Source organism: Paenibacillus silvestris (genome assembly GCF_009882985.1).
GTDB classification, from domain to species: Bacteria; Bacillota; Bacilli; order Paenibacillales; family NBRC-103111; genus Paenibacillus_E; species Paenibacillus_E silvestris.
This window is the reverse complement of sequence record NZ_WTUZ01000020.1, coordinates 574,683-632,353: the sequence shown is the minus strand read 5'-3', so window position 1 is coordinate 632,353 and position 57,671 is coordinate 574,683. Positions and strand designations below refer to the sequence as shown.

Annotated in this window: 53 protein-coding genes and 2 riboswitches (1 of these 55 only partly in view); of the genes, 31 read left to right on the top strand and 22 right to left on the bottom strand. The window is 48.0% G+C overall.

What is annotated here, in order from left to right; genetic code table 11:
* Positions 1-141 precede the first annotated feature (141 nt).
* Positions 142-879, top strand: coding sequence for a ThuA domain-containing protein (locus tag GQF01_RS18075; protein ID WP_161408109.1), 738 nt, complete (start codon positions 142-144; stop codon positions 877-879).
* Positions 880-1,038: 159 nt separating this feature from the next.
* Here the strand turns inward: GQF01_RS18075 and GQF01_RS18070 are convergent, their stop codons facing one another.
* From GQF01_RS18070 to GQF01_RS18025, 10 genes are all read right to left on the bottom strand, one after another.
* Complete coding sequence (locus GQF01_RS18070; RefSeq protein ID WP_161408108.1) at positions 1,039-2,253, bottom strand: ABC transporter permease; 1,215 nt, start codon at positions 2,251-2,253, stop codon at positions 1,039-1,041.
* A complete protein-coding gene (locus GQF01_RS18065) occupies positions 2,250-2,933 on the bottom strand; it encodes an ABC transporter ATP-binding protein (protein WP_161408107.1) in 684 nt (227 codons plus the stop codon). Before GQF01_RS18065 ends, GQF01_RS18070 begins: the two co-directional genes overlap by 4 nt.
* Positions 2,917-4,080, bottom strand: a complete 1,164-nt coding sequence (locus GQF01_RS18060) for an efflux RND transporter periplasmic adaptor subunit (protein WP_161408106.1) — start codon at positions 4,078-4,080, stop codon at positions 2,917-2,919. Before GQF01_RS18060 ends, GQF01_RS18065 begins: the two co-directional genes overlap by 17 nt.
* 19 nt (positions 4,081-4,099) lie before the next feature.
* Complete coding sequence (locus tag GQF01_RS18055; RefSeq protein ID WP_161408105.1) at positions 4,100-4,327, bottom strand: hypothetical protein; 228 nt, start codon at positions 4,325-4,327, stop codon at positions 4,100-4,102.
* 23 nt (positions 4,328-4,350) lie between these two features.
* Positions 4,351-5,043, bottom strand: coding sequence for an ABC transporter ATP-binding protein (locus GQF01_RS18050; protein ID WP_161408104.1), 693 nt, complete (start codon positions 5,041-5,043; stop codon positions 4,351-4,353).
* Between the two features lie 19 nt (positions 5,044-5,062).
* The gene (locus GQF01_RS18045; RefSeq protein WP_161408103.1) at positions 5,063-6,688 is read right to left on the bottom strand and encodes a hypothetical protein; all 1,626 of its coding nucleotides are present in this window, start codon (positions 6,686-6,688) and stop codon (positions 5,063-5,065) included.
* A gap of 131 nt (positions 6,689-6,819) precedes the next feature.
* On the bottom strand, positions 6,820-7,494 hold the full coding sequence (locus GQF01_RS18040; protein WP_161408102.1) for a YIP1 family protein: 675 nt from the start codon (positions 7,492-7,494) through the stop codon (positions 6,820-6,822).
* A gap of 26 nt (positions 7,495-7,520) precedes the next feature.
* Positions 7,521-8,000 (bottom strand): stage II sporulation protein M, encoded by a 480-nt coding sequence (locus GQF01_RS18035; protein WP_268894369.1) that lies wholly within the window; start codon positions 7,998-8,000, stop codon positions 7,521-7,523.
* Between the two features lie 126 nt (positions 8,001-8,126).
* Positions 8,127-8,438 (bottom strand): putative cyclic bacteriocin, encoded by a 312-nt coding sequence (locus tag GQF01_RS18030; RefSeq protein ID WP_161408100.1) that lies wholly within the window; start codon positions 8,436-8,438, stop codon positions 8,127-8,129.
* Positions 8,439-8,678: 240 nt separating this feature from the next.
* Positions 8,679-10,115 carry an aminotransferase-like domain-containing protein gene (locus tag GQF01_RS18025; protein ID WP_161408099.1) on the bottom strand — a complete coding sequence of 479 codons (1,437 nt, stop codon included), beginning with the start codon at positions 10,113-10,115 and terminating at the stop codon, positions 8,679-8,681.
* A 116-nt stretch (positions 10,116-10,231) separates the two neighbouring features.
* Here GQF01_RS18025 and GQF01_RS18020 point away from each other — a divergent pair, with 116 nt between their 5' ends.
* Together GQF01_RS18020 and GQF01_RS18015 are read left to right on the top strand one after the other, a co-directional pair.
* Positions 10,232-11,137, top strand: coding sequence for a DMT family transporter (locus GQF01_RS18020; protein ID WP_161408098.1), 906 nt, complete (start codon positions 10,232-10,234; stop codon positions 11,135-11,137).
* Between the two features lie 139 nt (positions 11,138-11,276).
* Positions 11,277-11,807 carry a CBO0543 family protein gene (locus GQF01_RS18015; protein ID WP_235959885.1) on the top strand — a complete coding sequence of 177 codons (531 nt, stop codon included), beginning with the start codon at positions 11,277-11,279 and terminating at the stop codon, positions 11,805-11,807.
* Between the two features lie 60 nt (positions 11,808-11,867).
* Here GQF01_RS18015 and GQF01_RS18010 read toward each other — a convergent pair whose 3' ends face one another.
* Positions 11,868-12,044 carry a YjfB family protein gene (locus GQF01_RS18010; protein ID WP_161408096.1) on the bottom strand — a complete coding sequence of 59 codons (177 nt, stop codon included), beginning with the start codon at positions 12,042-12,044 and terminating at the stop codon, positions 11,868-11,870.
* Positions 12,045-12,235: 191 nt separating this feature from the next.
* Positions 12,236-12,389: riboswitch (FMN riboswitch) on the top strand.
* Positions 12,390-12,550: 161 nt separating this feature from the next.
* On the opposite strand from GQF01_RS18010, the gene GQF01_RS18005 reads away from it, so the two are divergent.
* Positions 12,551-13,519, top strand: a complete 969-nt coding sequence (locus GQF01_RS18005; RefSeq protein WP_161408095.1) for a DMT family transporter — start codon at positions 12,551-12,553, stop codon at positions 13,517-13,519.
* A 71-nt stretch (positions 13,520-13,590) separates the two neighbouring features.
* Here GQF01_RS18005 and GQF01_RS18000 read toward each other — a convergent pair whose 3' ends face one another.
* The 3 genes from GQF01_RS18000 to GQF01_RS17990 all read right to left on the bottom strand — a co-directional run bounded on the left by GQF01_RS18000 (position 13,591) and on the right by GQF01_RS17990 (position 16,808).
* A complete protein-coding gene (locus GQF01_RS18000; RefSeq protein ID WP_161408094.1) occupies positions 13,591-15,210 on the bottom strand; it encodes a HAMP domain-containing sensor histidine kinase in 1,620 nt (539 codons plus the stop codon).
* Positions 15,207-15,902, bottom strand: a complete 696-nt coding sequence (locus tag GQF01_RS17995) for a response regulator transcription factor (protein WP_161408093.1) — start codon at positions 15,900-15,902, stop codon at positions 15,207-15,209. Before GQF01_RS17995 ends, GQF01_RS18000 begins: the two co-directional genes overlap by 4 nt.
* A gap of 117 nt (positions 15,903-16,019) precedes the next feature.
* The gene (locus tag GQF01_RS17990) at positions 16,020-16,808 is read right to left on the bottom strand and encodes a hypothetical protein (protein ID WP_161408092.1); all 789 of its coding nucleotides are present in this window, start codon (positions 16,806-16,808) and stop codon (positions 16,020-16,022) included.
* A gap of 372 nt (positions 16,809-17,180) precedes the next feature.
* On the opposite strand from GQF01_RS17990, the gene GQF01_RS17985 reads away from it, so the two are divergent.
* On the top strand, positions 17,181-17,477 hold the full coding sequence (locus GQF01_RS17985; protein ID WP_161408091.1) for a Rieske (2Fe-2S) protein: 297 nt from the start codon (positions 17,181-17,183) through the stop codon (positions 17,475-17,477).
* Between the two features lie 63 nt (positions 17,478-17,540).
* Here the strand turns inward: GQF01_RS17985 and GQF01_RS17980 are convergent, their stop codons facing one another.
* Entirely contained in the window at positions 17,541-18,386 is an 846-nt protein-coding gene (locus GQF01_RS17980) for an SDR family oxidoreductase (protein ID WP_161408090.1), read from the bottom strand.
* A gap of 118 nt (positions 18,387-18,504) precedes the next feature.
* Positions 18,505-18,915 carry a MarR family winged helix-turn-helix transcriptional regulator gene (locus GQF01_RS17975; protein WP_161408089.1) on the bottom strand — a complete coding sequence of 137 codons (411 nt, stop codon included), beginning with the start codon at positions 18,913-18,915 and terminating at the stop codon, positions 18,505-18,507.
* A gap of 264 nt (positions 18,916-19,179) precedes the next feature.
* On the opposite strand from GQF01_RS17975, the gene GQF01_RS17970 reads away from it, so the two are divergent.
* A complete protein-coding gene (locus GQF01_RS17970; protein ID WP_161408088.1) occupies positions 19,180-21,414 on the top strand; it encodes a sensor histidine kinase in 2,235 nt (744 codons plus the stop codon).
* The gene (locus tag GQF01_RS17965) at positions 21,383-22,084 is read left to right on the top strand and encodes a response regulator transcription factor (RefSeq protein ID WP_161408087.1); all 702 of its coding nucleotides are present in this window, start codon (positions 21,383-21,385) and stop codon (positions 22,082-22,084) included. The genes GQF01_RS17970 and GQF01_RS17965 overlap by 32 nt, the downstream gene beginning before the upstream one ends.
* A gap of 437 nt (positions 22,085-22,521) precedes the next feature.
* On the opposite strand, the gene GQF01_RS17960 is transcribed toward GQF01_RS17965, so the two are convergent.
* The 3 genes from GQF01_RS17960 to GQF01_RS17950 all read right to left on the bottom strand — a co-directional run bounded on the left by GQF01_RS17960 (position 22,522) and on the right by GQF01_RS17950 (position 26,105).
* A complete protein-coding gene (locus tag GQF01_RS17960; protein ID WP_161408086.1) occupies positions 22,522-23,661 on the bottom strand; it encodes a YncE family protein in 1,140 nt (379 codons plus the stop codon).
* A 75-nt stretch (positions 23,662-23,736) separates the two neighbouring features.
* On the bottom strand, positions 23,737-25,218 hold the full coding sequence (locus GQF01_RS17955) for an S-layer homology domain-containing protein (protein ID WP_161408085.1): 1,482 nt from the start codon (positions 25,216-25,218) through the stop codon (positions 23,737-23,739).
* Positions 25,219-25,502: 284 nt separating this feature from the next.
* On the bottom strand, positions 25,503-26,105 hold the full coding sequence (locus tag GQF01_RS17950) for a biotin transporter BioY (protein ID WP_161408084.1): 603 nt from the start codon (positions 26,103-26,105) through the stop codon (positions 25,503-25,505).
* A gap of 124 nt (positions 26,106-26,229) precedes the next feature.
* On the opposite strand from GQF01_RS17950, the gene GQF01_RS17945 reads away from it, so the two are divergent.
* The 7 genes from GQF01_RS17945 to GQF01_RS17915 all read left to right on the top strand — a co-directional run bounded on the left by GQF01_RS17945 (position 26,230) and on the right by GQF01_RS17915 (position 34,934).
* Positions 26,230-27,066 carry an ATP-binding cassette domain-containing protein gene (locus GQF01_RS17945; RefSeq protein ID WP_161408083.1) on the top strand — a complete coding sequence of 279 codons (837 nt, stop codon included), beginning with the start codon at positions 26,230-26,232 and terminating at the stop codon, positions 27,064-27,066.
* Entirely contained in the window at positions 27,057-28,724 is a 1,668-nt protein-coding gene (locus GQF01_RS17940) for an ATP-binding cassette domain-containing protein (RefSeq protein ID WP_161408082.1), read from the top strand. Before GQF01_RS17945 ends, GQF01_RS17940 begins: the two co-directional genes overlap by 10 nt.
* Positions 28,725-28,859: 135 nt before the next feature.
* Positions 28,860-29,645 carry an EcsC family protein gene (locus GQF01_RS17935; protein WP_161408081.1) on the top strand — a complete coding sequence of 262 codons (786 nt, stop codon included), beginning with the start codon at positions 28,860-28,862 and terminating at the stop codon, positions 29,643-29,645.
* Between the two features lie 454 nt (positions 29,646-30,099).
* Positions 30,100-31,329: an NAD(P)/FAD-dependent oxidoreductase gene (locus tag GQF01_RS17930; protein ID WP_161408080.1), complete on the top strand. Its 1,230-nt coding sequence runs from the start codon at positions 30,100-30,102 to the stop codon at positions 31,327-31,329.
* A 185-nt stretch (positions 31,330-31,514) separates the two neighbouring features.
* A riboswitch (cyclic di-AMP (ydaO/yuaA leader) is annotated at positions 31,515-31,676 on the top strand.
* Positions 31,677-31,773: 97 nt separating this feature from the next.
* A complete protein-coding gene (locus tag GQF01_RS17925; protein WP_161408079.1) occupies positions 31,774-33,609 on the top strand; it encodes an APC family permease in 1,836 nt (611 codons plus the stop codon).
* 57 nt (positions 33,610-33,666) lie between these two features.
* Positions 33,667-33,927, top strand: a complete 261-nt coding sequence (locus GQF01_RS17920) for a YqkE family protein (RefSeq protein WP_161408078.1) — start codon at positions 33,667-33,669, stop codon at positions 33,925-33,927.
* Between the two features lie 38 nt (positions 33,928-33,965).
* Positions 33,966-34,934 carry a polysaccharide deacetylase family protein gene (locus tag GQF01_RS17915; protein ID WP_328803481.1) on the top strand — a complete coding sequence of 323 codons (969 nt, stop codon included), beginning with the start codon at positions 33,966-33,968 and terminating at the stop codon, positions 34,932-34,934.
* Positions 34,935-35,234: 300 nt separating this feature from the next.
* Here GQF01_RS17915 and GQF01_RS17910 read toward each other — a convergent pair whose 3' ends face one another.
* Entirely contained in the window at positions 35,235-35,450 is a 216-nt protein-coding gene (locus GQF01_RS17910; RefSeq protein WP_161408076.1) for a hypothetical protein, read from the bottom strand.
* Positions 35,451-35,636: 186 nt separating this feature from the next.
* Here GQF01_RS17910 and GQF01_RS17905 point away from each other — a divergent pair, with 186 nt between their 5' ends.
* The 3 genes from GQF01_RS17905 to GQF01_RS17895 all read left to right on the top strand — a co-directional run bounded on the left by GQF01_RS17905 (position 35,637) and on the right by GQF01_RS17895 (position 38,283).
* The gene (locus GQF01_RS17905) at positions 35,637-37,049 is read left to right on the top strand and encodes a hypothetical protein (protein ID WP_161408249.1); all 1,413 of its coding nucleotides are present in this window, start codon (positions 35,637-35,639) and stop codon (positions 37,047-37,049) included.
* Positions 37,050-37,261: 212 nt separating this feature from the next.
* Positions 37,262-37,855 carry an NUDIX hydrolase gene (locus GQF01_RS17900; RefSeq protein ID WP_328803478.1) on the top strand — a complete coding sequence of 198 codons (594 nt, stop codon included), beginning with the start codon at positions 37,262-37,264 and terminating at the stop codon, positions 37,853-37,855.
* Entirely contained in the window at positions 37,852-38,283 is a 432-nt protein-coding gene (locus GQF01_RS17895) for a DUF1284 domain-containing protein (protein ID WP_161408074.1), read from the top strand. Before GQF01_RS17900 ends, GQF01_RS17895 begins: the two co-directional genes overlap by 4 nt.
* Positions 38,284-38,604: 321 nt before the next feature.
* On the opposite strand, the gene GQF01_RS17890 is transcribed toward GQF01_RS17895, so the two are convergent.
* Entirely contained in the window at positions 38,605-39,252 is a 648-nt protein-coding gene (locus GQF01_RS17890; protein ID WP_161408073.1) for an SOS response-associated peptidase, read from the bottom strand.
* A 90-nt stretch (positions 39,253-39,342) separates the two neighbouring features.
* Entirely contained in the window at positions 39,343-40,449 is a 1,107-nt protein-coding gene (locus tag GQF01_RS17885; RefSeq protein WP_161408072.1) for a GGDEF domain-containing protein, read from the bottom strand.
* 132 nt (positions 40,450-40,581) lie between these two features.
* Here GQF01_RS17885 and GQF01_RS17880 point away from each other — a divergent pair, with 132 nt between their 5' ends.
* From GQF01_RS17880 to GQF01_RS17815, 14 genes are all read left to right on the top strand, one after another.
* Positions 40,582-42,783 (top strand): ATP-binding protein, encoded by a 2,202-nt coding sequence (locus tag GQF01_RS17880; RefSeq protein ID WP_161408071.1) that lies wholly within the window; start codon positions 40,582-40,584, stop codon positions 42,781-42,783.
* A gap of 128 nt (positions 42,784-42,911) precedes the next feature.
* Entirely contained in the window at positions 42,912-43,490 is a 579-nt protein-coding gene (locus tag GQF01_RS17875; protein ID WP_328803477.1) for a DUF4255 domain-containing protein, read from the top strand.
* A 35-nt stretch (positions 43,491-43,525) separates the two neighbouring features.
* Complete coding sequence (locus tag GQF01_RS17870; protein ID WP_161408070.1) at positions 43,526-44,302, top strand: carboxypeptidase-like regulatory domain-containing protein; 777 nt, start codon at positions 43,526-43,528, stop codon at positions 44,300-44,302.
* A gap of 125 nt (positions 44,303-44,427) precedes the next feature.
* Complete coding sequence (locus GQF01_RS17865) at positions 44,428-46,161, top strand: phage tail sheath family protein (RefSeq protein WP_161408069.1); 1,734 nt, start codon at positions 44,428-44,430, stop codon at positions 46,159-46,161.
* A 42-nt stretch (positions 46,162-46,203) separates the two neighbouring features.
* Positions 46,204-46,638, top strand: a complete 435-nt coding sequence (locus GQF01_RS17860; protein WP_145658801.1) for a phage tail protein — start codon at positions 46,204-46,206, stop codon at positions 46,636-46,638.
* Between the two features lie 85 nt (positions 46,639-46,723).
* On the top strand, positions 46,724-47,101 hold the full coding sequence (locus tag GQF01_RS17855) for a phage tail assembly protein (RefSeq protein WP_145658799.1): 378 nt from the start codon (positions 46,724-46,726) through the stop codon (positions 47,099-47,101).
* Positions 47,098-47,301 carry a DUF6760 family protein gene (locus GQF01_RS36875; RefSeq protein ID WP_127458506.1) on the top strand — a complete coding sequence of 68 codons (204 nt, stop codon included), beginning with the start codon at positions 47,098-47,100 and terminating at the stop codon, positions 47,299-47,301. The genes GQF01_RS17855 and GQF01_RS36875 overlap by 4 nt, the downstream gene beginning before the upstream one ends.
* A 7-nt stretch (positions 47,302-47,308) precedes the next feature.
* Positions 47,309-47,752, top strand: a complete 444-nt coding sequence (locus GQF01_RS17845; protein WP_161408068.1) for a phage tail protein — start codon at positions 47,309-47,311, stop codon at positions 47,750-47,752.
* A 42-nt stretch (positions 47,753-47,794) separates the two neighbouring features.
* Positions 47,795-52,840 (top strand): coiled-coil domain-containing protein, encoded by a 5,046-nt coding sequence (locus tag GQF01_RS17840; RefSeq protein ID WP_161408067.1) that lies wholly within the window; start codon positions 47,795-47,797, stop codon positions 52,838-52,840.
* 36 nt (positions 52,841-52,876) lie between these two features.
* Entirely contained in the window at positions 52,877-53,503 is a 627-nt protein-coding gene (locus GQF01_RS17835; RefSeq protein WP_186456340.1) for a CIS tube protein, read from the top strand.
* Positions 53,504-53,507: 4 nt separating this feature from the next.
* The gene (locus tag GQF01_RS17830; protein ID WP_161408065.1) at positions 53,508-54,599 is read left to right on the top strand and encodes a phage late control D family protein; all 1,092 of its coding nucleotides are present in this window, start codon (positions 53,508-53,510) and stop codon (positions 54,597-54,599) included.
* Positions 54,599-55,324 (top strand): phage baseplate assembly protein V, encoded by a 726-nt coding sequence (locus GQF01_RS17825; protein WP_161408064.1) that lies wholly within the window; start codon positions 54,599-54,601, stop codon positions 55,322-55,324. The genes GQF01_RS17830 and GQF01_RS17825 overlap by 1 nt, the downstream gene beginning before the upstream one ends.
* Before the next feature lie 17 nt (positions 55,325-55,341).
* Complete coding sequence (locus GQF01_RS17820; RefSeq protein WP_328803476.1) at positions 55,342-55,743, top strand: GPW/gp25 family protein; 402 nt, start codon at positions 55,342-55,344, stop codon at positions 55,741-55,743.
* A gap of 55 nt (positions 55,744-55,798) precedes the next feature.
* Positions 55,799-57,671, top strand: partial view of a baseplate J/gp47 family protein gene (locus GQF01_RS17815; protein ID WP_161408063.1) — the 5' portion only. The gene runs 1,199 nt beyond the window's last position; the window shows 1,873 of its 3,072 coding nt (coding positions 1-1,873); the start codon lies at positions 55,799-55,801; its stop codon lies off the right edge, out of view.

Below are 57,671 nucleotides of genomic sequence, written 5' to 3'. Positions count from 1 at the left end.
TATCAAGAGAAAGTATAACATTGTTTACTTACTGAGGACACTATTGAATAATAAATAGGCACAATCTTGCCTTTCATTCTGGGAATGGACGGACTATACTCACATTATGAATGAATACGCTATCTTGGAGGGAATAAGAAGATGAGTCAGAAGCTTAAAGTAACGGTTTGGAATGAGTACCGTCATGAAAAAGAAAATGAAAAAGTACGTGCTGCATATCCAGATGGGATTCATACAGCGATTGGCGAAGGCATTAGCGGGAATGTAGATGTCACTTATGCAACTCTTGACGATGCTGAGCACGGTTTGACTGAAGAGGTTTTGAATAACACCGATGTTCTTATCTGGTGGGGACATAAAGCGCATGACGAAGTGCAAGATGCAATCGTAGAGCGCGTTCAAAAGCGTGTGTGGCAAGGCATGGGGCTAATCGTGCTGCACTCCGGACATTTCTCCAAAGTGTTCAAAACGTTGATGGGTACATCTTGTGACCTCAAATGGCGTGAAGCGGACGAAAAAGAGCGCATTTGGGTTGTTGCACCAGGCCATCCAATCGTGGAAGGCATTGGGGAGTACATCGATCTTGAAGCTGAGGAAATGTACGGGGAGCACTTCGATATCCCGCAGCCAGATGAGTTGATCATGGTTTCCTGGTTCGAAGGTGGAGAAGTATTCCGCAGTGGTTGTACGTTCAATCGCGGAAACGGGAAAATTTTCTACTTCCGTCCAGGTCACGAGACTTACCGTACTTACTACAATGATCAAATTCGCCGCGTTATCTCCAATGCGGTTCAGTGGGCTGCTCCATCAACACGTGAGTATCCGAAATACGGCAACCATAAGCCGCTTGAAGAAATTAAAGCAAAAGTGAAAGCTTAATAAGAATAAGGGGTGCCCCGATGGTCTTTTTTGCAGACCTGCGGGACACCCCTTTTTTATAGATGAGAAAAAATCTTGACCAACGCGTATGTTCTAAAAGAACGACGAAGTCTTTTATCCTTGATTGCTAGTTCCACCACAGACAGAAGAAACATAATTTTACTCATATCGGAGCGATTCGATAGGATCCCATTTTGAAGCTTTGTTTGCGGGGATCATGCCAAATAAAATGCCTATGAACATGGAAAATAATACGCCGCCAACGATAACCTGCCACGAAACGAGCGGAGGCCACTTGCTAAAAAAGGATACGGAATAAGCTCCGGCTACTCCTATTACTATTCCAATACTTCCTCCAAGAGTGGTAAGTGCTATGGATTCAATGAGAAATTGGGTTAGAATATTTTTTCTTGTAGCACCAAGGGCTTTGCGGATACCAATTTCTCTTGTTCTTTCCGTCACAGATACAAGCATGATATTCATAACCCCAATGCCCCCAACGATTAAAGAGATGGATGCAATGCCGGCAATAATCCCAGTCATGATATTGGTGATTGTCGATATAGATTGTTGGATCTGTTCAAGATTCAATATATAATATTCGCCATCGGTTTTATTAAGCTGATTATGTTTCATATTTAATAAATTCACAGCAAGTTCTCCAGTTTGTCTCAGACTATTTACATCAGTTGATTGAATAGTTAATGATTGAATATCGTCAGTGCCATAAAGCGAAGGCCAAACCGTCAGTGGGACCATTACTTTTTTTAACCCAAAGTCGAACAAGCCTTTCTTCGCATCCTTATAGACACCGATAACTTTAAAAGATGCTCCTTCCATTTCAATGATCTCTCCGACAGCATGCCCTCTTTTTTTTAGCTTTTCATCCAAATCTTGGCTGATCAGTACGACCTTCCGACCTTGTTCAATCTCCTTGCTTGTTATGGCCCTGCCGTCGATGATTTCTATAGGATTCACCTCATAGTAACCATCACTTATCCCAATCAGTTGTGAGTTTACTTTTTGGTTGTAATAGTAAATAGGTGCATTTGATGAATTGTAGGTTATGACCTTACTGATATTTGGTATTTTTCGGAGGTCGGAGATATCGCTGGTAAAGAAAAAAGATTGATTCTCCAGGCTTAATTGTTCCAATCCGTCCTCCATATTTTTCTTGCGATAAAGGATTTCTAGCGTATTGTTTCCTGATCCGGAGAACTTGGATTTCAGAACGGCCTCTCCACCTTTTCCAATGGCAACAATAGCGATAATAGAAGCGACACCGATGACAATACCTAGCATTGTAAGAAGTGATCTTAACTTATGCGCATACAGCGAAGTTAACGCCATCTTAGTGCATTCAACTAGGTTCATAATGAATTTTTCCTCCGGTCTTCGACTACTTCACCATCTCGTACATGGATTTGTCGGAACGCGAAGTTGGCAATCTCCTTTTCATGGGTTATAAGTATAATCGTTTTTCCTTCTTTATTAAGTAAAGTTAATAGCTCCATGATTTGTTCACCCGTTTTTGAATCAAGAGAACCGGTCGGTTCATCTGCAAGAATTACCTCTGGTTGATGAACAATTGCGCGGGCGATAGCAACGCGCTGTTTTTGTCCGCCGGACAGTTGATTGGGATAATGGGTTTTTCGCTCGGCTAGCCCCACTTTTTCTAAAGCTGCGTGTGCCTTTTCTAAACGAACTCTTTTTTTCTCGCCTGCATAAATGAGAGGAAGCTCGACATTAGCAAGTGCACTTAATCTTGGCAGAAGCTGAAATTGTTGAAATACAAATCCGATGTAACGGTTTCGAAACCAGGCAAGCTCGTAATCAGTAGAGAATGATACATCTTGATTGTTCAATTTATATATACCGGAATTTATTCTATCGAGCAGCCCTATTATATTCATAAGTGTCGATTTGCCCGAACCTGACGGACCCATAATAGATACAAATTCTCCCTTTTCAATTGTAAGAGAAATATCCTTCAAAACAGGTACTTCAGTTGAATGGAGTGGGTAACCTTTATATATATTAAGAAGCTGTATCATCCGTCAGCACTTCCATTCCGTCCTTCCACCCAGGAAGGGGATTGTGAACAACCATATCGCCTTCATGAATTCCAGTCGTTACTTCTTTAATCAAATCATTCGTAAGGCCTGTTTCTATCGTTTTCTTATATAATTTTCCATTTTCAACGATGTAGACAAATTCTTTTTGATCTTGAATCAGAACAGCATCATTCGGTATGGTGAGGACGTTTTCTTTGTCCTTGATATGAATTTCTAATGCAACATGATAACCATCTTGAAGCCCTTCTTGAGTATCTGATAATTCAACAATAAAGGGATAAGAGGTAACAACGGGATTACTCTTGTTTAACGTACTTATCGAGCTGTCTGTTATCGGGGTTAAATCGATATGTTTTACAATGCCTTTCCAGGCCTGATTAGATAACACTTTTGGTTTCACCACGACCTGTTGACCCTCCTTGACGTAAACAGAGTCAAATTCAGATATAGTTCCTTGAACCTGAAATGGATTACTCGAGACTATATAGATACTTAGTTGTTGATTTAACCCAGATTGTTCTGTTCTTGGCTGAGTGATTTTTTTAACTATTCCTGAAATTGTGCTTTTTACCACTAACTGCTCTAACTTTTTGTTTAATACATCCTTTTCCATTTCGTTTTGCTGTATTTCTAGTTCTGATAGCTTTAATTCTCTCTCTAAACTTTCTTGTTGTTCTAGTGACTTATTAATAGTCTTATTCAAATCAGTAGAATCTTTTACACTCTCTTTAAATTGAGCGTTTAATTGTTTTATTTGGCTCCGGGTTTGTTCTATTTGAAGAGCTAAACGTGATCCAGTAATTTCAAGTCGCTGTTTTTGTTTTTTTAAATCCTCGCCGTCGTATTGAAATAATGCTGTACCTTTTTGTACTTGTTGTCCTTCTTGAACATACCAATGTGTGATATTTCCTTTTGATTCATCATAATTAATTTTTTCTTCTTCTTTCTGAATAATGATACCAGAAGCTATCAATGTATCTGAAATTCGCTCTTTTTTTACTTGTGTTATCTTCACCGAAGGAGAATTTGATAAAGATGACTTCTTTTTATTTGATACAACTAGATTAGTTGTAATTATAGCTGCGATTGTTAGTATTCCTACAATAAGAAATGTATTTTTTTTCATTCCGTTATCCTCAAGGCTATCATTTTTGTTTGCGGGATTTTTTATACTTTATCCAAGCTGTCAGCGTATAAAAAAGCATAAGTACAATAATGTAGATGCTAACTATTGTTCCCTTAGATAAACCTGCAGGAGAGGTATTAAAAGTGATGAAAGTGGTAAGAAAAACAATTACCAACAATATCAATTTTTTTGGGTCAAGCATATCCTGAATTAATTTTTTTTTAAAGAATGCAAAAAAAAGTTTCATGAACTGGCCTCCATAGGATTACATTAGTCTTCTATTTGATATATAAACCAATCCTTGAATTGTTCGAACTGTGTGAATTGATGTTTAAAGGTAGCCTCGGGGCAGATTTGACCGTCTCGTAGCACATAAATACGCTCAGCAAGTGCATAAATCGTTTCCGGAATATGGCTTGTAAATAAACAAGCACTCTCAGAGTTGAGTAGAATTTTGTAAAATAATGAATGTGAGGCTACATCTAACGCGTTGAATGGCTCATCCATGATGATTAGTTTCGGTCGATGGATCATTGCAGCTGTGAGCGATAATTTCTTTTTCATACCGCTTGAAAGATCGGCAACATTTTTATCTAAAAAAGAATCAATTTGGGTAATTTGCGAGATTTCAAAGATTCGATTTTTTACCGAGTTTACGCCAAATAAAACAGCAATTAGTTCCAAGTTTTCTTCTACTGTAAGATTTTCATAAAAAAAACTTTCGGCCGGGACGTACCCGATATTTTTTCGATAGATTGCCTGTTCGTACAAATTAATGCTATCCAGAAGAATAGAGCCTGTATCTTGCTTGGCGAGACCGGTAATCATCTTGAATAATGTTGTTTTGCCTGCACCATTTCTACCAATGATGGCAACCTTTTCTCTTGGAGCAATTGATAAATTTATATGCTGTAGAATAAGTTTATTATTAAATGATTTGTTTACATCACGAATGACAAGCATGTCTCACCTCTGATTTTTATTACATAGGGAATTCGTTGCTTTTTATTTTTTGTCTTTCGAGCAGGACATGGAAAACCAATAAACCACATATCAAGCAGAGCGTATAGATGAGAGAGCCAATCCAGTAAACAAGACTTGTATCTACATGTAGAATTAATAAAGCGACTAAAGACAATAGCCCGATAAGAAAAAATATTTGTTGCGTTTTCTTCTCAATATTTTCTTGCCAAAGCGTTGCTTCCAAGTAATCTTCATTCTCAGTGTAATGCTGGCGTGTAAGGCGTGGAAACATGAGACTGGGTATTGTTTTAAGATGAGGAATGCAGAAAAAGTTCATTGCGCATAGACTAATAATAAATGGCCATTCAACTAAACTGGGTTTTAATATATAGACAAGCACGGAAAACATGATCAAAAAATCCAGGGACCCAAGCCAACGCTGAACGCGAATCTTTGCTTTATATACATGAATTAAATTTTCGCCTGAAATACGATAAAGCTGCAAGGCTCTTCCATCGCTATCAAATTTCATCATTCCCGGAAACCAAATCACACCACCGCCAAAGGAATCCCGAGCAACAATATTGAAAAGCATAAATAAGGAAATAAGTCTGATTAGGGGGTGTTCGGTGAAATCAATTTGGTATAGTCCGGCAGCAATTCCAATCCACAGATAATTAAAATAGTTAAAGAAAAAAAACGCATAATCTGATGCGATTTGCAGGCGATTTCTTAACAATTGTTTGATTTGAATTCGTGTATGAATATCACGGGCTAAAAGTAGAAAGATCCTTTCAAGCAACCATAACCAATCTTTGTGTTGGGAAACTTCGATGCGCCACGATGTCCGATACCAGAAGCCTGCACGATAATAAAACAATATAGCAAACATAAGTGCAACAAAACCTATATACAAAATTAAGTACAATAATAAAGATATATCTAGAGAATAAATGGATGCTTTAGCTGCTACAAGATCAGGTGTTAACAGACTTTGTTTGAATTGAAGGATAACCCGAACCGTTTGAAAAAAGTGTTTTAAAAAGAGCGGCATAGAAAAAACATCCTTAATATTCGGTGTCGAAGTTAACCAACTGAAAGTCGTTTTTGAGATAAAAAAACTAATGAAAAACATGAGCATTCCACAAAACATAACGTATAAGAATGTACCCCATCTATACCCTTTTCGATAACGATTAACTTGAAGGAGGCACAGCGATATCATTAGACAGAATGATATAACTTGTGCTGTCACGTAGAGAAGTATCGAAAATATCCAAAAACTCCATGACAGGACATCCACGTTATACCATACAACAAACGTCAGTATAATCATGAAGGGAATCTCCGGTAGCTTTTTAGTTACAAAAGATACCGTATAATTAAATAAAAATATTTGTCTATTACTTAAAGGACTGGTACTTAGCAAGATTTCATCAACAGGGGCGAGCACTCTTTTTACCAATCCTAGATTTCCTATTACAGGTGATAAAAACAGTAAAAGATAAGTAGTGCACACAAGCTCCCAGTTACTGAGATATACTTTGCCTTTATGGATGAAAATAAATAATCCGACACCAATTAATCCATATTTCAAAAGGGTCAGCAGGATCATGGAGGCGATGGTCGCATTTCTTGTTAACATAATTCCAAACCATTGATGCATCAATGTGGTAAGGAAATGAAATCTATGGGAAGTATAATATAATAACCGAATTTTTATGTAGGAGGTCAGAATTGGTATCATCAGTTGCATTCATCTCCTGCAGGTGATTCCTATAGTTTAATTAGTGAAATTGTATTTGCAGCAATAGAAAATAGAAAAACAATGGAAATTACGATCACAATTTGTACTTTAGTCGATCCTGCAAGGTAATGTAGTCCTATTGCCAATAAGACGTTTACCCAAATCACAAAAGGATCTAATGCCATAAATAATACATGCCATATTGAATTATTAATAAATAGTCTGCCTAGATTGGTATAGGATAAATATTGCCCACTCCATGTAATTCCATTGATAAGCAGATTTATTGTGCTTGCCAGAAGAGTAACTGCACTCATATGGATATTAAGTGAAAAAATCGTTTTAAATGATAACTCTTTATGAGTAAATACAAGAAATAATTTCAGTAGAATGGCCATAATCAACAAAGAAAAAAATAATGGAATTATGGAAAAAAGTCCCGCTATGATGCTAGTTGTCAGCTTTAATCTTGGCAGTGAGGAATGGATTGCATTTGAAGCTTCAATCAGTGACTGATCGGGGACACTTAAGTATGAAATGACACCAGTATAGACCATACTGACTATGCAAACGATAATAAACGGTTTAAAAATTGGAGCCTTATGTTTTAAACGCTTAATGTGTTCAACAGGGCTATGTAGAAACCCTATTAGATTTGGAGATTGAAGTGGACTTGTTTCTTGGTTGACTAACTCAGTCTGCATATTAATGAATTCACCTTCTAATCAATTTAGGTTGTACTATAAAGCTGTACAAATACTTCCATCATGGCCGCAATGCAGGTTAATAAAATGATAAGAACGCATTTCTTTGCAAATTTGAAGAAATCCCAAGAGGTGTTATTTTTACTAAATATTAGGGTGTAAATAAAGCCGAATATTTGAAATCCGAGAGCTGCGCTAAGTATAGAGGCAGGGATTTCAAAAATGCCATGCGGCATGATGCCAAATAGCAACTCAGAAATTTGTCCTGTGAGGAATGATTGAGAAAATTGAAATCCAGTAATTATACTGTTTACGAAAAGAATGATCAGTGTAGGAAAGCCTAGTAAAACACCCCCTAGTACTAATAATCCATTCACATACAAATTGTGTAAAAAAAGAGTTATCCAAGTGGAATCTTTTTTGATAAAAGATAGATTGCCGATATCCATATGCAGGATCAGAGTAATAAGGCTACCTATTATACAACCAGTCACGTATACAAGCATAGAAAGGTATAGACAATTTTTTAACTTCAAAAATTTAGCTATATTGGAACACTTCCTTCATCCTAATAATAGGGTTACATGTCCTGAAAATTGCAGGACATGTAACCCTATACTTATCATAAATACTTATAGGGAGACAACAGCAGCAAAACCAAGCTCTCTAACCCATGTTCTAATAGCTGTAATGCCGATTTGAGTCAATAAGGCGATAATTGGGCCGCCCAAGAACACACCAACAATTGCAACGACGGCAGAATAAATGGATGAGCCAGTCAAAATAATGTTTAAAATCTGACTAACAGCAGCATACCCTACCCCAGTCCAACTTACGTATCCATATAGTTGGAAAAGAATACCTTGAGTAAGTATGAAGGCTAAGCAAGCCGCAAGACCTGCTACAGTCCAAAGCATAATACCTTTTCTATTTGAAATTACCATTTTCGTTCACCTCCTATTTTTGGGATAATATGTAACTAGTTACAAATTGAGTATATAATAGTTTCCATAATAATACAATAACTATTATATTATCCCAAATTAATATAGTTAGGAAGTTATTGTTAATAAATACCTAAATCCATGAAAGTGAATATATGAAAACAATAAAATATGAACAGACCTGCCTTGAAAGAGGCACAATCTGTCGTTTGGCTTAGCTGGCTGAGATTTTCCCGGTATTCAAGTCGTGTAGCCTCCTGCAATGTCTATCAGCCGTCTAACGCCATCCCGAAGCTGCTCCTCATTCACGAAGGAATAGCTCAAACGAATCCAGGAGCGCATCTCTTTGAGCGGATCGCAGATCTCTCCAGGAATGAAGGAGACAGATTGCCGAAGGCACTCTTCCAGCAGCTGGTCGACTGGGATGTGCTCCGGGAGCTGGAGCCACAGATTGAAGCCCCCTTGGGGGCTGACCCAGCGCCATCCAGTGGAGGCTAGCTCCTGCTCTACAATTTCTTTGCGAATCTGCAGGGCGATGCGCAGTTTCTCTAGATGCCGCTGCATCCGGGGAGATTCGAAGTAATGCAGGAACATTTTCTGATTGACGAGGGGAGTGCCGTTGTCAGCTAATGATTTGGCGGTGACGAGTGACTTGATGACGTGCGCGCCACCCATAACGGCACAAATGCGCAGTCCTGGCGCGATATATTTGCTAAAGCTGCGGAGATACACGACCCATCCCTCCGTATCATAAGTCAGTATGGGCGGAGGAGGAGGCTGGTCTAAGTACATCTCGTGAATGGCGTCATCTTCAATCAGCAGGCAGCGGTAGCGCTCAGCCAGTTCAACGAGTTGCTTGCGCTGTGCGGCTGGCACCGTGTAGCCGGTCGGATTATGAAAGGTAGGATTCATATAAAAAAGTCGCGGTTTATGCTTCTCCATAAGCCTCTCAAGATTCGCCAAATCGTAGCCGTCCGGGGTGATTTCGACAGGAATGAATCGCGCCCCTTGCTGGCGGAAAATATCAAGTGCAGCACTGTACGTCGGCCGCTCAACCAGGATCGGATCCATAGGACGGATATAGATCCGCGAGATGAGGTCAATGGCCTGTTGTCCACCTGTGGTAATCAAGAGATCGCTTGCAGCAAGCTGAAGGTTATGATGGCGAACCATGTAACGGCAGAGATATTCGCGAAGCTCGACATCCCCTTGGGCGCTGGAGTAGGTGCCCATGAGCTTTGGGTAGATGTCGAAAACCTTCTTCACATGTTCGGATAAGAAAAGGTTCGGCAGCAAGTTGGGATCGATCAAAGCTTGCGAGAACTGGTAGGTGACAGGGATATGCTGAATTTCTGACAAGGAGTTTTTTAAAGCGCTGGATGTTGGGAACGAACGGTTGTTTTCTGTGTGCCCCGTAGGGACTTGCTCCTCCGTCTTGGAAGGACTTACATAGTACCCGGATTTCTCTTTGACGTATGCTTTCTCATTCTGTTTCAGCAGCTGATAAGCACGAAAAACAGTTAATCTATGTACCTGAAGCTCTTGGGCGAGACGCCGGATGGAAGGGAGCTTGTCATGGGCATTCCATTCACCGCGATCCATGCGGGTAACCATATACTCATAGGCTTGTTTGAAAAGCAGATTAGCTTCTTTCCCAGATGATCCCGATGCTTTCATCTCGTATTCCCCCCTCTGTTTATTCAATTATAAACCAATCCTTGGAAAACTGTTCTAGTATCACACATCTGTTCTGTTACTTACCTAGTATGATACATACCAAGGGGGGAACAGGTATGATTATTTTTAATTATTTACTAGTATGTCTAATTTTTGGTACGACATTTCTGGCGATCAAGGTAGGGGTAGATGCCTCGGCACCGCCATTTTTCTCTGCAGGCTTGAGGTTCTTCATTGCAGGTTTGCTTTTATTCGGTTGGTTGCTATGGCGGAAAAAGGCTACCCTAGCTCTTTTATTTCGCAAAGAGATGTTGTTTACGGGCATTGGTCTCACGTTCGGCACATTCTCAACCTTGTATTGGGCGGAGCAATACGTGTCTTCCGGGATTGCGGCCGTGTTATCAGCTACTGGACCGATTATGATTCTCGTGCTGCAAACGTTCGTTTTGCGTCTGAAGGCGACAACGCTCTCGGTATTTGGCAGCATACTCGGCTTTGCAGGGATTATCATCCTTTTGCTGCCACAACTTGCCGTATCCGCGAACCTCGTTTGGGTGATCGGGAGCGTGGCGATTCTGGTCGGAGAACTGTTCTATTGCATGGGAGCCCTATATTCCAAGAAAGTCATTCAACAATTCCCAGAGGCATCGCCGATTGCGCTGAACGCGGCACAGATGATCTGCGGAGGGTTGCTGCTCCTGGTTCTTTCATTTTTTACCGAGCATGTGGAAGTTCAAAGTCTATTCTCTCCAAAAGCGGCCGGCTCGCTGCTCTATTTAATCGTGATTGGCTCCATGGTGGGACACAGTCTGTTCTATTGGTTAGTGGCGAAAACGAATCCGGTTTTTCCAGCTACATGGCTGTACATTTCTCCGCTGATTGCCCTAGCCGTTGGTGTCCTATTTTATGGGGAAACAATCACTTGGGTTACGGCTGTGGGCGTGGTTACTGTCATCGCTGGAACGATTTGCGCGAATCTGGACAGCTTGAGACAACTGATGCTAAGACGAAAAACGGCGTAAATACGCAGGATTATTAGTTAATTGCCGTTTGTTTCATACGAATCAACTTTTATAGAAATAATAACCAGAGGATTGCTTGTTGGATATTAGCAGGGCAAGTTTGATGGAATGGAGCTAAGTAATGGGTCACATAACAGCGTTGATTGCTTCATATTTGCCTGTAGTCATGGCGTTGTTATGCTTGATTGCAGCTTGGTTTTTCGGGGATTGGAGAAATTGGAAGATCTATTATCCAACTATGCTTTTTGCCATCTGCGTGGATTTTCTGGTTAGCCTTCTAAGTTATAATTATTCGCTTTGGGTATTTCATAAAACCGCGGTAACACCTAATCATACAATCGCAGATTTCATGATTGCTTTTACGAATCTTCCCTGCATTGTATTGGTGTACCTGTCCAGATATCCCTTTAAGTCGCATCCGTTGAAACAGGCCATTTATATCGCCATTTGGTCGGCTATATTTACCTGTATTGAAGGAGTGTTCCTGCTAGTAGAACTGCTTTCGTATCATAATGACTGGAATTTTTGGTGGTCATCGGCTGTCTGGGTGTTCATGTTCATTGGGCTGAGTCTGCATTTTGCGAGGCCGTTATGGGCGTGGTTGCTATGTTTTGTGGGAGTTGCCTTCTTGATTCTATACTTCCATATCCCGATTTCTAAAATGAAGTAAACAATTTCAAGAAAAAAGAAGGAGAATGAATCACTAACTCTCCTTCTTCGATAGGTAAAACTAACCTCTAATGTCTAGATTTCCACCTAAATTTGGTTGAACGCTTTGTTGCATCATTTGAACCATTTGTTGACCTTGTTGTGTGGATTGATCTTTAGCCATGCTAAGTACCCGTAGTTGTACGGCTTGAGCTAAGCCGCTCTGAGCTACGGACATTGAAATCGCAGGGATGTCCATGAGTCTCCTCCTTCGTGTGAATGATTAGTTAACAGATTATATATCGGAAAACGAGCAGGAATTTTTTAGCTAAAGCGGGGATGAAAAATTCTTGCTTTTTTCATTTGATGGTGCTAAGATTCATAAATAATGTTACTTATGTTTTGTAAGTGACCTCTAGGCAGGACACTTGCGGGACACAAAATTGAATATTGAATCTTCGGGGCAGGGTGAAATCCCCTACCGGCGGTGAGGATACAAGCCAATGTATCTCAAGCCCGCGACTCCCGGCCTGTTAGGCAGGCGGGGACTGACTTGGTGAGAATCCAAGGCCGACGGTTATAGTCCGGATGGGAGAAGGTGAATGACAGCTTGTCAAAAACTTAGGTTTTGGCAGGTCTGTTTGTCAATGCCCCCGCTGCGTATAAGAGCGGGGGCATTGTCTCTTTCAGAAGGTTCAATTCAAAACATCATACAGGGATCTTTGAGCTAAGCTCAAAGTCTCTCAATTGTGGGAGGTTTTTGAATTGGAAAATGTATTCAAGCTAGGAACAAAGGGTGCGAATGTGGTTTCAACGCGCTCAGGCGGTATCAGTGGGGTTTGGTATGTAGCACTCGGAGCTACGCTCTGGGGACTCGACCCACTCTTCAGGATCTTATTGTTAAAGAGCTTTACCTCAGCGCAAATCGTGTTTATTGAGCATTTGCTACTTGCCTGCTACGCGCTGCCGATACTCGTGAAGTATCGAAAAAGCTTGATCGGCAAGCTGTCGCTAGGCGTTATCGGCGCTTTGCTGTTCATCTCATGGGGCGGATCGGCGATTGCGACTATCTTGTTTACAGCTGCATTCTCGCACGGCAATGCGAACGCGATATTGCTTTTACAGAAATTACAGCCCTTATTCGCTATTATTTTGGCTCGCGTGATGCTCAAAGAAACACTGCCTTCTAAATTTTTTGCCTATATTGCCGTGGCACTGCTGGGTACGTATTTGCTTACGTTCGGCTTTTCATCACCAGAGATGGGTCTCAAAGATTTGGGGACGATAAGCTGCTTATTCTCGATCCTTGCAGCTGGATTATGGGGCGGCTCGACCGTGATGGGCAAGTTCTTATTGCAGAAAAAGCTGGATTTCCCCCTCGTTACTTCGTTGCGGTTCCTGCTCGCCATCCCCTTACTGACGGTTGTCCTGATTGCTAGCGGCGATGCTTGGCACGTAACCGGAACTAGCGGCGCTCTGACACTTATGGCTGTAAACCTGCTGTTCCAGGCGTTTTTCCCGGGCTTGCTCTCGATGCTCCTCTATTATAAGGGGCTGACCTCGACCAAGGCGTTCTTCGCAACGTTGGCTGAGTTGGCCTTCCCGGCTGTTGGTATCTGTGTGAACTGGCTCGTATTTGGTCAAAAGCTAACCGTAGGCCAGCTCGCTGGTTTCATCGTGATTTGGCTGACCCTGTGGGTCATGAGCCGTAATCAGAACAAAGCAGCGGCATAAAAATAAATAAGGCTGCCCTGAAAGTAGATTGTTCTACTATCAGGGCAGCCTTTTGTGTACCCCAAGGTGCCTCACGAAACCTTCGGCACCTTGAGCTTCCCATCTTTTTGCGCCGCTTCTCCAGGCTCAAGATAAAATGAAACCCCGTCCCGCTCATTGGCGGCACGCACGGTCACACCGTGATGATCCATGATCTGCTTCACGATGGCAAGACCGAGCCCGAACTGGCCGTCCCCGCCAGAGCGGAAGGGCTCAAAGAGGCTGTCCGCGATCGCCTGATCGAGCGGCGGACCATCGTTACTGATCTGCAGCTGTGAGAAATGAGCTGCAGCTTGCTTGCCCCCGCCACTAGCTGGTGCCGAGAGGATAACTCGGATCCCGCTTTTGGCATAGCGGAGCTGGTTATCGAGCATATTCTCCAACGCAATCTTCCATTGGTCAGGATCCCCATGCAAGGTGGCAGGGGGGAGCTCCATCTCCCACTCGATTTCTGGCCGGCGATAGCGCAGCCGTTCAACCACATCTTCGATGACCTCGTGCAGCTCGAAAGGGCGGAATGGCTTCTCGCGAGCGGTGACGTAATTCAGCTTGTTGAGCAGCAGTAGGTCGCGAATACGCTTCTCAAGTCGCTCGCCTTCCTTCAGAATAACGCCTAAGCTTTCGTTTAGGGTTCCTTTTGGGAAAACCCCATCGAGAATGGACTGCGCATAGCTGCGGATAACCATGACTGGGGTTTTCAGCTCGTGAGAAGTATGCTGCAGGAAGAATTGCTGCGCCCGGTCCTGTCGCACGAGCCGCTGCCGCATCGCCTCAATGGCTTTGGCTAGCCGTCCTACCTCATCCTTGCGCCCAGTTTCAATCGGATCATGCCAATCGCGCTCTGCCATGCGTCCAACGTGGCGTTCCATCTGCACGAGTGGACGTGTGAAGTAGCGGGCGATGATGAGGCAGGGCAGCCATGAAATCACGATGAGGCCAACCATCATCAGCATCAGTCTGCCAAACATGGTCATGACTAGGTCGTTGCGGTAATTGCCCCAGGCATAAGACACAATAAAGCCGGGCTGGCCCTGGACGATCTCTTTTCGAATGACATAAAAGATACTTTTCTTATCAATGCTGGTTGTATACTTGGCAACGGGCAGCTTTTGGGCATAAGCATCCTGCTCCATGGCTTGTATGAAGGGCTCCCCGCTGGTGAAAGCCTTGTTAAGCGTCTGAGTCTCTTGGGTTCCGATAATCGTAAAATGCCGGATGGCCGGCGCGCTCAAAGTAGCTGTGAAGGGAGACATCACCTTCGTTGCAATTGAGGCTTCCAGAGGGACGCTGGAGATGATCGTGCTACTAGGTTGTAGCGCCACCGCTCCTGTTGCCGGTAAAGCATCAACTGTAGAAAGACTGAGGGGTTGCTTGTCGGCAGGTGTTAATGTTTTTATATCTGTCATGATTTGTGCTTGTACCCCGGTTATCCCTTTTGTAGCCATGGTTAGGGAAGGCGATGTCAACGCCGTTGCTTCCATCCGAAGCCCACTCTGTGTATCTAGTAGAATATCGTACAGCTGTTCTGTGAAAAATCCCTTCAACGTCCAAGGCAGCAGAACGGCAAGCAGCGTGAAAATAAGCAGCGTTAAAGCCGCGAATGCTCCCCAAAGTTTCATAGCAAGCGGCCATTGTCCTATTCGAAGCGTCATGCTTTCACCATCCTATATCCGTATCCGTATACGGTTTCTACACGCAGCTCCGGCAGCTTGCGGCGAAGTCTTCGTACCAAATCATCTACGACCCGGTCGGTTCCGAAGTAGTCGATCCCCCAAACAGCCCGGAGCACTTGCTCACGCTCTAGCACCTGCCCATGATGGCCCACTAAATAAAGCAGCAGCTCAAATTCCTTGGAGGTAAGCTCCAGCTTAGTGCCATCCTCTGCTGTTACGGTGCGCGCTTGCTCATCGATCAGATAGGGAGCTATATTCAGCTTCGTGCGGCGTTCCAGCCCTGCTGGTATCATGCCGGCAGGATGCCCGCTGTATACGCGTTCGAGCAGCTTGCGAGTGCGAATGACGAGCTCGCGAGGTAGAAAAGGCTTAGCCAAGTAGTCATCGCTCCCCATTTCTAGGCCAATGATCCGGTCGATATCCGCGTCTCGCGCTGATATGAAAATGACGGGCTGCGCGGGCTGATCCGCCTTAATCTCGCGCATGAGCTGATAGCCGTCTACGCCGGGGAGCATGATATCGAGGACCCACAAGTCCGGCCGCTCGGATATGGCGGATCTTGCCGAGGTTCCGTCAGCGAACGAACGCACTTGCCACCCCTCTTTCTCCAAATAGGCAGCAAGAACGCCTCTCAGATGCTCTTCATCTTCTACTAAATAAATGCGATACATATAGGTTTCTCCTTCTTTCTACGCAGCGATGGGGAAAAGGTGGAGCCGTTCGCAAAATTTTGCGTTCGGTCCACCGGAAGGTCAACTAGCTCTTATATCTATTATCTTTATAGAAAATTATTTAGCTTCTTCAGCTTTCTCTTCTGTAGCAGCCTCATCTTTTGCAGCCTGATCTTTCATTGTTTTTGCAAGGTTGCGGAGAGATTCAGTTTCTTTTTTGTAATCCGTGAGCAGCTCAGGCAGCAGGCTTTGGATGGCAGCAGCATCGTCAGCTTCAACAGCTTCGGCTAGCTTTTGTTGGCGTTTGAACGCTTCGGATGGTTCAGCCTTAATTATATCACCAGAGATAGCCTTTCCCTCAAGTGGAAGTGCTTGGATGGTGGCTGTAGCGTCCGCACCGTCTTTCATAATAGTAAACGTCTTTACTTCTTTGCTTGGAACTAGTTGAACGGCCTCGCCATCAGGTAAAGTTGTAGCCGGCTGTGCAGGATCAAGTTTGAAGATTTTATTTTCAAAAGTACCTGGTGAAGTCGACAGTGCAGCAGTTGAGCCTTTGATCACCATCGTTTTGGCAAATGTAGGCTTCGGCATCTCGCTCTCAGCTTGTTTCCGATCTTCTAAGGCTTGCTTCCATTCAGCCAAGCTATTTGGAGCGTAAGTGCTCACTAGCAGCTTCAAATAGTTGCGCTCATGAGCTGGTTGCAGCAATAGGCTGGCTGAGCTTGTGTGCAGCTGAAATCCGCTGGTTGCCATCACTGGAGTTGCCGATGTGACTGAGATGCTTGGTTGGCTCTCCTTTGTAGTAGCGTCAGCCGCTGATGCGCCACCGACAGCTCCGAAAGCCATTGTTACCATTAAAGCTAGCAGACTAGCTTGACCTGCGCGACGTTTCCATTGTGTTTTCATTGTAGAAAACTCCTCTCAATTTTGGGGTATGTAGGTGAGTGTCTCTCCCTTACAACCTAAATGTACCGTAAGATTATGGACATCCTATCGTAACATTGTGGGAAATTATGTGTGTGATTGGATGATTGCCGGAGATTTGAGGTGGAGCGAGCGTGGGTGTCATGGGTTTCATTGGACGTTTTCCAACCAAATAGGCATAAAAGGGGGCGAGTTCACGAGAAATCAGGTGATCCCATTGGAAATCATCCAATGGGAAGCGGGATTTTGCCGCTTATCGGCCAGTTTGTTGGATTTCGTCCAACGTGGTGTTAAATGTAAGGTCGAAAATGTAGTAAACTATATGCTGGAATAGAATAAATAGGGGGTGTCAACATGAAAGAAATCCTGCTAGGGCCAGAGGAAAGCTTCACCAAGCTGCCCGCAGAAGTCGTATTCGATAAAAACTTGTATTGGTTAATACAAGCCGAGGATCAACTTACATACCGACTCGTGTCAAGCCGATGCCCGCATGCGGGCGCTATTGTGGAGGCTGAAAAGGGGGAATTCGTATGTTCGATGCACGGCTGGACGTTTGATCTCCACTCTGGGGCATGTCTGAACGTGCCGACCAAGAGCCTAACCGCCTATGATGTTGTCGTCAAAGAAGGCCAGCTTATTGCGCATGTGTAAAAGGTGCAAAAAGAAAAGGACCTGCCTGATCCGTTGAACGGTTAGGGCGGGTCCTGATTTTTTTTATAAATCCAAATGCAGCTTACGTGTGTTCAGCATACCATCCAAACCGGTTGGATCTTGGCTTACTTTATATTGTACAAAAGCTTCCGCGCGCTCCGAAGTGCGAATACGCAGCGGTTTAGGCTCCATGTCCATCAGCTGCACCATGACTTCGGCAACCGATTCTGACGTTTGAGGCACGGAGTTCCGCTTGGAGAAAGCGTCCAAATACTGCGTGATAATCGGCTTATATTCATCCTCCAGAATGCCTCCGGTTTGTTGAACATGCCCAAGGACTGTCTGGTTAAAATTAGTTGCAATCGCACCAGGCTCAAGCAGCGTTACATCTATGTTGAACGTAGGCTTGTAGTAAGTAGCTAAGCTTTCTAATAAGCCTTCAACGGCAAATTTAGCCGAGCAGTAAATTTCATTGAAGGGTTGTCCAACTAGACCGCCAACGCTTGTTGTTGCTACTAAATGTCCGGCATCCGATTTACGCAAAAGCGGCAGTCCAGCGCGAATCGTATGCATAACCCCATAAACATTCGTATCAAATACACGATGAATATCTTCCATCGCCGCTTGTCCTAATGCTCTTAAATAACCAAAACCAGCATTACAGAACAGAACGTCCAAGTAACCGTGATGATTGTCAATCACAGCAAAAGCTTTCTCCAGCGACTCAGGGCTGGTTACTTCCATCTCCAAAAAATGAAGATTCGCATGCTGCCCATGCTGCTCCTGATCACGCTCGACATTTCGCGTTCCCGCATAAACCGTCCAGCCTAATTCTGCAAATTTCAGGGCCGTCGCTAGACCAATGCCTGATGATGCGCCAGTAATCGCGATAACTTTGCTTTTGCTCATAGTTAATCACTCCAAATGTTAATGTTATAAACTGTTTAATAACTATACAGTATGTTAATTCAACAGAATAGTCAAGTCATTAAAAAATCCCAACGCGGGTAAGGTCGGGATCTTCGTGCTATAACGGCAGCTTCTCCAAAAGCTTCTTGAGCTGCGTTAGCTCATCTTCGGTATAAGGGGTGAAGAGCTGTTCAATTTTGTTATTATACGCCTCTAGGATGTCGTTTATAAGCGCATTTCCTTTATCCGTAACTTGCAGCAACAGGCTTCTGCGGCTAGTAGGATGGGGCTTGCGAATCACAAGCTCCTGCTCTTCCAATTTATCCAGCAGCTGCGTAATCGCTCCACGGGTCAGCCCGAATTCATTCGCAATATCAACAGCGATGCAATCGGGATGCTTGCGCAGAAACTCGAGCGCATACATCATGATCGGTGAAATGTGAAAAGGGGGGAGCACTTGCGTCAAATAGGAAGAGAGAGCATTCTTGATTTCGCGAAATTTGTACGTGATGAGGAGATCCTTATCCATGGTTTAGCCGCCCTTTTTGTTTAGTATCTATACATTATAGCAAGGTCGCCCCTGGGATCCAAGCACCTCATGGGTAAAAAAAGAGACCCACAGCAACGGGCTGCGGGTCTAAGTATATATATTTTAAAGGGGGGTTGAGACTTATTATAGGCCTAGTTCATTAAAAGCAGATGAAAAACACATTTCATTTTCATTACATTTTTTCTAATGATAAAATAGAAGAGATCAATGAAGGGCGGGGGAACGGTTTTGAAGCATTATTCCATGCGATCACATTTGACAGTAACGTTTGCCATTATGGCGATGATTCCGATCCTGATTCTTGGCTCCTTTCAGGTTTCCCAAATCACACATATTACGCAGGAGTCCAATCGGAATCAGCAGTTGACGACTTACCGGCTGGGTGACGCCGTGCAGGATTATATGTACTACCACCGCAACGCAGTTGAAACGCTGGCCGCCACGATTTCAGCCTCAGATGCAGCCTTTCGGACACGGGAGAGCTTGACGTTGAAGCTGCAGTCGTTGCAGCAGAATTTGGCGGGCTTCTCAGGCATTTATGTGGTTGATCCTAATAGCATGATTAAGGCTACACATAACACAGCGAATGATTCGCTGATAGGTATTGATGTGAAGGAGCGGGACTACACCAAGCGGGTGCAAACCGCCCAACATACGATTATCTCGTCACTTTTCATTGGTCTTGAGGGGTTGAATCAACCGGCTGTTGCGATTGCGGTACCCATCTATAAAGGAAATAAGCAGCCTGATGGCTTCGTGCTCGCTGTGTTGGAGCTTACGCCGATCAAGGAGCTTGTGACGAAATACGATTATGGCAAAGAAGCGTATCCAGTTGTACTGGATCATGCTGGCAAGCCCATCTATCACCCCAATGGCGCGTTGACTGATAAGTTGGCGGATTTATCTCAGGAGCCAGTCGTTGCAGACGCACGGGTTCAGAAGCAAGGGGAAGGAACTTACGAACTAAGCAACTCTAAGCAAAAAGAGCTGATTACTTACAAAGCCATCCCCGATATCGATTGGATCGTTTGGGTGAGCAAGTCCAAAGCTGCGGTTAATGCCGCTTTTACCGAATCGCTGAGCATTACCCTTTTGCTATTGGTGGTTACGCTGATTTTGACGGTGCTGCTGGGCAGTTTTTTGGCCAAAAGGTTGAATGGTACTATTCACGCTTTGGTCGGATACACGCAGCGTTTGGCAGGCGGCACTTTCATGGAGCCAGGCGGCAAAGTCGTTCCGAAAGGAGCGCCGCTGGAGCTGCAACTACTGGCGGACCATTTCTTCAAGATGGCGGAGCAGATCAAGGAGAATCAAGGCGCACTGCTTCAGCTCAACAGTGAGCTGGAGGATCGTGTCGAGGAGAGAACCCAGCGGCTGCAGGACGAGCATGCGACTTTAAATGCGGTGCTGGAGAGCATGTCCGATGCCGTCGTATTGATCGATATGGAACATCAAGTGGTGTATGCCAATCATCGGATGGCTGAAATTTTCGCTATTCCGATGCCTCAACTGGCAAGTATGCAGGAATCGGCGTTGTTCGAACATATCGCACTGCTGCTTCCTGAACGTCAGGATGAACTGGAGAAATTGACAGCGGGGCCGAGGGTTCAGGGGACTTTTACAGTGAAAAGCGGTCTGGGCAAAGAACGTTTTATGATGGTTTCGGCTTTTCAGGTGGCGAGAGAAGGGCGGGTTTTTGGCCGTGGTTATGTGTGGCGTGATATGACGAAGGAGCATGAAATCGATGCTTTGAAAAATGATCTAATCTCACTCGCCTCCCATGAGTTCAAAACACCCATCACCAGCATACGCGGCAGCGTAGAGACGCTGCTTCGAGTTGATGCGCAGTGGGAAGAAAGCTTCAAGCAGGAGCTGCTCCAAGGGATACACGAGGATATCGGGCGCATTCAGGATCTGATCGACGACTGGCTGGATATTTCCAAAATCGATTCCGGCGCCATGCGGATCAACCCGCAGCCCCTTCGTGTGGAAGCCGTTGTCGAAAGTGCCATGCGAAGACTTCCGCAGCAGGCGAATGACATGCACACGCAGTTCGAGGTGCATGTGGCGGAGGATACACCATTCATTTATGCAGATAAACTGCGGATGGAGCAGGTGCTCGTGAACTTGTTCACGAATGCTGTTCGGTATAATAGGCAGCACCCGATTATCCAAGTTACAGCTCGTGCTGATGAGCATTTTGTGATGATAGACGTGAAGGATAACGGCATCGGCATCGCTGAGGAGCACATTGACAAACTCTTTGACCGGTTCTACCGGGTAGATGTTTCTTCGAGAAGTCAATCCGGGGGGACAGGTCTGGGTCTGGCGATCTGCAAGGGCATCATGCATGCGCACGGCGGAGAGGTTCATGTGGCAAGCCAGCTTGGTGAGGGAAGCACATTTACTCTCTCCATACCGAGGTTTTTAGGGGGGGATAACGGACATGAACAAGAAGAAAATCATGATCGTCGATGATGAACCGAAAATTGTGCGTTTCGTCGCGGCGAATCTTAAATCGTTGGATTTTGAAACGCTAACCTGTCAAAGCGGGGCAGAGGCGCTCGAGAAAGCCGAAGAGTTCGATCCGGATTTAATCTTGCTTGATCTGATGATGCCAGGCATGGACGGATTCGATGTATTAAAAAGGCTGCGCTCCTACTCCAGCGTCCCGGTCATTATGCTGACCGCACGCAGCAACGGAGCGGACAAAGTGCAGGGGCTCAACCTCGGAGCGGACGACTATTTGACGAAGCCATTCTCCTTGGACGAGTTATTCGCCCGAGTGAATGCTGTGCTGCGGCGCATGGATGGCCGCATGGCACCTCCAGTCACCACGAGCGAAATCACGCTCGGCCCTGTGACCGCGAACCTTGCCCAGCGCCGCATCTGGCTGGGCGATACCGAGGTGAAGTTCACGGAGACCGAGTACAACTTATTTGCACTGCTTTTGCAGCATGCGGGGAAAGTCATGACCCATGAGCAACTGCTCAGCGAGGTTTGGGGAAGCGAATACCGCGATGAGGTCGAGTACTTGCGGGTTACCATCGCCCGCATCCGGCAGAAGATCAAAAGCGCAGCGGAAGGCGCTGCTGCGGAGCTAATCGTAACCTACCCGGGGGTAGGTTACATGGCGAAGCAGGAGTGATTGTTGAAATCCCCCTTGTCTGATGTTTATCAGATGAGGGGTATTTTATTGTTTGGGGGTGCCAAGTGGCCCCCTTGGGGAACTTTGTTCCGCTATTTCGGCGAATATCGAGGTTTTGGAGCCTGTAGGGGAACTGCAGGCCCTTATTTGCCCGCAATTCCCCGGGTTCCCTTCGAAAGCGTGCAAATAGCGGACCACAGTTCTCTCGCTCCTCGCGGAAAGGGGCGCTTCGAAGAAATAGCGCCCTGTAGTTCCCTTCCGAGTAGGCGGTGCCGTGTCTCATCGCGTGAAAAGCAGCTAGATGTGGCCGAGAGGGCCGATTAGGCCGTCTCACCCGAAAGATTAGCTAGTTTACAAGAAGAGAAACCCACCAATAGGCGCACTCAGCATCTGTGATACGGTATTTCATCGTTCAACTCCGATCTAGCCAATTCATTTCACTCCGAAAGCAGCTGCACATCCAGTGGATAATCTGGCAGCTCGAAGTCGCGAACTGCGCCAGAGACCAGATCCACCACAGTCATCCCATTCCAGCCAGTATCTGCATAAGTGACGCCGCCTGTAAGGTAAGCGTACCGTCCATCCGCACTAGTGGCGACCATTTGGTGCATACGCTCCAGCGGGAAAATCTTCTCGACATACGATTCGACGTCAACCACAGTCAAGTTAGGCTTGCCGGTAGCACTTCCCGCTGCGCCAATGCCGACGATGAGCAGCTGCTTGCCATCGGCCGTCAGGGCCACGCCCTCTTGATGCGTGTTGCCCGTCAGCGGCTTCATCTCGTACTTGCCGCTAGCAGGGTCGAGCACGACGAGACCTCGCCCTTGATACGGCAAGAGCAGGCGGCCGTCGGCACGAACCGCCGCGTAGTGCGGCTTCTCGAAGCCGCCTTTGCCGAAGGGAGCCACGTCAAGGGTGCGTGCCTTGAGCTGCACAGGATCGACAGCCGTCACGGAGTAGGAGTCGTGATCGATGCTGTAGACCTCGCGTCCGTCTGGGCTAGTCACCACATCAAACGGTCGAACGCCTACAGCGACACTGCCTGTCATAGCGAGCTTCTCCGCGTTCATGATCTCCAGTTGGCTTTTCACACCTCCGCCGCGACCGGTCAAGTACACGCCGACATAGACAAATTTGCCGTCAGGGGATACGGCAATTCCCATTCCACCGGGACGGTACTCACCGTATTGCGGCTTGCCAATAGCGTCTGCGGCCTGATAAGGTACTAACGCAATACGTTTGCGCTGCTGCGTATCCACGACAGCGACACCTTCCGCGGTGGATATATAGGCGCGATGATTAGGACCTATGGCAATGGCAAAAGGCGCCTTGCCAACCGTCAGCTTTGCAAATTGCCCTGCAGCAGGGTCAAGAAATGACATATAATCACTCTTAGAGTGAGTAACAAGCAATGTTTCTTGCGCAGGCACAGTTGTTGGTGCTGGTGCTGCAGTAGGTGTTGCGGCAGTAGTTTCAGCTGGCACGGCCACAGGCGCAGATGCTGGTTGCGAACTGCAACCAACCACGATAAGAGCGAGCGTCAGCATAGCGAATAACGCACGATTTTTGGACAGCATTTAAATCACCTCATTGGCATGGATGGTAGAACAAAAGGAGCACCTCATACAAGGTACTCCTCTCCTTAGCTTACTTTATTTCGCAACAGTCAAAGTTACTCCCGCAGCCGAAGCCGTAGCCCACTTGCCTTCTGGAGCGACAGTGTACGTCATACCTGGCACAAGTTGGCCATTATTAAGCAAAGCGAAAGTACCTACAGCACCTTTACGCGTAGTCAGCGTGTATTCTGCTGTCAGAACAGCACCGTCTGTACCCGTCAAAGTAACGCGGCGTGAAACGAAGATTTCATCCTTTGGATCTTGGGAAAGGGTCACGTTAATCGTCTTCGCATCCACTGTGGATGCGGATTGAATCGTTAGCGGCGCGATGTCTTTTGCGGTGAATGTAGCATTTTTCAAAGTAGCCCAGTCCGCAGAAACCGTGTAAGTCACACCTGGCTTCAATGTTTCGCCGTTAGGCAGAAGGAATTTAGGCGCTTGACGGCCATCGGTTGCTTGGGTGAATGGCAAATATTTGGCAATCATCGGTGTGCCGCCATCAGGAGTGATTTGCACCTCACGGTTACGCATCGAAGAAAGAATTTCATAAGTCATGCCATTATATTGATTCTTCTCATTTACGATAAAAGAGCCTGGACGGCCTTTGGCATAGGCTGCAATGACATAACCATAGTCTGCTACACCATCAGCCAAGTGGGACTCAACTTCAAAAACATCATTAGCTACTTGCTGCGTGGAAGCCAAAGCAATCTTCTCTGTGCTCGCAGTAAAAGTCCCGGCAGGCTCACCTTTATAAGTTAGCGTGTAGGTCGTTCCGGCTTTTTGAGTTGGAACTGGCACAATGTAAGTTGAAGTGGATCCGGTTTTTAACCGTGGAACGTTGTTGATGGCCAAACCGTTGTCGAAAACAAAGTTTTTGGACGCGGGTTCAAGTTCTAATTCTGCCGTAGGAATCGGTGCTGAGAAGGTGACCTGCAAGGTAATTGCATTCAAAACCTCCAGCTTTGTCACATGAATAGGAGCTAATTGCTGCGCTTCGAAAATGAGAAGAGCGGCCTCACCGCGTGTCACTTGACTGCTAGTTAAAGAAGCGTAACTCGGCAATTGCTGTACAGCCGCTGTATCAACTTTTAACACCTTCGCAATGACACCTGCCAGTTGCTCGGAAGAGACAGTAACGCCGCCTTGGAATTGACCATTTGTGGAAGTGATAGCTCCTACAGATTCAAGGGCTGCCGCGTAGGAGTAGAACCAATCTCCTTTTGCTACATCGCTAAAAGTTGTTGTTTCCGCTGTGTCCATGTTGATGTGCAGAGCGAGTGCGGCCATTTTGGCGATTTCTGCGCGAGTTACCGCTTGATTAGGAAGGAAGCTGTGATCCTCATAACCGGATAGCACTTGTTGCTCAGCCAATTTTTCAATGGCTGTTTGTACGTTGGAAGAGCTTGAGGCATCAGCGAAAGGGTTCGCGGCCATGGCATTGAAGGGTAGAATAGCGGACAAACTTACAGTTGCTGTAAGGGTCAAAGCGGCAATTATTTTTTTGTTGTTTTTCATCTATAACACTCCTGTTCGATATAATGGGGTTGCTAGGTTTACAAAGTTGCCTTATGCTGTGTGCGACATATCTGCATCGTGTGTCTTGCGTCGTGCCTGCTTACAAGATCAAGCTTACACGTCAGAGCATTACAATCGAATAAAAAATCAGACCTGCACATTACAAAAACGTAAAAATCGCGTGGCCACCTGTCAGCAAGCAAAAAAAAGCCTTACCGCTCCAAGGAAAGAGCAGTAAGACTGAATGTTAACGATTCGTATTCATAGTGCAATATATCCCTTACTTACATACGGACATCCGTACGCTGCACAACGCTATGCGAAGAGGAACCCGTAAGCCGTTCTGGAGAAAATACTTGTCGAACCGGCACAATGATAAGCACAGCAACCACAGCTTTGATCGCATCCCCTAAGAGGAAGGGGTAACAGGCCGCAATCATCGCTTTTTCAAACGTATAAGACGGAACTTTGTACATCAACCATGGAACTCCCGCAAGATATAGAACCAGAGAACCGAAGATTTCAATCACGAGGAAGGCGGCAATGTAGCCCATAACGCCCTTCACGCGAATACGCGGCAAGATCATACCAATCAACATGGCAGAGATCGGCCAGATCATAATAAAACCGCCCGTAGGTCCAAGCACGATGCCTAAACCACCATTGCCGTGAAGCAGCGGAAAGCCAACAGCCGTCAAGATCACAACAAGAGCCATACTGAAGAAGCCGTAACGCGCTCCGAGCAAGCCGCCGGCAAGCATAACCGCTAGCGTTTGCAGAGTAATGGGTACAGGTGTAAAAGGCAGTGAGATGCTTGCAAAGCTGAATAAGACAAGGATTGCTGCAAAAAGGGCACTGAAAACAACGCCGCGCAAAGTGAGTTTCATATTGTTCATCGCTCCTGTTTCTGTTATTGTTTATGTATTGTCAACTTCAATTTATAACAATGGTTAACAATAAATCATTCAGATCATAGCACATCTTTTATGAAAGTGGAAGGACATTTTATATATGGCAAATCGAGAAATTGTGGCTTCTTTGCAGAACGCCTCCGTCGTTTATCGCACACAATCAGAAGAGGGACGGCGCGTATGGTCGGATGTCTCTTTAGAAATTTATAAAGGGGAATGGATGGTTGTAATTGGGCCAAACGGGAGCGGCAAAAGCACCCTAGCTAGCTGCCTCTTGGGCTTAAGTCCACTCTCAAGCGGAGAAATATTGCGCAAGGAACCTGGGCAGATTAGGGGCGTGCTGCAATTGCCGGATGCCCAGTTCGTTGGAGACACCATTCAAGAGGAATTTGATTACCTGCCGGGCAAGCCGGATTTAACAATTGAAGAACGCAAAGCATGGTATCTCCAAAGCCTGTCAGCTGTGGGCTTGTCGCTACCGCTCGAACGAACGCTTTCTACCTTATCAGGGGGGCAAAAGCAGTTAGTTAATCTAGCGGCCGTGCTTGCTCAGCAACCCGAAATCTTAGTGCTGGACGAGCCGACGGCGATGCTAGACCCCGCAGCAAGACAGGGAGTCCGCCAAGCCGTACGCGAAGCTCATCAACGAGGTACGACCATTGTATGGATTACACATCGGCTGGAAGAAGTGGCGGATGCGACGCGAGTTATTGGATTTGGCGATGGGCGGATCACGTTTGATGGGGGACCGAGGGCTTTCTTTTATGGGGAAGAGGAAGAGAAATCGCTGGAAACATCACCTTGTTCGGAGCTGGGCCTCGACTCTCCCTATGTGGTGAAAACAGCCTTCGGCTTGCTGAATCATGGCTGTAAGCTTCGTTTGCTTCCGCTGGATATGGATGAGCTGGCCGAGGCGGTGGCCGATACATGTCTATAACTTTGCAAAACATTCAGATCAATGTCCCGGATGATCCTAATCAGCAACTGCTGAAAGACATCAGTTTTGAGCTTTCAGACGGTTCAGTTACCCTATTAATCGGTCATTCAGGTTCGGGGAAGTCGACGCTCCTTCAGGTGATGGCGGGCATTTTGGAGCCAGCCTCAGGAGTAATAACGCTTGATGAGCAGCCTTTATGGGATAAAAGAAAGGTAGACCAAGCTCACCTCTTGCGGCTCGGCCTGATCTTTCAATTCCCGGAGCAGCAGCTGTTTGCCAGCAGCATTCGCGGGGAATTCGCCTACTCGCTGCGCCCTTATCGGCTCACGGCGGACGAGCGCGAGCGCCGCATTCGCGCCGGCTGCGCTGATCTCGACCCCCGCGGCGTCTTCGCCCTGGAGCGGTCGCCGTTTGCCTTAAGCGGCGGCGAGCAGCGCCGGCTCGCGCTGGCGACAACCTTCGCCACGGCACCGGATTGGCTCCTCATGGATGAGCCAACCGCCGGCCTCGAGGCGGCGGCCGTCCGCGAATTGCTGCGCATTATTCGCGCGCGAGAGCGTGGCGGCTTCCTCATCGCCACGCATGACCTGGACACGTTCCTGCCGTTGGCAGACCGTGTCCTCGTTTTGGACCGCGGCGAGCTCGTCTTCGACGGCTCGCCGGAAGCGCTGTGCCGCGCGCCGGAGCTGCTCGCGCGCGCGGGTGTTGGCCTCCCGAGCAGCGTGGAGGCCGCTCAAGCCTTGGCGCGACACGGCATCGCCGTCGCGCCGGATCTGCTCACGCCGGAGCTGGCTGCTCCGGCGATCTTACAGGCGCTGCGCGAACGCAGCAGCGCAAGCCCGGCGCCGGCGCCGCAAGCGGCAGCGCCGAAGCACGCGCGCGAAGCCCGCGTAGCGCCAGCGGCTGCGCCGGCCGCGTGGCTAGCGCGTGATCCGCGCGCGAAGTGGCTGCTCTACCTGCTGCTTGTCATCGGAACGATGCAGCTGCAGGTGTGGAGCGGCCTCGCGGCTTCTGCGGTGCTCCTCGGCCTTTCGTGCTTCGGCCTTCCGCGTGCCGCGATTCGCGGAAGCTGGAAGATCGCCGTGCCGTTCTTGATCTTCATGTTCATGTCGATCGCGCTGGCCGGCCTATCGTGGAGCGCAGCCGAGGGGCAGTTCCCGCTTGGCTTCGCGCTTGAGCGTGCGTGGAGCGCAGCCTTCGTCCTCACGCGCCTGTTTTTGATCTTGATGGCCGGCTACTGGTTAGCCGTGTCTACACCGTATGGTCAGCTTGTTCAGGGGCTGAACTGGGCGTTGTCCTTTTTCCGCAAAATGAAGCTGCCAGTGGAATCCTTTGCTTTGGCGGTCTCGCTCTTATTTCGATTCATTCCGCTTATTTTACGGGAGTGGCAGCGCTTCTCGGCGATTGTGAGGGCTAGAGGCAAAGCGGCGATCAGGCCCGGCATGGTACGAATGCGGGATATCCCGGCGCTGGTCGTGCCGCTCCTGCTGGCCATGTTTCACAAAGCTGAGCAAATGACCGTAGCGATGGAAATGAAAAAAATCGACGGTAAGCAGCAACTGCTGAAAAAAAGCACGTTAAGCTGGCAAGCCAAGGATACGCTGCTCGTTATTTGGAGCCTGGTTGCATTTGGGGTACTGATGCTTATGCGTTATTAATAGGGAGTAGGGAGAGCAGCTCTTTTGGAGGGGGTGCTCTTTTTGCTTGGCAGTTGCAGCGGATAGGGGGAATCTTGAGCGTGCAAGCCCCGTATACTATACTTTGAATAAGAAACGTGGACGGCGGTGCCAAACATGAAGTTTTCGGATTACAGTATCTATGAGCAGCAAACGCTGCGTAAAGTGAAGCTCTGGGAAATTCGCCAACAGAAGGCGCCAAATAGGATTGAAAAAGCCTCGAAATCGGTCTCCACGAACATCAACAAGCTCATCCCGGAAAAAGTGCACAAAACGATCACGGCCACCGTCAGAGGGATGTTTCAGACGACTCTGTTCGGGATGAATTATATCCCTCAGAGTGACCCGCTTGCAGGCGCTACTTTGGCTGAAAGTGATGCTAAAGCGGAGGAATTGCTGTCGCTCTACAAAAAGATTGCGGCTGCCGAGGGAGCGGGTACGGGAGCAGGTGGGATTTTGCTTGGACTGGCTGACTTCCCCATTCTGATCGGGATCAAGTTGAAATTCCTGTTCGAGCTTGCGCACGCTTATGGCTACTCCACCAAGGATTATAGAGAGCGCCTGTTCATCTTATATGTGTTTCAAATCGCGTTCTCCAGTCCGGCCAAGAAGCCGGCTCTGCTGGACACGATCAAAAATTGGCATGAGATCGCAAGCGGTTTTCCAGCGGCTGATGCCTATATGGATCAAGTGAATTGGCTGCAGCTCCAGCAGGAGTATCGGGATACAATTGATTTCCGTAAAATGCTGCAGCTTGTACCCGGCATCGGTGCTGTGGTTGGTGCGTGGGCGAATTTCGGCCTGCTCGAAGAGTTAGGCGTGGCGGGCATGAACAGCTTTCGCATTCGCCGATTGGCGGATAAAGCGAGGTTGGATGCTGGGAGTGAGCAGAGTAGTGAGTGAGTCGAGTCACGTTGGATGAAATCCAATGGGAATGCGAATTTGCCGGCTTTATTGCTGGCTTCGTTGGATGAAATCCAATCCGTAGGGGGAATTGGCAGCCATTTAGGCTGATATTGAAGCCTCTCGTTGGATTTCATCCAACGAGAGGCGGGGATTACGCCTCACGAGAGTGCTGCTGTTGGATTTCATCCAATGTGGAGTGAGTTATTACTGCCTCACGGTCACTGTCCTCGCCCGAGACAGCCTAATCGGCCGTCTCGACCGCATTGCAGCCTTTTTTGACCAAGCTGGGCAATATTCCAGTGATTTTCCGCAAGGAGGCACATATACTAAAAATGAGCAAACCATGTGTACTCCCTGAATGACTATGTGATTTTTTTCACATGACAACCTTGAATGGTTTGGTCGATCTTTTTCATAGAGAAAAAACGATTAATCGGAGGAGAGGATTCGGATGAGTAAACCGAAGATAGTTATTTTGGGCGCTGGCTATGGTGGGCTTGTAACCGCAATAAGGCTGCAGAAGCTGATCAAAGCAGATGAAGTGGCTGTCACACTGGTCAACAAACACGACTATCACTACATGACGACGCATCTGCATATGCCGGCAGCGGGTACGGATCATCATGAAAATGCGCGTGTAGCCATTAAGGAACTGATCGATGAGCGCAAAATTCATTTCATCAAAGCGACCGTTCAGCAGATTTTGCCCGAGGAAAAGAAGGTTGTTCTGGCAGATGAAATTCTCACTTACGACTATCTGGTCGTGGGGCTTGGAAGTGAGACGGAAACCTTCGGGATTCCGGGACTGCGTGAGTATGCGATGACGATTAACAGCATTAATAGTGTTCGCTTCATTCGCCAGCATACGCAGTACATGTTCGCTAAATATAAATTAGATTCCAAGCATAAGGAATATTTGACCATCGTCGTTGGAGGCGCGGGTTTCACAGGTACGGAGTTTGTTGGGGAATTGGCAGATCGGATTCCTGATCTTTGCCAAATGTTTGATGTTGACCCCTCACTTGTTCAGATCATTAATATCGAAGCATCGCCTACCGCTTTGCCGCCAGGACTGCCGAATGACCTCGTGGAATACGGCATGGACGTGATGCGCCGCAAAGGGGTTCAATATAAATTATCTACCGCAATTAAGGCGTGCGAGCCCGGCGGTGTCCTGCTGGGAGATGGCCAGTTCATTCCTGCCGGCACTGTCATTTGGTCGGGAGGTGTGCGCGGCAATTCCCTGTTGCAGGATGCTGGTTTCCACGTTCAACGCGGCAGGGTCAAGGTAGATGACTACTTGCGTTCCTTGCAGTATCCCGATGTTTTTATTACGGGGGATTGCTCGATTGTCATGAGCCCAGAAGGCTCGCCTTACCCCGCCAATGCCCAAATTGCGGTCCAGCAGGGCTATAATACAGCAACAAACTTGCTCCATACCCTGAGGGGGAAGCCCTTACGACCTTTTGCTTATGATTACAAAGGAACGGTTGCCTCGCTCGGTCGCGGAGAAGCTATTGGCATCCTGAAGGTCAAAAAAGTGAAAGGCAGGCTGGCTGCATTCCTCAAAAAAATGATCGATGCCCGCTATTTATTTCTCATTGGCGGTATCCCACTCATCTGCAAAAAGATGATTTTCAAGCAAAAACAAGCCACCAGAAAGCGTCATGTGAGAAATTAATTTAGCTAAAATACGCTAAAACCTAATGAATCCGACAATAAGCTAGTAAAACAGAGATACTGAAAGGATTATACCTTTGTAAGCGGATTATCAATTGAATGCGGGGAGGGAATAATCTTTTTTAAGATTTTTCCCTCCTTTACTATGAGCCAATAAGAGAGTAGTATCAACTCGTACGTTAACAGTTGAATATTTCGCTTAATTTTCTAATCAGAAAAGCGGGGGAACCACAGGTTTCAACGGGGTGAGTAAGGTGCGTCTTGTCGCATTGCGGCAGCTACCTTTAGGGCAGATTTCTCGCAGCCCGAACCCGTCAGCTAACCTCGTAAGCGGTCGTGAGAAAGGAGAACATGTGGCTAAGCACAAGGTCTATCCTTGTGTTTTTTTGCGCCCAAAAATGGGAAATCAAGCTGAAAACTAGGTTATTTGGAGGAATTTCAAAGCATGACAAGTGACTCACTGAAAAAGATTGTATTCGGTAAACCGCTGAAATCTGCGGAGCTGGAATCTGAGAAAATGCAGGTATGGAAGGCTCTGCCCATCCTATCTTCGGATGCCCTGTCTTCGGTGGCCTATGGCACGGAGCAGATTTTGCTAGAGCTTGCGACTGTTGGGGTTGCTGCTTTTGCTTTCTCATTGCCGATTGCAATCTCGATTATTGCTTTAATCATGCTTCTTGTTTTAAGCTATCGCCAGGTGATTGAGGCCTATCCGATGGGCGGCGGAGCTTACATGGTGGCCAAGGAAAATTTGGGCATGATGTCGGGAAGACTGACTGGGGTTTCCCTGCTGATTGATTATACGTTAACCGTTGCGGTTTCGATTTCGGCAGGTGTGCAGGCGATAACATCGGCTTTCCCAGTTACAGTGCCTTATATTGTCCCCATAGCCTTGGTGCTCGTTTGGGTGATGGTTTGGCTGAATTTACGGGGGACTTCTGAATCCGGTACGATCTTCGCGATTCCAACTTACTTTTTTATCCTGTGCATCCTGTTCCTGATTGGTAAAGGGATCTTCGATATGCTGACAGGATCCATGAACATGCATGAGTTCCAAGTTGTTCCCAGCTCGATGACGAGCTCATTGACATTGTTTGTCATTCTAAAAGCCTTCTCTTCCGGCTGCTCGGCCGTGACAGGTATTGAGGCGATCTCCGATGCGGTACCGCATTTCCGTACGCCATCTGTCAAAAATGCCAAGAGAACCCTGGCTTCCCTCGGCACTCTGCTGGCCATTGTTTTTGGCGGCGTGACCTTGCTGAGCTTGGGTTATGGGATTGCACCTGATCCACACGGACATACTTCGGTTTTGTCGATGGTTACGGAGCAGGCATTTGGTCGTGGAATTATGTACTATGCAACACAGATTGGCACCATGCTGATCCTAGTGTTAGCTGCGAATACGAGCTTTAACGGGTTTCCGATCTTAGCGTCCATTATGGCCCAGGATAAAAACTTCCCGCGCATGTTCTCGTACCGGGGAGATCGGTTGTCGTTTCACTACGGGATCGTAACGTTAGGCGTTTTGGCAAGTATTTTGCTCGTCATCTTTAAAGGAAAAACCGATGCACTCATTCCACTTTATGCGATTGGCGTCTTTTTATCTTTTACCCTTGCCCAAAGCGGTTTGGTCCGCAAATGGTTCAGAGAACGTCCAACAGGCTGGATCGGTAAGTTCTTAATTAATGGTCTAGGGGGAATCGTATCCCTTGCGGTTTTGATCATTTTCTGTATAACCAAATTTAGCGAAGGCGCTTGGATTGTTATTATTGTGACGCCGATTCTACTTTGGGGAATATCCAAGATTAGCAATCACTATGATGATGTAGCCAAACAGCTGCGCATTGATATCACGCAAGAACGCGTATGCATTAAGGAACCTGTGATCATTGTGCCCGTAGCAGGCATCCACCGAGTGGTGGCGCAGTCTTTGAATTATGCCAAATCCTTATCTCCCAATGTCATTGCTTTCTACGTCTCGTTTTCGGATGAGGATGAAGAAGCGATGCAGGAGAAATGGGATAAATGGGACCCGGGCGTTCGTCTTGTTGTGTTCAAATCCCGTTACCGTACGATTTTGAAGCCTTTGGCTGAGTTTATTGAAAGAGTCGATACCCATGTGTCGGAAAAGCAATCGATCATGGTGATCCTGCCCCAGTTCATGCCGAAGAAATGGTGGCATCGCCTGCTCCATAACCAGTCTGCCGCACGTATTCGCTCTAAGCTGCAAGCTGATAAAGATATCGTCGTTGCGACGGTGCCCTATCATTTGCATGAGTAGCGGTGTACAATAAAGGGGTAACACGGATGTAGAATTGGAACAGAGGTGAACCCCTTTATGGCAAAAAAGAAATGGTCTAACGCTACCGCTGAACCTAGCGCGCAAGATAAACCTGCGACACTCAAAGATTTACTGCGTCCTGATATCTTGGCAGGGCTGAAAGCTCAAGCTGATGCAATGAAAGCTGAGGAGCAGGCTCGCAAGGATGCTGCCAGAGCTGAAGCGGAGGCTGCGCGCAAGGCGGAGGAGAAGCGGCTGGAGAATGATTTTGGCCACTTGCTGGAGAAGAGCAAGCTGGATTGGAGAAAACACAAATGAGGAAGCGCTTGGTGTGCTTCCTTTTTCTTTTGAGTGTAGTGGTAGCGCTTTCAGGTTGTGGAGTGGAGGGAGCTGGAACGCCAGTTGTAGAGCCTGCCGTCAGCCCGGTGCAATCACCGTCGTCCGAACCCACATCGGCACCGGTAGAGGAATCGAGAGGTATATCGCCAGTGAGGTCGTTGGAGACACCGGAGACACTGGAGACACCGGCAGACCCTGCAATAGACGTACCATCAGACGTACCAGCAGATGTACCACCAGACACATCCGCTTTTGCATCGGAGCTCGTATCTTCAGCTAAGTTATCCCTTTCATTAGTAGAAAGGTACCAAACAGCCATCCCCCACAAATGGGGCGAGAACATCCCCGGCGTGCGGACGCATCTTGTGACGCAGGATAAGGTGATCGCCCTAACCTTTGACGCTTGCGGCGGAAAAGAAGGCAGCGGCTATGATGAGAAGCTGATCGATTACTTGATCAAGGAACAAATACCAGCTACCTTATTTGTCAATGCGAGATGGCTAAGCGCCAATCCAGATATGTTTGCCAAGCTGGCGGGGAACCCGCTGTTCGAGATCGAAAACCACGGGACCGAGCATAGGCCGCTCTCCGTGAACGGCAGAGCCGCCTATGGCATCGCGGGAACCAAAGATGTGAGCGATGCAATTCGCGAAGTCACCGGGAACGCCGATGAAATCGAAAAGCTGACGGGAAGGCGGCCGTTATTTTTCCGTTCAGGCACAGCCTTCTACGACGATATCGCTGTCGACATTGCCCACGACTTGGGCTTCCAGTTGGCGGGATATAACGTGCTTGGCGACGCTGGAGCTACATTCAACACGGAGCAGGTATACAATGCGCTTACCAAGGCTCGGAGCGGTTCCATCGTTTTGGCGCATATGAACCATCCAGAGAAAGACACGGCTGAAGGCGTCATGAAGGCCATACCTGTTATGCAGAAGGCGGGCTTTCGATTCGTTTTGCTGTCGGCTTATCCCGTAGAGTGAAATAGATGGAATTTCTCCCGTTAATCTGCGCTGCTCAGGGGTAGGAAATGAATTAGCGGTAGAAGCTCCAGCTAAATCGCCGGTAGCTCGACGAAATTGGCTAGATTTGGCGGAATTAGCGGTAGAAAATCCAGTTATCTGCCTAAAAGATGAACAAAGTCTAGAAATAGCAGGAGAAATCGGCGTTAATCTGCCGGTACGACCATGTAGTGCCCCACAACTGAAATAGCAGGAGACTGCCTTCCCTGTTATATGCAAAATCGCCCTCAGGGAGCTCCCCGAAGACGATCCTAGTGCAAATCACCTTTTTTTCATCTCAAAAAACTCGCACTCTTCCCGATTATAGTAAGCTAAATCAGCAACACGCGACTGCAGAACCACAGTCGTTTCGCTGAAACGAAGGACAACTGCATTCGAGTCGACAATGTGATCGTCTTTGAAAACACGGACAAGAGCTCCCTTTTCCACAGCCTCCTGGAAATCGGAATCCGTCACTAAACGTTGGTTACCAGCCATACTCTGCATTCTCCTTGCCTGTGTAAAATAGTTCTTTCATTGTACCACAAGGCGCCAACAATCTCCCGTTCTCCACGAACGCCTACTCTTCGCCAAGCATACAATGTAGCACCAAAGAGTCTATTTCTGATTACGAATGAAATGGACTCCCAAATGCTGCATAGGCAGAGAGGATGCGTGATCCCGATGGACATTCAATTACTACCGATTCATTGGGTTTATCTGGTATTTATTGGCTTTATTCTTACACTTCTAATCAAGCGCAGAGACACCACGATGATTTGTGTGGTTGGGATTTTTGCGCTGGGTTTGTTAGCAACAGAAACATTAAGCGGTTCAGTATCAGGGGTATTCAACAGTTTTATTTATGCAACCAAAGAGTTGATGGGGACGATCATGATTATCTCGATCATCGTGGCGATGAGCCGCGTGCTTATTCGTACGGGCATTAATGAAACGATGGTCGCTCCACTAACCCATTTTCTAAGGACGCCGGCGCTTGCTTTCTGGGGGATCGGGATCATCATGATGGTAACTTCTTGGTTCTTCTGGCCATCTCCCGGCGTTGCACTCATCGGGGCAGTGCTGCTGCCTGTAGCGGTACGTGTGGGTTTACCTGCATTAGGTGCAGCCATGGCGATGAACTTGTTCGGGCACGGGATCGCACTATCAGGAGATTACATTATTCAAGGGGCGCCTAAACTAACAGCAGATGCTGCTGGATTACCCGTAACCTCGGTGATGGAGGCGAGTGTGCCGCTAGTTATTGTTATGGGGCTTGTCACAACGGTAACCGCTTTCTGGATGATGCGCCGGGATATCAGAAATGGCACATGGCGCGACGGTCTTGTCACGAGCGGTGCAGGAGATAAGGACTCGCTGCTCTCCTCCGAGCAAGATGCCAAGTCCAATCTGTCTTCGAAAATGAGAAAAACACTCGCGATTCTCATTCCCGTACTCTTCGCGTTAGATGTGATTGCGATGTTCGTCCTCAATCTGCAGGGTGGTGACGCGACTGCGCTTGTTGGTGGAACCGCCGTGTTCATCCTCATCGGCGTTACACTGCTGGCCCACCGCAGTCAAGGTCTGGAGCAAACGACGGCCTACCTCATCGAAGGCTTCGTCTTCGGGTTCAAAGTCTTCGGTCCCGTGATTCCAATCGCCGCCTTCTTCTATCTCGGCGACGCTGCTTTCACGGACCTGTTCGGTAAAATACTTCCGGAGGGCTCGCACGGAATCGTGAACGACCTCGGCGTCGCGCTCGCAGGTGTCGTGCCGTTGAACGGCGCAGTTGGCGCCGTGACGCTCACCGTCGTGGGCGCGATTACCGGCCTCGACGGCTCCGGCTTCTCCGGCATCTCCCTCGCGGGCTCGATTGCGCAGCTCTTCGCAACCGCCATCGGTTCCGGTGCGGCGGTACTGACCGCGCTAGGGCAAGTGGCCGCCATCTGGGTTGGCGGCGGTACTTTGATTCCGTGGGCGCTCATTCCGGCAGCGGCTATCTGCGGCGTCAGTCCGTTCGAGCTGGCGAGGCGGAATCTCTTGCCTGTGCTGATCGGCCTTGCGGTGACGACGGTCGTGGCGATGTTTTTGGTGTAGATGGCAGTAAGGGCCTCCAGGTGGAGGCTCTTTTTTCTGCTTATAGACATTATGGAGACAATGGCTGAATGAGCCCAATTTGGCGATATCACAAGACTAGCGCAGATAGGACAGGATAGTATCTCCTAAAGCGGTTACAATGAACCCAGAACGAACGGGATCGGATTTGCCTATGACTCATCGGAGCAGTAAGCTTACATACAGATAACTACATGAATTTGGAGATGAGACGAATGGAAGCAAAGTTTTGTATGACTTGCGGAGCTCCTATGGAAACGCGAGATGTGGATGGTACGGTAAGAAGAGCTTGCACGTCGTGCAGTTTTGTACACTGGGGCAACTACAGTATTGGTGTTGGTGCGCTCGTAACCAAGGATGAGAAAATTTTACTTGTACGCAGAGCGCAAGAGCCTGGCAAAGGGAGATGGACGAATCCCGGCGGATATATTGAGCAGCATGAGCTGATTCAAGATACGATTGAGCGCGAAGTGCTTGAGGAGAGCGGTGTCACAGCCAAAGTCACACGCTTGGTCGCTGTGCGAGATCTACCTAGAAACATTCATAATGTGTATATCGCTTTTGAGTTGGACTATGTCAGTGGTGAGCCTGTGCCAGATGGGGTAGAAGTGGATGCTGCGGGTTTTTATAGCCTTCAAGAGATGGAAACGATGCCGGTAGCGGATTTCACGCGCTGGTTGATCGATGTTGCTTTGCATTCTACGACTGTTGGTCTTGTTGAAGATAAAGAACCTATTGTGAAAATGGACGGGTACGGTTTGTACCGCATTCCCAAGGTCCAAGCATGACGAAGCCGATCGGCCTCCGCGGGCATCACCTGCTTTGTTTGTTAGGGTACCGGGGAATGGGATACTCCAAGGAATTCTGTGAAAATATGACGAGTGTTTACGAAACACTGCGTAAGAAGCCGGCTACGATTATTCGTGTCGTACTTGGTCCAGATGATCTGTGCGCTGTCTATCCGACGGATGAGGTGCCGCATTGCGAGAATAGAACTGTCTATGATCGCGATGCGGAAATCGTAACCAAGCTTGGCCTGCAAGTCGGGATGGAGCTAAGCTGGGCCGATATTTGTGCAAAAGTAGCCGGTTATGTGAAGCCGGAGGATATCGGCAACTTGTGCGCCACCTGCCGATGGGAGCCTTATGGCGTGTGTGCCGAAGGCGTGCGTTTGATCGGGGAGGGCAGCGAGCTGCCACCAGTCGCTCCTAAATAAGGGGTTCCTCGGCTCAGTTTCTGCTCTGGTTCCTGCTTCGACAGGGAACTGAACCAAGACCGCATGTGCAACCGCGCAACCGCGACCACGACCGTAACTGTAACCGAGAGTTTGAGGAACTGTGGTCCGCTATTTTGCAGATTGGGCGGAATTTCTGCCAAATACCTTGAAATAGCGGCTCATAGTTCCCCTTCTGTGTGAAAATGGGCGCTTTTCGCAGAAATAGCGGACTGTAGTTCCCCTTTCTAAGCAGCAAGGCTCCAGCTGTCACAATACAAAAAAAAGCGATACAAGAATAAATTCTTGTATCGCTTTTTTCTTTTAGACCAATACGCTGACGTCCGAGCCAGTCTCCAGCTTTTCTGCCGGAGAAGACAGAACATTTGCGACCATCAGCAGATCATCAACGGGACGCAGGAAGGAGCGGAGCAAGCGGCTATCCTTTAGTTCAGGATCAAGCCATTTTTCGGCCTGCTCTTGATCGAGAATGGCAGGCATATGGCCATGGTAAGGAGAAACCAACGGATTTGCTTCCGTCATTAGCATCATGCAAGTGCGGAGTTCCTCTTCACCACTCGGCGCCCGCCAAACATCGTATAAACCTGCGATGCCGAAAGTGCCGCTGCGCATTTTGAATTTCACCCACTGGGTCTCCTTGCCCTCCGTGACACGGACATAGAATCCGCTGCAGGGAAGGATGCAGCGCTGTTTCTTGATAATACGCTCGAAGGCTGTGTTCGTGAAGATGGAATCGCGTTCCCCACAGACCGCATCCTTAGCCCAAAAAGGCATAAGCCCCCAACGGAATTCATCCAGAAGACGCTCGCCCTTTCGATTAATCATAATTGCAGAAACGGACTCAGTCGGTACCACCTCATATCGATTAGCGGTATAGGACAGCAGGCGATCGATACGGAATTGTTTCATGACGTCATTGACGTCAGCAAGAATAGATACGGAATGACACACAATTATTCACCTCATTTGATTTTGGTTATTATTTTCCTATTTCACCAAAATCATGTATGAGGATATAAAAAAACTGAGAGCTTTACGCCCTCAGCTTCCTGTGTATGGTTCGGATAAATAAGTATGAATGCAATTTTTCCCATTGCGTTTGGCAATATACAAACACTCATCCACCTGCTGGAACCAGGCTTTCTTCATCGTGTTGCGATTATAAGGCGCCAGTCCAATACTCATCGTTAACGGTCGCCCAGGCATCTCTGGGATATCCGTTTCACGGATAATCTGCATGAAGGTTTCACACACCGCCAGCACTTCCTCGTGGGTCTTGCCTACAAACAACACGGCAAATTCCTCGCCGCCATAGCGGAAAGACATATCATCTGGACCCAGCGCATCTTTGAGCAGTCCGCCAATCGTTTTGAGCACAACGTCCCCGACCCAGTGTCCGTAAGTGTCATTGATTTTTTTGAAATTATCGATATCCATCAGGGCAAGCTCCAGCGGCGTATCATAGGGCATATGCGAAATGAGATGATCTGTATGCTCTTGGAAAGAGCGGTGGTTAAACAACTCTGTAAGCGCATCTACTTTGGAAAGCCGGTCAATCATGACGTTGCGAATGAGGAGATCCTGCTCACGTACAGTGGAGGCTCCAAGCTGCGCAAGCAGCATGTGGCCTTTCGACATAATAGCGAAACAGACAAGGGCTGTAGCAGATAGAACTGTGAGTGCAACAATGACTTCAGAAGGCGTAATGAGATAACCTTTGTACACCTGGCTAAGCACTAACGCTGTTAAACTTGCAAGACCTAAACTATAAGCGAAAATAATATACTTCTTTTGAAAATAAACAGAGGATAAAATAATAGGAATGCTAACTAATTCGTAAGAACTCATCAGCTCAGGGATACACATAATATAGATACAAACCATGGTCATGGTCCATACAATCATGATAAAATCACTGTATCTTTTGAGGAAGTGAATGGCCAGATAACCGGCGCCCATAAGGGCAAGCTGCAAGCTAGTCGGGATGATTTGGAAGTGCAGGAAGCTATGAAGCCACTGGGCTGGCTGTTCATAGATATCAAAGAGAAAACCGATCATAGCTGCTACTTCATAGATTAGTAATATCCACCATAATAGATGGATGAGTTTTCGGTTCCAAGTATGATCATTTTCCGGAAGCTGTTCCATCAGAAAAAGGCCACTTTCCTTTCATGCTAGCAAATAGTGGAAATATTTTTCGTGCCTTGTGAGACCATTGTAAAGAATAACCACCCGATTAGGCAAGCGATGAAAATTATAAATAGAAACACCAGGAGGGCTATGACAGCTCAAGGTTATATACACGCATGGGAACATTATAAAGACGAGCTCACTTTGCTGGATAAAAAGTTGGAGCTTCTCTACAAGCGTCGGCAGAAGCTTACCCCTGATCCGCAAACAGATTCGTTTCGCGGAATGTTTGTATCCGAAGACGAATTCATTCGCCTTATCGGTGAACAGGAGATTGATGAAGAACTCCAAGAGGAGGAAATGGCTCTCTTGGGGGACATTCAAGAGATGGAAGCCTACATAGCTGGTCGAATCGAAGAAAGCCGTAATAAAGGCGTATTTCTCCCTTTGTCGTATGCAGCCTCCGTATTTGGTCTTTCTGCGATTGAGGAGCGGTTCGTCATGCTCGGGCTAGCGGTGGAATTGGACCGCAAATATGAACGCATTTTTGGCTTCTTGCAAGACGATCTAACCAGCAAGACGCCCAACATCTCTTTGGCGCTGCAAGTTGCGTGCAGCACGCCGGAGGACATGAGAGCGGCGCGAACTACCTTCGTTGCTCCCGAGGGCAAGCTGGCGAGGTACATGCTGCAGCGTGAGGAGCAAGACTTCAGAGGCCAGTCGCTACTCTCTAAGCCGCTGCTTCTGGACAAGCGAATCGTTGCCTTTCTGCTCGATTCCGGGGAAGTCGACCCGAAGCTGAAGCCGGCGGTCGAGATGGTGTACCCAGACAACGAGCTCGCCCCCTTGCTCGTGCAAGAAGATTTTCAGCAGCGGCTGCGGGGCTTCATCCACGAGGAGCAGCAGTCACCGGCAGCTGAGCGCAAAAGGCTCGCATTCCACCTGTGGGGGAATGCGGGCGCAGGCAAGAAGCTGCAGGTCAAGCACTTCAGCAGCTATTACTCCAAGCCGCTGCTGATTGCGAATCTTGCGGATGTGCTGCTGCACGCCGCAAGATTCGAGGAGCAGGTGAGCGCCATCGTGCGCGAGGCGATTCTGCACCAAGCCGTGCTGTGCTTCACACGGCTGGAAGAGCTCTACCCTGAAGAGCCGGATCTTGCGGCGCAGCAGCGGCTCGGGCGGTTTCATGAGCTGCTGGACGGCTACGGCGGCATGATCTTTCTATTAGCCGGCAAATATAGCCGGCTGAACTGGAAGCCCAAGGAGCGGCTGCTCCTTGAGCATGAACTGCAAGTGCCGGACGAAGGCGGGCGCGAGCGCCTTTGGACGGTATTCGCGCGCGAGCTGGGCGTGAGCGCGGACGTCGATGCCCGGGTGATGAGCGGGAAATTCCGCTTCACCCCAGGGCAAATTCACCGCGCGCTGACGCTTGCGCGCGGGTACTCCGCCTGGCAGCGTGAGCCGCAGGCGGATGCCAAACCGGCTGCGCTGCGCACAGATGCGCTCTATAAGGCGTGCTACCAGCAGGTGCAGCACAAGCTGGAGCGCAAAGCGACGCGCATTGAGCCTCGCTATCAGTGGGCGGATATCATTCTCGCCCCTGAGCAGAAGGATCAGCTCCGCAATGCGTGCAATCAAGTCAAATACCGTGGCGTCGTGTACAACGACTGGGGGTTTGAGAAGAAGCTGGCCTACGGCAAGGGGCTTAGCATGTTGTTCGCCGGACCGCCGGGGACGGGCAAGACGATGTCTGCGCAGGTGGTGGCTGGCGATCTGCAGCTTGAGCTTTACAAAGTCGATCTGTCGCAGGTGATCAGCAAATATATCGGCGAGACGGAGAAAAATTTACACGAGATTTTCGAAGAGGCGCAGCTTAGCAACGCGGTGCTGTTCTTTGATGAAACCGATGCCCTTTTCGGGAAGCGGTCCGAAGTGAAAGATTCCCATGATAAATATGCCAACATTGAAACTGCCTATCTTTTGCAGAAGATGGAAGAATATCAGGGCATTACGGTGCTAGCTACGAATCTATTGAATAATATTGATGAAGCGTTCCTGCGCCGGATCAATTACGTTATTAAGTTTCCTTTCCCTGATAGCGAGTATCGCGAGAAAATCTGGCAGTCCATGTTTCCGCCGGCAGCACCTCTCAGCGAGGATGTCGATTTCCGATATTTGGCGCAGCGCTATGAAATTGCCGGAGGAAACATTAAAAATGTCGTCCTTTCCTCCGCCTTTCTAGCCGCAGAAGCGGGTGAGCCGATTCGGATGCAGCACATTATTAAATCCATTCGCCATGAGCTTCAGAAGTCAGGTAAAATCTTGGCCAGACAAGAATGGGAAGATTATTAGAAATTAATAGAAATTCATATAACTTTCTATAGTCAGTCTAGCGATTTGCAATTATAATAGAAAAAGGTACAGAATGCGACATATTCCCTACCATTTCAACACATTACATAGGTATTTTGAGGCAGGAAGTGATTCCTATTGGTGATTATTCAGTAATTGCCGATGTAAGCGCATCTTTAGTGAAGCTGCTTAGAGAAAATATGACACCAGATCCCATTCCGCAACCGGAGATGATTGGGCTTGCTTCGCCTGTCGATAAAGGGGATTTCTACTTATCTCTTTATTTGTACAACGTTCGCGAGAGCGGCGATAACCGCCAAACCCACATGATTGCCCGAGGGACAACCCAGATTCAATATCCTCCTATGGTGGTGGATCTCAGCTATTTGCTGACGGTGCATTCACCGGCTGAGCTTCAGTCCAGGGCGCTCGATGAGCATCGGATCTTGGGGCGAGCCATGCAAGTGCTCTATGATCATTCCATTCTTAGAGGCTCTATGACAGTAGGAACGCTTGCTGAGAAAGATGAAGAAGTTCGCATCGTGATGGAACCCCACAAGGGTGAAAGCATCTTGAATATGTGGAACTTCGCTGATACCCCCTATAGACTTTCTGTCAGCTATACGGTGGGGCCAGTCAATATTGATTCAACCCGCATCAAGACCACAAAAAGGGTTACGGAAACCGATTTCCGCATAGAAGGCTAGGGGGCAAGGGTGTGGAACATATTCGAGTATCACATTTGAAAACCCGTGTATCCTTAGTTGTCTGCGTAATCGATGCGATGACCTCACAAACTCCTCTTGGCAACACGACCGCTGTATTTCTAGAAGGCGCCCGTTCGAAAGCAATTCATAAATCGAATGGTTCCTATATATTTAATGATTTACCGCCCGGTGAATACCGTATTCTGGTAAGCAACGAGCACTATTTTCATGAACAGACTCTAATCACTATAGGAACCGACAATTTTATAGAGGTTGTTCAGTTAAAACCGCTGCCTTCCTATCCGTTTTCCCAAAGTGCTGGACTCATCCGAGCCATGCTTCAGGATGCGGCTGGGGCTCCAGTGCTCCATGCAAGTCTGCAGGCCGCCATTCTAACCGAAGAGTGCGCCAGGGCTCGCGTTATGGCAGATCAACTGGATAAGGGAGCGGAAGAGATAACACTAGGTGCATTTACAGGTGTTATCTCTGCAGGTGATACATACATACTTCGAGGACGAGGTGCTAAAGCCGCTGAGGAGCAAATCCAAATCGCGGAAGTTATTGAGCATCAGAAGCGCTTTCGGTTAAAGAAGAAACTGACCAAAGCGTTTGCTAGAGGCTCCCTTTTGCTGCCTGTCCAAGAAACACGAGTAACAGAACGCGGAGAGGCTGTGATTGCTTTTCGTGGCAATCGGATTTCGGCTTTCCAGACAGAGCTGGTCATTACATATGGTTCTAACAAGCAGTTGAAGAAGGAAGTTCTGGTAGCAGAAGGAACGACCACCAATCTTGGCATTATTCGTCTGACCTAACCCTAATTAGTAGAATGGACACGTCCATCTTCTATACAAAAATGACAAGCAGAAAGGAGAGAACTGGTTTCACGTCTATGGCTGTGTCATTTATTTTAATGCCATATTGACGGAACTGGGGAACAATGGCTGACTATTTATCACCTGGAGTCTATGTGGAAGAGTTTGACAGTGGTGCGCAACCGCTTGAAGGTGCAAGCACAAGTACGGCCGGGTTTATAGGGCTTGCGCAAAGAGGGGAAATTGAAGGTGTCCCTCAATTGGTTACGAGCGTAGCTGATTTTCATCGTTTATTCGGCAGCTACTTGTCCGAGAACGAATTCGGCGAGTATCGCTTCCTTTCTTACGCTGTTGAGCATTTTTACTTAAACGGAGGTTCCCGCTGTTACGTTATGCGTGTAGCGCCAACTGACGCGAAAGTAGCAACGAACAAAGCAGAAAGCAACAAAGAATCCTCCGTTCTCCAAATTGCTTCCAAAAACCCTGGAACATGGGGTAACCAAGTTCGTGTCGTGGTTGTGCCATCAAGCAAAGCCAAAACACAAATCTACGAAGTGCTTAGCGAGACGCAATACCGTGTGAAAAATAACGCTGGTTTTAACGTAGGCGACGTCGTTGCTTTCGAAGCTGCTGGCAAAAAGCAATACAGTAAAGTCATCGCATCCCAAGATAACATCATTGAACTTTCCGTAGAACTAGAAGGCGATGTTGTAGACGCTGGTCTGCTTGCTGCTAAGGTTTTGACGACTTGCGAGTTCACGTTGCATGTATTCTACGGCGATGAAGCTGAGACTTACGAGAAAGTATCCTTGAACATCTCAGCAGCTAATCATATTGAGAAAATCATTTCCCGTTCGAACATCATTACGGTGAAGGATTTGACAGAAGGTAAAGATCTTGGCCCTATCGCGCCTTTTGAAGTGCTTTCCGGCGAGGATGAAGCGGTTGGGAAATTCCAGATCGCCCTGTCAGGCGGAAGCAACGGTTCCATCGCGCAAGTAACGCCTGATATCTTCATGGGTGTAGATCGTGGACCTGGCAAACGTACAGGGATTCAGTCTTTCATCGACAACGATGTTGTCAGCATCATGGCCATTCCTGGTGTAACGGAGCCAACCGTTCAACTTTCTTTGGTTGCTCACTGTGAAAACCTAGGCAGCCGTTTCGCTGTTCTTGACATTCCGCGCGAGAAAACCAAAGTTGCTGACGTTATGACGCACCGCAATATTTTTGACAGCTCGTACGCAGCTATGTACAATCCTTGGCTTCAAGTGTTCGATCCGTTAGACAAAAGAAATATTTCCATCCCGCCATCAGGATCTGTCATCGGTATCTACTCCCGTTCCGACCAAACGCGTGGCGTACAGAAAGCGCCTGCGAACGAAGTCGTACGCGGTGCCGTTGGTCTAGACTGCCAATATAACAAAGGCGAGCAAGATATTTTGAACCCACAAGGCGTTAACTTGATTCGTGCTTTTGCCGGACAAGGTATTCGTGTATGGGGTGCTCGTACAACGTCCTCTAACGGTTTATGGAAATATGTTAACGTTAGACGTTTGTTCATCTTTATTGAAGAGTCCATCAAGAATGGCACGAACTGGGTCGTTTTCGAACCGAATGATGAACAGCTATGGGCTCGTGTACAACGTACCATTGATGCGTTCTTAACGCGTGTTTGGAGAGACGGGGCCTTAATGGGTGGAAGTACGTCTGAGGCGTTCTACATTAACATTGGCCGCAGCACAATGACACAGGATGACATTGATAATGGTCGACTCATTTGTGTAATCGGGGTAGCGCCGGTGAAACCTGCCGAGTTCGTAATCTTCCGTATTACTCAGAAAACAAGAGAAGAATAGTTGAAACGTTAGATATTTCTTACATTAGGAAAGGGGTATAACATGGCTGGCGAACGTAGGGATCCATACCGCAATTTTAGATTTAGAATTGAAGTAGAAGGAATTCAGCAAGCTGGATTCAGTGAAATCTCCGGATTTGACGCTTCCCTTTCGGTAATTGAATACCGTGAAGGCAATGAAACGATTACACCTCGGAAGCTTCCGGGGCTTGCGAAATACGGGAACATCTCACTTAAGTGGGGAGTTACGGACTCCATGGATATGTACAACTGGATGTCCGAGTCCATTCAGGGGAAAGTTGCCCGCAAAACCGTTACGATCATCGCGATCAACGAAGAAGGCGGCGACGTAGCAACTTGGCAGGTTATTGAAGCATGGCCGTCTAAGTACTCAGCACCAAGCTTCAAAGGTACAGGCAATGAAGTTGCCATTGAGAGCTTAGAGCTTGCTCATGAAGGCATGACACGCACGAAGTAACGATTGTTAGAGTAGGCGCCGGAGCAGCAGTCTCCGGTTCCTATCTCTTCTTTTTTTCAGCTTAAAGCATAAGGAGGAAACCATCATGGCTTTCAAAACAGAATACGAATTCGAACTGCCTAGAGGATATGTCGATGAGAACGGTAACCTGCACAAAAGAGGCGTTATGCGGTTAGCAACAGCTGCAGACGAAATCCTGCCTATGCGTGATCAACGCGTTCAACAAAATCCTGGCTATCTGACAATTATCTTGCTGACGCGTGTCATTACGAACTTGGGTGATCTGCGTGCGATTGATACAAGAGTCGTTGAGAAGTTTTTTACAGCGGATCTCGCATTTTTGCAAAATTTCTATCGCCAAATTAATGAAATGGAAGTGCCGAGCGTGCACACGAGCTGTCCGAAATGTGAGCATGAGTTCGATGTGGACGTGTCTTTTTTGGACGAGATGGCGGGGGCATAACCGGATATCCCATTGACAAGATCTATGAGGAAGCGGGCTTTATTGCTTACTATTTTCATTGGACGCATGATGAAATCATGTCAATGGAACACAAGGAACGCCGAACGTGGTGTGAGGAAATTTCCCGCATCAACCGCAATTTGAATGACGATGGTAAAAAGCAGCCTGACAACCCGTTTGATGTGTTCGGTAAGAGGTGAGTAACAAGTGAAAATATCCAAACCGCATAATGTGGGCAGTGCATTTCGATTCGTGGTAGAGCTTGACGGGCTGATCGTTGGAGGTTTTTCTGAGGTGACCGGCATGAAGTCGGAGACTGAGGTGAAGCCGTTATGGGAAGGCGGTGTCAATTCGCACCCCCATTACATGATCGAACATACGAAATACCCGAACATTGTGCTTAAAAGAGGCATCACCAATTCCAGTGAGCTATGGGAATGGTACGATAGCGTTACTCAGGGTAAGATTAAACGGAAAAACGGCTCCATTATCCTGCATAATCAGGCAGGGACGGAGATGTGCCGTTGGAACTTCTTTGGAGCCTTCCCAGTGAAATGGAACGGGCCGGATTTGAACGCCACCAGCGGAAGTGTAGCCATTGAGTCTATCGAACTGGTACATGAGGGTTTGAAGACGATTTTTAAAAAGTAAGGACTACTTGGATCAAGGCCATAACTCTTAGGGGGATTGTTTATGAAATCTCGACAATCAAATAAATCCCCAGCGAAGAAGAAAAAGGCCAAGAAAGCTGTTTGGCAGACTTCGGTGACAAGCAGCAGCTCTGCAGGACGTACAGCAAGAGAATCAAATCTATTTGCGACAGGCATTGTGGGCAAATATGGTTTCTGGCGAAACAACTATTTAGGATTGTTAGCCCTTATTTTTAAGCAAAAGGGTAGGCCAAGCCGTAAACAATTAGCGGCATTAACAGATTCGAATGATCGAGCATGGGTGATTCAGCTGGACTTGCTTTTGCAAAGCTTGCAGCATCCAGAATCAGCACCGCTCATCACGAAGCAACAAACCATTCGTCAGATTGAGCAGCTTATGACGAATGCCGGGTATAAGATTCCGGCTGCCCAAGCGATATCGTATAGAACTTCAAGTCCATCGGATGCAACTTCGGCTCATCTGCAAGCGCAGCGGCCAGCTGAGAAGCCGGTTAAGAAAAGAGGACGCAAAAGCAAGAAGCGACTCGAAGCTGAATCATCTGTTAACCATATGAACCATCCAGAAATGACCCCGGAATCCCCAAGTGAGAAAAGGGTCAGACCCGCATTCATTAATCACGTTAATAAAGGAAACTTACCGTTAATCAACCGCTCGATTGGGCAGATCGCTGCATCGATAGGGATGGTTGGCAGCAGCCGGCGTTCGATGCCGGAACAGCAGTCACAGACGGTGAGCAGACATCAACATACAACTCAAAATGTAAACATACAGCTTAAAAACATTCAGCTTTTTCATAGAAATGTCATCCGTGAAAAAGAAAATCAGTCTGCAACGAGCACTAGCTTGAATGGATCAACTAAGACTAGTCATATGAACGTGGCTAATCATGTAGAGGCTATTCAACAAACCTCGCGTTTACTTGAACAGTTTCATGAAGGCAAGCCATCTATAGGAGCAATTGATAAACAAGGTTCTGCTTCTTCTACTGTTTCTGGTGCAAGGGAAAGTGTTGCAGGTGCGAATGCAAGTGTAAGGGCGGGCACAAATGTAAATGCAAGTGCAAGTGCAAGTGCAAGTTTAGGTCAGCCTTCTGTTTTGCAGGCAGCCACGTTATTTTTGAATGACGTCGTTCAGCCACAGTTGGTCAGTAAAATGCAGCTTCAACAGGTGTATACCGATGACAATGCGACTATAAGCTCGCCGGCGTCATCTCGCAAAACGTTGCCAAAGCTTGGCGAAGGCCCCTTTTCGGCAGGGACGGTGCCGGCTTCGGTGCAGTTCATCCATAGTTTGTTAGTAAGAAATGCTTCTCAAGAGGCTGCATCTACAATAGATGCAATGCCGACTTATCGTGGAAGTGATAAGAAGGTGGATCACGAAGCTGAGGCTTCAAAGTCCAGAGGTTTCCTGGCAGCGAATCAAGTCCCAGTTGCGATAAATGCGTCTCGCATAGCGTCAACTGTTCCATTTGCTATGCACGCAACGACTAGTTTGAATGCCGGTGCTGAAGCTCGAAGAGGCGGGTTGAATTCGCCACGCGTGTGGCGAAAGCCACAAGGACAAGAGCAAGCGCGCATGGATGCACAAGTTCAAGCGCAAGAGCAAGCTCGTATGCAGGAACAATTGGACATGCATATGCTGGAACGCGAAAGAGTACGGGCGCGGGAACAAGAGCTTCAAGTACAACAACAAGAACTGCAGCGACAAGAGCAAGAGGAAGAATGGGCTAAAGAGCAAGAAAGAGTGCGTGCGCAGGAGAGTGTGCTCAATCAGCATGCCGCACAGCTTCAGGAGCAATTGCAAATTTTGCAAGAGCGAGTGGTGACTCAAGGTGATGAAGCTTGGCAAGGTAGTGGCCAAGAGCAAGGCATCGTGCAGGAGCAGCGACTGGTGCTAGAGCAACAGGTAGCGCAAGAGCAAGAGAGAACGCGAGAGCAGCAGGTAGCGCAAGAGCAAGAGAGAACACGAGCGCAGCAGGTAGCGCAAGAGCAAGAGAGAACGCGAGAGCAGCAGGTAGCGCAAGAGCAAGAGAGAACACGAGCGCAGCAGGTAGCGCAAGAGCAAGAGAGAACACGAGCGCAGCAGGTAGCGCAAGAGCAAGAGAGAACGCGAGAGCAGCAGATAGCGCAAGAGCAAGAGAGAACGCGAGAGCAGCAGGTAGCGCAAGAGCAAGATAGAACGCGAGAGCAGCAGGTAGCGCAAGAGCAAGAGAGAACACGAGAGCAGCAGAGCGTGCAAGAGCAAGAGAGAACGCGAGAGCAGCAGGTAGCGCAAGAGCAAGTGAGAACGCGAGAGCAGCAGAGCGTGCAAGAGCAAGAGAGAACGCGAGAGCAGCAGGTAACGCAAGAGCAAGAGAGAATGCAAAAGCAAGAAAAAGCTCAGGATTTAGTTCAGTCCGAAGTGCTTCAGCAAGGAAACTTGCGGCCTGGACAAGTTGTTGATCAGGCGACAGATGATCCGGCGGTTAGCCAGAGGAATGATGAGCTTAGGCAAGCTGGGGCAATTTCCAATGATGGTGATAAAGTAAGAGCAGCCAGTCCAACGATGCGAACAGCGGGCAAGATGGAACAGAGTTCTGTAATGGAACACGTTGTACAGCCTGTCGCTAGTCGTGTGAGTGGACAGCGGATTCCTGCGGTTTCAAGTCACGAAAATGCGTCCAGAGCTTCCAAGCTTATTTATAGAAAGCCCAGCATCATGGAAAATGGTGTAGAAGCTGCCATGAAAATTCAAAGCAATGATCAATTGCTGCAGCAGCTCCTTCAAAAACAAAGACAGCAATCTTCTAATGATCCACTTGTTGGAAGTACATATACAAATACGGCTATGACGATGCCCCAACCGCGAATGCTGCGGGGGGAGAGTAGTCAGCGGAGGCTATCAGATAGAAGTAGTGAGGCTGGTACATCAGCACTACAGGGTAGTCCTTATGGAATGAAGCAGGCTGAGAACCGACAGCCGATAAGTCTACAAAGCCCAATAGGTAGGCAAATGGAAGGTATTCGAGCCGGTCTACAGGCAAGTTCTGTCGTGCATAACGCTCAGCGGGTATTTCGGTCCATTGCCAAATCAGAGAATCAAGCAGGGGGAGGTCGACCTGAAGCGGGGAATATCTTGTCCTCCGTACAAGGTGTACACCAACCCTCAAACATAACTTCTGAGATATCTACAAATATAGCTAGAAAAGCTGGGAACGATGTAGCAAATTTAGTTCCGGCAAGTCCGTTCAATGGGTACCGTGCTAGTCTAAAAGCAAGCGCAAGACTTCAAGAGGCAGAGCGTATATTTCGCTCTCCAGCAAGTAAGGAACGAAGCGGCTTTAACTATGAACATCAGGTTGCAAGCCAACAGGTTGACCGGGATGCCGATGTCGTGCAGAGCACTTTACCGACGGCTGATTTAGCTTCTGAGATATCTGCAAAAGTTGCAGAATCCAGTATCGCGAAGATAGGTTCTATTTTTACCGTTATGGAAGCAATGAATAGCGAAAATAGACCGAGCAGCCGCATGGTCAGTGAAGATACAGAACGTTCTGCCGAAGGGGCTAGGGGAGATCGCGAAAGAGGTTCGAACTCTTTTGGACGGATGGTTCAAAGAATTTTCCGCAAACCGGCGGAGCAGCTACCTGATTCAGAAGTACCACAAGAACAAGCCAGACGCAGTCAGTTGACTGTAGACGCGAGCGAAAAAGGATCGAGTAATTGGATACAAAGCAGCCTGTCTACGGGAAATTTTGCAGCTGAGATTGCTTCGAAAATAACGGAGAACAGCTTAAAAAGCATGGGGCCAACCCTTGCACCGGCGGCAGCGGAAATAGGAATGCTGCGGAATAAGCAAGCTGATGCCGTGTTGCGGAAGCAGTTACCAGTGTCTGCCGTCCAAGCCATTTGGAGACACAGAGAGGGACCGTCTTCTCTAGGTAGAAGAATGGAATCGGAAAGCATTAACCGTACAGTAGATGCTAAGGAAGTAATACGATCAGCCACAACTGCAAGTGAGCCGTCCTCTGGAATCGCTCAGAGTAAGCCCGTCCGTATTGCTAATGGAATAGCAACTTCAGTTCCAATGGTAGGTAGAATGACCAAAGCTCCAGCAGGCGAGGGAGCTTCAGCGAGACCCGGTGAAGGAAGGACGCTTAATTCGAGTCTGATTGATACAAGCAGATCAATCGAAGTTCATCGGTTGATGGAAGCGGAGGCACGTGCGAAGCTTCAACTGCAGGCAGGGAGAGCCATGCAATCGCGGAAGCAGCCTGCCATGGGACCTAGGCGAGGTGCGCAAGTAGAGCATATTCAGCGGCAAAGCATAGCCGTCGAAAGCGAACGCGCGCTTCGCGCGAGTTCGGGTTCGCTCAATCAGTCGGAAGCCGGCAGCTTCCTACCTGATTCCGCAGAGCGAACCATCAAGGTCTTGAGCGCGCTGGAAGCAGCGCGCGCTCAAGATGAGCCCGCTGCCGCTTCGCGGGCAGCGGCAAGAGCAGACGCGCGCACGACGCGCGCGTCGATGGCTCGCCAGCCCGCCAGCATGACACCGCGTGTCATGCCGCTGCTGGCGAGCACCGCAGGAGCGCGCAGCGCTGCTCCTGCGGGAAGCGCTGCGGCTTCGCCTGCCGCAGCGGTAAACCTCCTGCCCGCCTACGGGACGGGCAGCTTCACACAGGCGGCTGCCATAGGCAGAGCCGCCACCACACATGCTGGGCACAGCACCAGCATGAGCCAGAGCGCGCTGCCTCCTAACCTAGGCAGCGGCATCACATCTGCGAGGCAGGAGCACTTAGCCTCGCAGCTGCCAACGCTGGAGCACAAGCAGGCTCCAGCGGCTCCTGTACCGAACAGCGCGCTGGCGGATGCCCCGCTGGAAATGGATTGGCTGCGCACCAAGGCGAGCGCAGACGAAGCCAAGACCCCAGCGGCACCGGTTCCACAAGCGCCGCCGGAGCTGACTAGCGAGCAGCTGCAGGAGATCATGAAGCAGATCCCGCAGCTGGATGTCGCCAAGATTGCGGATAAGGTATTCCGCGAAATCGAGAAAAGAATGAAGTTCGAGCAGCAGCGACGTGGATTTTAACTTTTTACATAGATGAAGAGGAAAGGACTGACACCTGTGGCACTCAAGAAAGCCATGATTATCGTAGACAAGGGAAACAGCAAAGAGAATGTGCAAGTTTTGTTTAATCCGGGTGAGTATACACTTGATACGACCAACAGCTATTCTTGGAATACGGTGCCGGGTCTGTCCATGCCTATCGGTCAATTCGTGAGTGGTGGGACGACCACGCTCTCCATGGATTTTTATTTTGACACCTACGAAAAAGGGACGGACGTCCGTGAATATACGAAGAAAATATCCGGTCTTCTGGATGTAGAGAAGGAACTGCATGCGCCTCCGATTTGCCGATTTGTCTGGGGTTCTCTGGACTTCAAAGGCGTTGTCGAAAAGGTGAATCAACAGTTCACGATGTTTCTCGATACGGGAGTGCCGGTTCGTGCCAAGCTGAAAGTAACCTTTCGCTCCTGGCATACGAAGAAAGAGCAGCTGCAGACCATTCCCCGCCACTCGGCGGACCGAACGAAGCAGAAGATGCTGAAGCAAGGGGAGCAGCTCTGGATGATTGCTGCTCATGAATATGAAGATCCAAGCTTATGGCGGGAAATCGCCAAAGCCAATCAGATTGATAATCCGCTTAAAGTCGTAACGGGACGACGTATTGCTGTCCCAAGATTGGACTGATCGGATGGCAACTTTAAGCTTGGAATCAAGCACCTTCACTTATGATGATTTAGCTAAGAAGTACAAAGAATTTTTCGCACCGGCTTACTTAATTACGGTTGATGGGACGAAGCTTTCCGATAATATGGCCATTTCCACGATACGCGTGGAGACCTCCATTGATGGAACAGCGGATTCTTTTTCATTCCGAGTAACGAACGCTTACGATGTGACGAAGAACGACTTTCAGTGGCTAACCGAATTTACGTTGGGGAAGGCCATCGACATTAGTCTTGGTTATGTAGATAAATTCACGCCTGTATTTACTGGATTTATCACGTCTGTCGTCGTCGATTTCCCTGAGGATGGGGCACCTGGTCTCATTGTACGAGGGATGGATTTCTCGTATTTGATGATGAAGGGAACGAAGTCCCGCTCGTGGAACAAAAAGAAATATAGCGATATTGTAGAGGAAATCGCCAAAACCTACGGCGCCAAAGTTCATGTGGATGCGACGACGACAGAATATCCAGTGATTGCCCAAAGCCAGATTAATGATTTTCATTTTATTCAAAATTTGGCGAATTTGGTTAACTATGATTTCTTCGTTGTAGGGAAGAACTTATATTTCCGCAAGCCGCTTACCGAAATGTCGCCTGTATTGACGCTGGAAATGGGCAAAACCTTGCGCACTCTAACACTCGACATGAACCTTGCCGAGCAAATTACCAGCGTGAAGGTGCGAGCATGGGATAACAAAGAGTTGAAAGTGATTGAAGGAGAGTCGGCTACCATCTCGAAGCTTGGAAGTAATTCCAAGACGGGTAAAGATATACTCGCATCCAAAGGGGATTTCGTGGAGCATGTTTATACGAATGTTACCTCTGTGGAGGAAGCCAAAACGTATGCCAGTGCCTTGTTGAACAGACGGGCGATGAAGCTGACCAGCGGTTCTGGAGAATGCATCGGTATTCCGGAAATTCGGGCAGGGCGATATATTAAGCTTGATGGTGTAGGCAAAAAGTTTGATCAGCCCTATTATGTGATGGGCGCTACGCACCTGATTAATGATGAGGGCTATACGACGCGCTTTCAAATAGGAGGGAATGCGGTATAATGTTCAAACTTCCCGATATTACCCTAGGCGGTGTCGCCAACTTCGCTTCCCAGAAAATCGGTGGTGTTATGGTCGCAGTTGTGACTAACAATAACGATCCCGATAAGCTCGGGCGGGTGAAGCTGAAGCTGCCACTACAAGAAACGGAAACCGAAACCGATTGGGTTCGCATTGCCACGATGATGGGCGGCAAGGAGATGGGCAGTCTTTTTATCCCGGAAGTGAATGATGAGGTTCTAGTGGCTTTCCATCTAGGGGAGCTGCGTCAGCCTTTCGTGATTGGCATGTTGTGGAACCCCAAGAATAAGCCGCCGGCACCAGCCGACAAGAACGATCTGCGGATGATCAAATCGCGTTCAGGCCATGAATTATCGTTCAATGATAAAAGCGGTGACGAGAGCATCACGATAAAGACTAAAAAAGGTCAAATTATCGAGTTGAAGGATAAGGATGACAGCATTTCAATTGCCGATCAGAGCGGGAATAACAAGATCATGATCAAAGGTGGATCGGCTAATGAGATTTCGGTTGTCAGCCAAACGTCCAAAATCACGCTTAATGCCAAAGGCGAAGTAGCGATTGAAAGCTCGAAGGAAATTAAAATTAAATCTACGCAAATTAATATAGAAGCATCAGCGACGATGGCGCTTAAGGCAGGGGCCACGTTGGATTTGAAATCGGACGGCATCATTAATATTAAAGGCAGTATGGTCAAAATCAACTAACGAAGGAGCGTGGACGGGTGTCGGAAGCATTCTTGGGGCGAGGCTGGAAATTCCCGATTCAGGTCGACCCTGCAACAGGGCGGATTCGGATGTCCGAATACGAGGAAGACATCGCTGAAGCGATCCGCGTTATTTTGGGCACCACACAGGGAGAACGGGTTATGCGTCCGAGCTTTGGCTGCGGCGTGCAGGAGTTCATTTTTGGCCTAACGGACGATACATCGCTTCATCTGCTGGAAAGCAACATTCAAGAGGCGATTCGCAATTGGGAGCCAAGGGTCCATGAGGTGGATGTGAAGGCTGTGCCGGAAGCCGATGATCCAGGTAAAGTGATGATTCGCATCTCTTATCTGGTGCGTACGACGAACAACTTGTTTAACCAAGTGTATCCTTTTTACCTATTTGAAGGTTCTAAATAGAAAGAGGCAGCGGAAACGATGATGATACGTGCAAGAGAGGAGGTGGAGCTGAGCGATGCAACCTCCCAAAATTGATCCCAGAGATATCCCAGATCTCATAGCGCAGATGAAGGAAATGGCGCCTTATTACACGCCGGAATGGCGCTTTACGCCTGAGAACCCGGACCCGGGTTCGGCGTTATTCCTCATGTTCGCGGACATGTTTCATGACAACATCAAACGTTTGAACCGAGTGCCTACGAAAAACCTCATTTCGTTCCTCAATATGTTCGATGTCACGCTGCTTCCGGCGAGACCAGCCAGCAGTTATTTGACTTTCGCGCTGAATGAGGGGACGAAGGAGTCCGTCTTCATATCGGCGGGCACGCAGGTTGCAGCTGCAGCCGAAGGCAGTAATATTCTGTATGAAACCGCCCGCAGCGCGCTGTTGACGCCTGCCCTGCTGACGGATGCTTACGTGACCAGTCGTAAACAGGATAAGATTATTCGCATCGCGGAGGAGTTTCTGACGGCATCCCGGCAAGGATTGGCAGCCCCAACGGCGCTTTTCCGGCTGCAGGGCGATAATTTGCAGGAGCATGCGTTCTTCATCGAGCATAGTGCTCTCTTCACCTTGTCTAGCACGGCGCGGATTGAGATTGAATTCCGCAACTCCAAACGGCGGTTTGAAGAGCTTGCGCTGTCGAGCCAGCTGGCTGACCCGCAATTAACCGAGTGGTTGTATGCCACGGCTGATGGATGGATGCCTTTCGACCAAGTAACTGCTAAGGGGAATCGGGTTATCCTTTCGAAAGCGCACGAGGGGCAGCTTGCCCTGAAGGAAGTAAACGGAAGAGCAGGCCGCTGGATTCAGTGTCGTCTGAAGCCTCTTCTGCCTGGCGGCAAAACGTTGGCGGACAGCCAGCTATCCATGGACCATATTTCGTTCAAAACGGATTACTCGGATTTGCTTGAACAAGGTGGCATTCAGCCGGACCTTATGTTTTATAATGATATTGCTGCAGATCCAAGCGGTTTCTATCCATTTGGCGACCAGTTTGCACTGTATGGCACTTTTTATATCGGGAGCCAAGAGGTGTTCACGAAAAAAGATGGCGATATTAAGCTGAGCTTCGACTTGCAAGCCATTGAGAACCGTTTCGGAGCGGAGCTAGTGGATCCTATCGATTGGAAAATGGTGATGAAAAAGTCCAAGTTCGATAAGCCTCCAGTCGTCCATATTACGGTGCTGCAGGTCGCTTGGGAGTATTGGAATGGTACAACTTGGGTGCGTCTAGAGGTAGGAAAAGAAGCGGAGAAGCTGTTTTATTACCCCAAGGAACAGAAGGTGCGTAAGGACATTAACTTCCGCTGTCCGCTTGACCTTGAAGCCACTTATGTGAACGGCAACGAAAATTATTGGATCAGGGCACGGATTTTGCATATCGAAAATGCCTACGTGGGGCAGGCGCTTTACTTATCTCCTTGGATCGATGAGGTCTCCATGACTTATGAATACGAGGATCGCCTTTACCCTGCTGAGCGGTGTCTAGCGCTGAATAATACCGTGTTTGAAGACCGGACGCGGCACAGCAAGCAGCTGGAAGGGGGCTTTGAACCGTTTCAGCCACTAGCGGGCAGTCATCCGGCTCTACATCTATGTTTCGATACGCCGCCTGTCAAAGGCCCGATTTCGCTCTATGTCTCGGTGAAGCAGCAGCGGTTTGCTGAGCAGGATTTGCCTCTGCTGGAATGGGAATATTTGCGTGCTGGTTTAATGCCGGGTCATGCATCCGAATGGGCGCCACTTAAGGTGATCGATGATACGAACGGGTTGACGCAGAGCGGGACCGTGCAGTTTGTTGGCCCTTCTGACTTTGCTGCCGAATCCTTGTTTGGCCGAGAGGGCTTCTGGATTCGTGCCGTGAACCGTGATGACAAATATGATG

Excerpts from the sequence above, each read along its gene's own strand:
- GQF01_RS17840 (WP_161408067.1), top strand. The coding sequence starts at position 47,795 with ATGAAATCTCGACAATCAAATAAATCCCCAGCGAAGAAGAAAAAGGCC.
- GQF01_RS17860 (WP_145658801.1), top strand. The coding sequence starts at position 46,204 with ATGGCTGGCGAACGTAGGGATCCATACCGCAATTTTAGATTTAGAATT.
- GQF01_RS18065 (WP_161408107.1), bottom strand. The coding sequence starts at position 2,933 with ATGATACAGCTTCTTAATATATATAAAGGTTACCCACTCCATTCAACT.
- GQF01_RS18030 (WP_161408100.1), bottom strand. The coding sequence starts at position 8,438 with ATGGTAATTTCAAATAGAAAAGGTATTATGCTTTGGACTGTAGCAGGT.
- GQF01_RS17880 (WP_161408071.1), top strand. The coding sequence starts at position 40,582 with ATGACAGCTCAAGGTTATATACACGCATGGGAACATTATAAAGACGAG.
- GQF01_RS17920 (WP_161408078.1), top strand. The coding sequence starts at position 33,667 with ATGGCAAAAAAGAAATGGTCTAACGCTACCGCTGAACCTAGCGCGCAA.
- GQF01_RS18035 (WP_268894369.1), bottom strand. The coding sequence starts at position 8,000 with ATGCTTGTATACGTGACTGGTTGTATAATAGGTAGCCTTATTACTCTG.
- GQF01_RS17905 (WP_161408249.1), top strand. The coding sequence starts at position 35,637 with ATGGACATTCAATTACTACCGATTCATTGGGTTTATCTGGTATTTATT.
- GQF01_RS17965 (WP_161408087.1), top strand. The coding sequence starts at position 21,383 with ATGAACAAGAAGAAAATCATGATCGTCGATGATGAACCGAAAATTGTG.
- GQF01_RS17990 (WP_161408092.1), bottom strand. The coding sequence starts at position 16,808 with ATGAAAACACAATGGAAACGTCGCGCAGGTCAAGCTAGTCTGCTAGCT.
- GQF01_RS17830 (WP_161408065.1), top strand. The coding sequence starts at position 53,508 with ATGGCAACTTTAAGCTTGGAATCAAGCACCTTCACTTATGATGATTTA.
- GQF01_RS17900 (WP_328803478.1), top strand. The coding sequence starts at position 37,262 with ATGAATTTGGAGATGAGACGAATGGAAGCAAAGTTTTGTATGACTTGC.
- GQF01_RS18070 (WP_161408108.1), bottom strand. The coding sequence starts at position 2,253 with ATGAACCTAGTTGAATGCACTAAGATGGCGTTAACTTCGCTGTATGCG.
- GQF01_RS17895 (WP_161408074.1), top strand. The coding sequence starts at position 37,852 with ATGACGAAGCCGATCGGCCTCCGCGGGCATCACCTGCTTTGTTTGTTA.
- GQF01_RS18075 (WP_161408109.1), top strand. The coding sequence starts at position 142 with ATGAGTCAGAAGCTTAAAGTAACGGTTTGGAATGAGTACCGTCATGAA.
- GQF01_RS17945 (WP_161408083.1), top strand. The coding sequence starts at position 26,230 with ATGGCAAATCGAGAAATTGTGGCTTCTTTGCAGAACGCCTCCGTCGTT.
- GQF01_RS17985 (WP_161408091.1), top strand. The coding sequence starts at position 17,181 with ATGAAAGAAATCCTGCTAGGGCCAGAGGAAAGCTTCACCAAGCTGCCC.
- GQF01_RS18055 (WP_161408105.1), bottom strand. The coding sequence starts at position 4,327 with ATGAAACTTTTTTTTGCATTCTTTAAAAAAAAATTAATTCAGGATATG.
- GQF01_RS18045 (WP_161408103.1), bottom strand. The coding sequence starts at position 6,688 with ATGTTAACAAGAAATGCGACCATCGCCTCCATGATCCTGCTGACCCTT.
- GQF01_RS18060 (WP_161408106.1), bottom strand. The coding sequence starts at position 4,080 with ATGAAAAAAAATACATTTCTTATTGTAGGAATACTAACAATCGCAGCT.
- GQF01_RS17950 (WP_161408084.1), bottom strand. The coding sequence starts at position 26,105 with ATGAAACTCACTTTGCGCGGCGTTGTTTTCAGTGCCCTTTTTGCAGCA.
- GQF01_RS17885 (WP_161408072.1), bottom strand. The coding sequence starts at position 40,449 with ATGGAACAGCTTCCGGAAAATGATCATACTTGGAACCGAAAACTCATC.
- GQF01_RS17925 (WP_161408079.1), top strand. The coding sequence starts at position 31,774 with ATGACAAGTGACTCACTGAAAAAGATTGTATTCGGTAAACCGCTGAAA.
- GQF01_RS17940 (WP_161408082.1), top strand. The coding sequence starts at position 27,057 with ATGTCTATAACTTTGCAAAACATTCAGATCAATGTCCCGGATGATCCT.
- GQF01_RS17865 (WP_161408069.1), top strand. The coding sequence starts at position 44,428 with ATGGCTGACTATTTATCACCTGGAGTCTATGTGGAAGAGTTTGACAGT.
- GQF01_RS17910 (WP_161408076.1), bottom strand. The coding sequence starts at position 35,450 with ATGGCTGGTAACCAACGTTTAGTGACGGATTCCGATTTCCAGGAGGCT.
- GQF01_RS18040 (WP_161408102.1), bottom strand. The coding sequence starts at position 7,494 with ATGCAGACTGAGTTAGTCAACCAAGAAACAAGTCCACTTCAATCTCCA.
- GQF01_RS18020 (WP_161408098.1), top strand. The coding sequence starts at position 10,232 with ATGATTATTTTTAATTATTTACTAGTATGTCTAATTTTTGGTACGACA.
- GQF01_RS17960 (WP_161408086.1), bottom strand. The coding sequence starts at position 23,661 with ATGCTGTCCAAAAATCGTGCGTTATTCGCTATGCTGACGCTCGCTCTT.
- GQF01_RS17825 (WP_161408064.1), top strand. The coding sequence starts at position 54,599 with ATGTTCAAACTTCCCGATATTACCCTAGGCGGTGTCGCCAACTTCGCT.
- GQF01_RS17980 (WP_161408090.1), bottom strand. The coding sequence starts at position 18,386 with ATGAGCAAAAGCAAAGTTATCGCGATTACTGGCGCATCATCAGGCATT.
- GQF01_RS17995 (WP_161408093.1), bottom strand. The coding sequence starts at position 15,902 with ATGTATCGCATTTATTTAGTAGAAGATGAAGAGCATCTGAGAGGCGTT.
- GQF01_RS17935 (WP_161408081.1), top strand. The coding sequence starts at position 28,860 with ATGAAGTTTTCGGATTACAGTATCTATGAGCAGCAAACGCTGCGTAAA.
- GQF01_RS18025 (WP_161408099.1), bottom strand. The coding sequence starts at position 10,115 with ATGAAAGCATCGGGATCATCTGGGAAAGAAGCTAATCTGCTTTTCAAA.
- GQF01_RS18010 (WP_161408096.1), bottom strand. The coding sequence starts at position 12,044 with ATGGACATCCCTGCGATTTCAATGTCCGTAGCTCAGAGCGGCTTAGCT.
- GQF01_RS17955 (WP_161408085.1), bottom strand. The coding sequence starts at position 25,218 with ATGAAAAACAACAAAAAAATAATTGCCGCTTTGACCCTTACAGCAACT.
- GQF01_RS17975 (WP_161408089.1), bottom strand. The coding sequence starts at position 18,915 with ATGGATAAGGATCTCCTCATCACGTACAAATTTCGCGAAATCAAGAAT.
- GQF01_RS18050 (WP_161408104.1), bottom strand. The coding sequence starts at position 5,043 with ATGCTTGTCATTCGTGATGTAAACAAATCATTTAATAATAAACTTATT.
- GQF01_RS18000 (WP_161408094.1), bottom strand. The coding sequence starts at position 15,210 with ATGACGCTTCGAATAGGACAATGGCCGCTTGCTATGAAACTTTGGGGA.
- GQF01_RS17855 (WP_145658799.1), top strand. The coding sequence starts at position 46,724 with ATGGCTTTCAAAACAGAATACGAATTCGAACTGCCTAGAGGATATGTC.
- GQF01_RS17970 (WP_161408088.1), top strand. The coding sequence starts at position 19,180 with ATGCGATCACATTTGACAGTAACGTTTGCCATTATGGCGATGATTCCG.
- GQF01_RS17930 (WP_161408080.1), top strand. The coding sequence starts at position 30,100 with ATGAGTAAACCGAAGATAGTTATTTTGGGCGCTGGCTATGGTGGGCTT.